The sequence below is a fragment of the Cylindrospermum sp. FACHB-282 genome, from assembly GCF_014697195.1.
Taxonomy (GTDB): domain Bacteria; phylum Cyanobacteriota; class Cyanobacteriia; order Cyanobacteriales; family Nostocaceae; genus Cylindrospermum.
In genome coordinates, this window is the sequence record NZ_JACJRJ010000014.1 from 1 (window position 1) to 57,671 (window position 57,671).

The following is a 57,671-nucleotide window of genomic DNA, read 5'->3' on the forward strand; positions in this document are numbered from 1 at the left end:
TCCAGGAGATTGCCAAATAAATCACTGGATGGTGTTTGCTCACTGACACTCACATCTAGTTCTGTGTCTCTACCAAATAAATTATCCGCATCAGTTTCTGTAAAGTCTGGCTGTATATAGGTGGCGTCGAGAACATCTGCCTCCTCTAATCCCAGTGACAGACTTTCATCGCTGTTTTCTTCGACAGCACCAAACAAATCAGTTTGGAGTCCGGCAAATGATTGGGAAGAATCAGCAGCAGTTGTCTCTGGAGCCTGGTTGGTAAATTCTGGCATGAAATCCAACGCTTCTGGTTCTTGCGAAAAGCTGCGAATTTCCGGCAAAGACACTTCTCCATCACCAATAGCTGGGGAATTTGTGGAGTCGCTTGCTGCCAAATCGTCAAACAAGTTATCCCCAGCATCGGAAGTAAAGATAAAATCTTGAGGTGGCTCTGGCTGTAGGAAACTGATCTCAAAATCTTCCAAATCTAAACTTGCTGTGGAGGAGGGTATGGATTGCTGAGAGTCGGCGAAAATGTCATCAGACACCGCAGCTGCAAATAAACTTTCCTCTAAGTCCCTTGCTACATCCTCCTCGACTACAGAATCAAGTTCAGTAGGTTGTGCTTCATTTGTCGGGTTCCAGAAGCTGCTCAGTTCATCTTCTGAGGTGGAAAGTTCTGCTGCTGTTGCTGTTGGTGAATCAAATAAATCACCAATTTCTAACTCATCTGTAGGCAGTGGTGTATTTTCTTCTAGTTCAGCAAACAGATTGTCTGAAGTTGAGCTTTCTGGCTGGGGTGAGGTAAGTCCTAATTCTCTGGAGTTGCTAGGGATAAGCTCCTCTAGGGACTCTGCATTCGTAAGTTCTAAATTTAATAAATTATCAAAACTGCTTTCTGGTTCGCTGGAGAGTTCTAGGCTGGCGATATTTTCAGTTTCTGGTGGAGTTACTTCACCTGTGGGTAATGATTCATTGTCATCTAGGGTCAACACCAATAAATCTTCTACCACATCATTCTCGACAGGAGATGAGGGCGAGTCGCCAGAAATTACCGTAAATTCCTCTAAAATATCGACATTTAGCTCAGAACTGAAAATATTGCTAATCTCTACAGTTTCATCAGATGTTGGTTGATTTTGCGGTAGCGTCAGCACCGATAAATCTTCTACCACATCATTCTCGACAGGAGATAGCAGCGAGTCGCTAGAAATTACTGTAAATTCCTCTAAAATATCGACATTTAGCTCAGAACTGAAAATATTGCTAACCTCTACAGTCTCAGCAGATGTTGGTTGATTTTGCGGTTCTGAATTCTCCTTGTCTAGGAAGTTGTCGCCAAATAACAGTTTTAGCTCTTCTGTACTAGTTGTAGTGGTTTGGCGATGTTCATTACTTGTGTCTTCATCAAATGGCCGTAGTAAATCGGCTAAATCGTTATCATCATCTTCAGTGTTGCCATTGCCCATTCCCAATTGATTGGCAGCGATAATGTCTAATGTTTCTTCGTGTTGCCAGGTTTCATCTAGTTCGGGGGACTCGCCTTCAAACAAGTCGGCCAGGCTATTTAATTCGGCGATGCCTACTACTGGGCCATGGGTATCAATACTACTATTGCCCGGAAGTGTGACTTCTTCATGATTTAACAAGGGGCTAGCAGCAAAAGTAGTGGGAGTTAAGGCGCTTGCAGGTGTTTCTTCTGGCAACTTATCTGAGGAGCTATTGCCAGTATCTTCATCTAGGTGATTGATGCTGTTTTGTGGCTGCAATTCAGGTGTTGCTGGCTCAAAAGTACTGACGACTTCTGTAACAGCCTGTGGTTGTTCAGCAACTAAATCAGGAGTTATTTCTAACGACTCAATTTCGGAAATAGCTATAAGTGCGTTTAGTTGTGGACTAATGGCAATTTCTGTTTCCCTACCTTGGAGGACTAATTCTTGAGCCTTCTTGATTTCGGTAATGACGATTTTGGCTAAAGTTAGATAGGTATTGTCGGGATTGGCGTTTGCCTCTGGGGTGCTCGATGCGATCGCACTGGCTGCTGCTTGACACAAACCACTCCAATGGGGCAAATTGTGGGCTGTACCGAGTTGGACTAACTGCTGACAGCATTGCTGAAGATTTTGCCGAGTCGAGGGTGTTGTTGTTTGCTTAAACAGTTGCAACATTTCCCGCAGGGTTTGGAGTACCGTAGCTTGAAACTCTCCCCAATTCTCATTTCCAGAAGTTTTTGGAGATGGGCGGCTGGTGTCTACTTCCCTGTTGGGACTATCTTGGCGCTGAAGCATCTGTGTTGGTGTAGTCCCACCGTTTACCGATGCTAGTTGCCGTTCTGTTGTGGGTACAGCGATTACTACCCCACTATTCCCTTGTTCTACGAGTTCTTCAAGATGTTCATTCAGCCATCGAAAGACTGGCTCGGTTTCTGACATCAATGTGTTAGCTGCTTCTTCCGAGAGACCAAAGGGCCCGCTCAAATGCTCTAACAGCACTTTCAGGGTATCAGATACACCGAGAAACAAAGACTCTAACTTTTCATCGACCTGAACGGGATTATCTTTGAGAACTTTGAAACAATCTTCCAATCGGTGAGCGGTGTGCTGGATGCTATTCAGCCCAAGCATTGCCGCTCCTCCTTTTATGGAATGAGCCGCCCGGAAGACTTCGTTGATCATTTCCGGGTCGTTCAGGGTACTTTGGAGATTCAGCAACCCCTGTTCAATGGTGTTCAGGTGGTCTCTGGCTTCTTCAAGAAAGTAACCCAAAATCCGCTGTTGTTGTTCCGGCAGCATAATTCAAAGTTCTGAGTTATAAGTTCTAAGTTCTAAGTCGTTCTTGGTCTTTTGTCTTTGGTCATTTAGGCAATGACTAATGACTCTTGACTATTAACTATTGCCTTGATTCCATCGTTTCCACTCGGAAGCGTTCCACGGAGGAGATCAAGTCGCGGGACACACCTACTAAGTGTTGTAGGGCGCCGGAAACTCGCTGGGCTTCTTGGGAGTTTTCTTGAGCGGTGAGTTCCACTGATTGCATCACCTGAGCAACAGCGCGGGAGGTTTCTGTCTGTTCTACGGTATCACTAGTAATTGAGCGCACTAAAGTATCAATCCGATTGGCTACTTGAATGATGTTTTCTAGCGATCGCTTGGCTTCTTCTGCCAATTTTGTGCCTTTAATTACCTGTTGTGTACCTTCTTCCATCGCGGTCATTACGGAGCCTGTTTCGCTCTGAATTTGCATGACTATCTGTTCAATTTCCTTTAAGGATTTGGCAGATTTGTCTGCTAACTGGCGCACTTCATCCGCCACAATCGCAAATCCGCGTCCAGCTTCTCCTGCCCTAGCCGCTTCAATACTAGCATTGAGTGCTAACAAGTTGGTTCTGGAGGCGATTTGGGAAATCAAAGCCACAATTTTAGAAATTTCTTGGGAAGATTCCGCCAGTCGTTTGACTTTCCGGGTAGTTTCGGCTACAGTTTCCCGAATTTCCAAAATCCCCGCCACGGTATTTTCTACTGCTTCCCCACCCTTAAGTGCGATCGCGCTGGCATCGCGAGCCACAATTTCTGCTTCCCGCGCTGCTTCTGCCACCCGTTGAATGGAGTCGGTCATCACTTGCACAGAATTCAGTGTTACCGCCAGCTCTTCTGCTTGCCGCAAGGCATCGCTAGATAAGGCTCTAGCAAAAGTTTCGGAGTTGGTTGAACCTTTTGTCACTTCCCGTGCTGCTACTTTCACCTGTTGGACAATATCCCGCAGGTTTTGAATTGTCAGGTTAAAGGCGTCAGCCACAGCTCCCAAAACGTCGGCTGTCACCTCTGCTTGTACTGTTAAATCTCCTCTAGCGGCTCCTTCGACATCATCCAAGAGGCGGATTACTTGGCGTTGTAGGTTTTCTTTGGCTTCTTCTTGTTCTACAGCTTTCCGTTGGGCGTCATTGGTGGTCGTGAAAATTACACGAGCCATATCGTTAAAGCCAGTGGCTAAGTGTCCTAATTCATCTTCGGAATAGACTGTGGCTTGAACATTGAGATTTCCTTGGCTGACGGAATCAAATTGAGCTTGCAAATCCTTGGTTGTCCGTCGAATTTGCTTGAGGGAAATATTCCCCATAAAACCTGCGGTCACACCACCGGCGATTCCTGATGCCAGTGCCATGGCCCAGCCGGTGTTCCTGACTGACTCCCGTTGTTCAGGTGGTGTAAATGAGGTGGCAGTCGAGCTGACAATAGCTGCTACCACTGCTGAGACAGCCCCTACACCAATAGCGATAAATAATGGTTTCTGTTTTAAAGGCGCATTCTCTAAGAATGCCAACAAACCTTGCTCACCGTTGACGTTGGGTTCTGTCTTCGAGACATCAGATTGAGTAAAGCCTGGGACTACTTCTTGTGAACCAGTAATCGTGAAGGGGAACAATTCCTCTTCGCGATCGCTACCACCATCACTTGGGAAAGCATCGCTAATTTTATTGGCAGCATTGCTCCTGTTGTCTAGTGATGCCACATCATCGAAGCTAGAATCTCCTCCTAGTTCAAACCCTGGAATATTCCCCAGATCGTCAAATTCATCAAAGTCATCTAAAAAGTCTATATTGCTCTTAGCATTTTCTCCAGCCAGGATATTGTTTCTGTCTTCACTGGTTAATTCTTCTGAACCAAAGGCAGATTCAAATGCGTCGATATCAAAACTATCATCATCAAAGTTATTTGGTTCTGCCATGGCAGCCAATTTCACCTGTTTTTCTTCTAGGGCAAAATTGCCATTAAAAGATGAGGCAGCCTCATTTAAGATTGACGTTGATTCTACCTCATCTGCAAATCTGCTCTGATCTAACCAATTTTGTGGTTGGCTGGCAGACAAATTATCTTGAATGCTATCTTCTAAATTATTTGTTTTAGTCAAATCATTGTTTAATTCCTGATCAACCAGCACGAAATTGCTATCTCCATAGCTATTGTTTATCAAGTCAGAATTACCAATACTTAAGTCTTGAGATTCCCTTTCTGTAAAGAACTCACCTACCTCTTCCCAGTTATTGTTCGTTGATAAATCAACTTCTTCTAAAGGTGAATATTTACTATTATTGTCAATTGCTGAAGGCTCTTTAGCTGAATTCCCGTCAATATCTGGAAAATAACTATTTGCTACTGGCTGTTCGATACTCTCTTCAGAAATATCTTCCTGCCAGAAAGCAGGTAACTCTAATTCAGCTGGCTCATGCCAACTATTGGTATTTGATTCTTGCTCATAGAGTTCTTGATTCAAGGCAAAAGGATCGTCACCAAAAGCGGCTGAGGTATCTGGTATTTGCTCCAATCCAATACCGCTGGGGATGTCAAAAGGACGGTTCAAGGATATTTCTTCGAGATCCTCTGGGGATAATTGATATGAACCAAAGGAGTTCAATTCAAAGCTATTGTTATCAAGCTCCTCACTCGCTGCCAAATCTGGAAATTCTACTGTATTAATCACATCCTGAGATGGTTTGGCGGAATTTATTTGCTCCTCATTCTCTAGTGCCAGAACATGATTACCTGATGTCTGTATATAGTGATTGATGTTCTCAAGACCGTGAACCGCAAAATCCAAGATTTCTTGATTTTCCGTCAAACTCAATACTTGTTGATATTCTGCTGTTGCTATATCGTACTGCTGCAAAACATAGTAGATGTGACCCCGCAACAAATGGGAGTTGGGATCATCTGGTAAATTTTGCACCACTTGGTCAACTAAAGCAGCAGCAATTTCATAATCTCCCTGTGTATAGGCTGTGACTGCTTGCTTATATACTTCGCTGTAATCATTAATACTTACTGCCATGTCCTCCCTCCCAATTTCATCCTGCCCACCGCGCACTCCGCAAAATTGCCGTTTGGTCTAGTAGTCTTAGACACTGTTTGTTTCTAGCATCAAATAACCACTCTCCACGCAAAAAGGGAGCCATAGCATCCGGTACGTTAGTAGGTGGCATCAGATACTGTACATCAAGCCAGTCCATACCACCGATATCCTCGACCGCTAAACCCACGACTGTGTCTTGCTCTTCAATAGCAATCACCGCAATCTCGGCTCGATCTGTATTTAACGCAGTTGTACCTCCCAGGAATTGACCTAAATCAGCCACCCAAATGACTCGACCTCGTAAATTTAGAGTACCCAAAAGTAAAGGAGAAGCATTAGGAATTGGGGTGATTCTATCAGGACTTAGTTCAATTACCTCCCGGATGCCAGTTGCTTGTAGTGCAAACTCCTGATGCAAGGGAATATAAAACCGCAAATGTAACTCACCTTCGGGACTTTCTACTTGTAATTCAGGGCGGAAGTGGTCTTGACCACTACCACTTAAAAAGTCTGGTTTGCTGACCATGTTGAATTCATCCTTATCCTCGCAGCAGTTGTTTGACTGTTCCTACCAACTCGGTTGGCTGAAATGGTTTGGCTATGTAGGCATCTGCACCCTGCTTCATTCCCCAGTAGCGATCAAATTCTTCACCTTTGGAAGAACACATTACCACGGGGACATTTTGGGTTTTCGGATCGGACTTTAAGCGCCGACAAAGTTCGTAGCCGTTCATCCGGGGCATAACAATATCCAATACTACTAAATCAGGAGCTGCGTTTTGAATTGCCTCCAAAGCTTCAACTCCATCACCGGCATGGATGACTGTTAAGCCACTGGCTTTCAGGAGGTCTGTAATCATCTCCCTTTGGGCGATACTGTCTTCCACAATCAAAACTGTACTCATAAATGCCTATCTACCTCCTGATGTAGGCGTTCCTATTTGGAACATTCCCTGATTCCTCGCAAATATTAACTGTATAAATTAATTCTATTGTTTCACTAATTTACTAGATATTGACGTTTTACTAGGTTTAACTGATTCTGTGATAACATTTTTTACCCCATCTTTTAGTAAATCAACAAGTCTTGTATCCCTTCTGTATGCCTACGCAAGAATCTATATTGATATATTTTTCTACAAGCATTTGTAGCTCAGTGTCTGCAAATGGTTTTGTCAAATAATCTGTTGCCCCGACCATCCTAGCTCTGACTCGATCAATAAATCCATCTTTACCAGTAAGCATGATAATTGGCACTAGGCGAAATGCTGTGGAATGTCTCAGCATGGCACAAATTTCGTATCCATCCAATTCCGGCATGGTAATGTCACACAAAATTAAATCTGGCTTGAGCTGAAAAACGAGACTGAGGGCTTCTAGGGGATTGGTAAGGGAGATCACTTCATATCCCTGTGGTTTTAAGATCGACTCTATCGTCTCACAGATGGCGATCGCATCTTCGATACATACTATCCGCCCTTTTTGGTTGCCCACCAGATCAGAGTCTTCTGTCTGTGTATTAGGGTTAGATGTCATTCCATAAGCTAGTTGTAGCCAACCCTGTTGCACATAAGGATATATCGCTTTGGCGACTGTCAAAATGTCGCGGTTGAGATAGCGAGCTAGTTGGCGCAGGGAAGTTTTACCATCGGCCCAATGTTGTAGCTTATTCACTGTTGCTTCTGGTAATGAGGAATGTAGCCGGGCTACATCAGCCAGCAGGGGTAATTGTTCGGGTGACTGAATTTGTGGATACAGTTGTTTCCACTCTTGCACCTGCTTTGTAATTTTGGTCACCAAGGGAGCAATCTCCAAGGTAGTTAATTGTGGCACAAGTGCCGTATCCAAATCGAAAATAAAACTACCTTGGTGTAAACTCAGCAAGTCAAAAAGCGTCTCATGCACTAAGCCGTGGATGATACTACGAGCTACCTTGGGGTTGATAATATTCCGCTCTAGGAGCTTCCAGAGATAGGCATACTCTGGGGAATTGGTTGATGCTAGGCTGGCAAGTTGCATGTCATCGAGTTGTTTCTCAACTCGGTAATGACGCAAATAATCGCCGATGCGGGATAAACTACTGTCACCTGCTTGGCAATAGACAATTTGACCATTGAGAAAAAAGACAAACCAAGACTGTGGTTTACCCTCCCAACTAGGGCGATTTGTGTGAGCTTCGTCGCCCCCTGGCTTGTTGCTCTGGTAAGCAGCTCGGGCTTCTACCCACAACTGGCCAGTTCGCTGTCCTAACTCAATCAATTGCAGGATACTGCAAATATCAATTTCATTTAAATTTCCCTGCATTTAGCTAAAATGTACTCCTTGTAATCCTATTCACATTCTTGATTAATTGTGAACTCTAGTTTCACCATGTTTCCCACCAGCAGATGCCGAGGGTTTCATTAAAGTTATCCTTTGATTGGCGGTTCCTGATCCAAAATCTATTCCTTAGATGGGTAAACTCGGAGCTTTTTGGCGGCATCACCCAATATCTTGGGTTTCATTAAAGTTATCCTTTGATTGGCGGTTCCTGATCCAAAATCTATTCCTTAGATGGGTAAACTCGGAGCTTTTTGGCGGCATCACCCAAGATATTGTGTGAAAACAAGATTGTAAAAGCCGCCCTCTAGGGTTGGCTTACCAATTTTGTCCAGGTTTTTCTCAAGGGGTGAAAACGAGATGATCTAAGCCGCCCTCAAGTGTTGGCTTACTAATTTTGGACAGAGTTTTTCCCAAGGGTGACTTTTGACCATTGGCAAGATTATTGCCCATACAACTAGCCCAGGAACCGAAATATTACGCTATAAACCTTAAACTTTTGTCATATACTTTGACAAACTTAGTGATTATACGGAAGTCAGCGTCACTATCATCAGTACAAAATATAAAGGCGCGACTGGGCCGCGCCTATAAATATCAAGATGTGATATTTCATGTCTAGAAGACGTGACATCTCATGTCTATAAATAGTTTTGTCTGTCTTGTACTGCTAAACTTAAGGTTAAACAAGGCAATTTAACAGAATTATCTAAGGTATATCTCAAAACTCGGACATCAAGTGCATCAAAAGGACAAACGGTGTGCTGTATTTAGCAGAAGTACAAAAGCAGAGAGGCGGCTTACTCGGTGGCGGTTCTAAAACTGAACTTAAACTGCTAGCTTGTCAACGAAGCGACCAGAATTGGAGTACTGTGTCGGAAGAAGTAATTGCTGCTGAGGAAGCAGGCAAACTAAACGATGGCGCACTGGTACTGGTGGAACTGAGTCCGAATCGTCAAGTGCAGCGGATTCAAGAGGCAGGGCGGCCGCTAGTGAATATTTTGCAGAATTTTTCCCGCCAATTGGAAAAATTTAAGCTCAAGGAAGATGAGATTGACCAGTGGAAGCAGTCATTGACGTTTCAGGCGCAAGAATTAAATCGCCGGGAAATGGATATGGAAGCACGCCTAGAACAACTGCAAGAACTGGAGGAGGACTCTCAACGCCTGGAGGAGAAAAAACAGGAAGCTGAGACATCCCGCGCCGCAATTGAACGGTTGCAAACAGAAATTGAGCGCAACCGTCAAGAACTCGAAGGCGCTTGGGAGCATTTGCGGGGTGAGCAGCGTCGCCTCGAAGAGTTTAAAGCGGATTGCCAACAGGGAACTGTTTTGGATGAAGAGCAAAGTCGGGCAATCAGTGAGTTGCTCAATCGCTTGTCTAGCGGCGTTGCTCCCACCGAAACAGTGCGGGAAAACCTCCATTTCGCTTTTGAATTGGTGGAACGGCAACAAGCTACTCTCAACCCACACTGGCAACAGCTGGAGGAGAAACGAAATTTAGCGGCTCAACAACAAGAGGAAGTTGAACGCCTGAGTCAAACCCTGCGCGATCGCCAAAATTTATGTCAACAGGCACAAATTTTTCTAGAGCAACAATTAGCCCAGTTCCATCTGAATACAGCTACACTTGCCAGCAAGCAAGAGTATGCTCGCATTCTCAAAGATAAATTGCAAAATCAGGAAGCATTATACCAACAGATTCACTCCTTGGCTGCCACTTCTAGTGATGCGGTTTTTAGCCAGCAAGTGGATGTAGAACCTTTGCAGAAAATGCCCCTAGAAGAACTACAAAAAATGGTTCAAGACTTGCAGAATAAGCTGTCTATAGACTCCAGCTTTGTTCACGATCAAGAACAAGAACTAAATTACAAACAAGAAATTATAGAAGAATTACAAAGAAAAGTTAAGCAGGCATCTGGCAAAGCCTTGCAAAATCTAGAAGGAGAACTAGCAGATGAACAAGACCTCTACCAGATGGTAAACCAATCTTTGGTAGGGCAACGCCGTAATTTGCTAGAGCGGGAGAAGATTCTCAAGCAACACCAAGCTGTATTGCGCCAGCGCCAAGGGCATTCTATTGACAATGAAGAAGGGGATACAAAACTTGATTTAGGGCCAATTCTTTTGCAAATTGAAGCCCAGCGACAACAACAGTCCCAGGAACTGCAAAGGCTGGAATATGAGATTAATCAGATGCGTGGTGGTATTGAGCTAGACGAAGGGATGATTGGTAATCAAACCCATGATTTAGAAGAAAAGCGCCAAGAACTGAAAATGATGGAGGAAAACTTGCTCAACCTGCGAACAGCAACGGCTGAATGCTTTGGTCGGGTGAATCTCTATCAAGAGGCATTACAACCCATTCAGGACGGCTTGGATGCATTGCGGCTTAAGTTGCAGGCAGTTGCTGAATCTTTGGCTCAAGTCCAAGAATCTGGTGATTATCAACTGCAAACTATTACTCAAATGCGCCAGACTCTCCAGACGTTAATCAATTAGCCAGAATTGCTAGGGTCTTGAGGAGTGCTCAATGGTGAGTTAAAACTCTTTAATTGGGACTCAGAACTCATTACTCAGCACTGTCTAAGGCAGATCCAGTCGTCTGCTACTTGGGCGATCGCACCACCAGGAAAAGGATCAGTTTGCGAACGATTTGGCGCCGTAATTAAAGCCGTTAATTTTTCGATATGTTCAAAGCCGGGGGCATCAGGCAATATTTGTTGTAATACCTGACGCATGACACGCCGTTGTAATGCCAGCGGTGCTGTCTTTAATACCCGCCGATTTAACCGTAAGGCTATACCATCCTCTTTGCCTAATTCCATGGCATCTTCGCGCAACTTTGCGGCTATTTGCTCTAAATATTCCACTTCCCCTTGCAGCAGTTCGGCTGTTTGCGCTAAAGCTGATTCAACTTGGGGGTTGAAATTTTCTTGCAAATATGGTATAAGCTCTTGGCGGATACGGTTACGGGCATATTTCCAATCTTGATTGGTGGCATCTTCCCAAATGGGCAAATTCAACTCTTGACAAAATTGCTCTGTTTGTGAACGAGTAATTTCTAACAGGGGACGCACTAACATAATGTCAGTTGTTAGTGGGCGTTGCCAAGTGAGTGCTTGCAAACCATCAGCGCCGGTACCGCGAATTAAATTGTAAAGGAGGGTTTCGGCGCGATCGCTTGCGGTGTGTCCTGTGACAATATATTGATAACTATTACTTTGGGCAATTTTACTTAAAACTTGATATCGCCAATTTCGTGCCGCAGCTTCACTCTTTACAGGTTCCTTAGCTGTAGCTAAATAAAAAGGTGTTTCCCAAATTTTAGCTAAATTTTCTACATGACGAGCATTAGCCAGGGAATCATCACGCCAGCAATGATCACAATGAGCAATACCTAAGCGCCATCCCCACTTTAGTTGTAAATCTAACAGTAATTTTATTAAGCACAGAGAATCTTGTCCACCAGAAACAGCAACCAATAAGCTTTGATTAGGCTCAAATAAATGCCGTGCGCGGATAGTGCGGTGTATTTTGGCGTGTAGGGGAGTCCATAACATTTCCATAGTTCTCAGATCAGCACCTACCACCCTTCTAGCCTAGGGCTGAAACCCTTTAAAATTCGTGAATAAAAGTGAATAAAAGCGGGGCGACTAGAAGTCGCGGCTACACGAGACTTTACCCACCTGCGTGGGTTGAATGGACGTTAGTCTACGGAGGTGGACTTTGCGTGTATATTAGCGTATCGAAGACAGCGAATCGTGCCGGAGGCTCTATTGTATTCGCCTAATACTTTCAAAACATCCTCTAAGGGTGAGGTGTTATGGTGAGTATTGTTAGTTCATATTGATCTGGGCCATAATACCAAAATATTCTATAAGCAGCCGGAGTATTATTTTCGACGTAGGCTTCAAAGACTTTTTCTTTATTTGGCCCTTGTAGAAAATCATACTCATGAGTTTTGAGACTAGGATGACGCAGGTTGTTTTCCATGAAGGCTAAAGTTTTCAATACTTTTTTATGTTTCTTCTCGTCATTTATTTTTAATGTTTCTAATACTTCTTTAGCTTCAGTTGTAAATTTTAGTTTGTACTGCACTGTGAATTTGCTACTAATTTATAAAAAAACTACTTTTAGTACATGAGCTATTATAAAACTATAAGCCCCAAAACTACTTGCAAGCAAGCGGTCTAAGGGCTTTAGCTTAATTAATTGTAACAGATTAAGAATGATACTTAGTCGTCAATTTCTAAATCTGCATACTCGGCAAAAGAACCTAAATCATGTAGTTCTCCAGCAGCAGCTTGTTGCATACCTTTTTCCAGAGAAGCGCGAGCTTGTGGGTTTTTGCATAGCCACAGTTCACGCTCTGGAATATTAACTACTGGATCAAGCAATATTTGACCAGATGAGTTGATAAATACGCGATATTTTTTTGATTTTGCCTCAGATCCCAATGTCAAGCGTCCTCTGTTATCAATTGATGCAGATTCTTTGATTTGTTGGAAGTTTTCATCTGATATTATGGAGCTTTCGTACACTTTAATTCACCTTTGATAACTGCCATGAAAATTATCAAACACATGAATAAATATATTGCCTCTCTTGTAATTTACTATTTTTAAACAAATACTTACAAAATAAAATTTAGAGAAAAATGTTTTTGCTAGAGAAGAATAATTTATTTATAGTGAGTGAGTGATTTATTGATCAATCTAATAATTTTAAGGACTGAAGTCCTTACTACAAGCTTTCTTTTAATTTAATTTTTAACCTAGCATATCTAGATAGTTTTATGATAACAATAAATTTCCAAATGGGCAAGTGGGTAAAGGGGCATAACTTAACATAAAATTTTACAAAATGGGTTTTTTAGGCGTTAGTGGTACTTCTTGAGTATTTAGTTTTCAACTTCTTTGAGTTGCTCTCGCAGGTCATCGAGTGGTGAGCTTTCTTGACTAGTGTCTAATTGATTATTTTCTGGTTGTTCATCAATTTCAGGCTCATCAGGGCAAAATTCAAAAGACACTAGCATTTTAACTTTACCTGTTCGCCATTCTTTGCCAGGTCTTAAGAGATCACATTCAAAGCCATCTTCGAGCAGTTTCTTCATTGAAGCGTGATTCAAAGGTAAACTCTCAATTTCATTTAGAAATTGGAACAGTATCTGTGTGATGTGTAATTTTTCAAATCGCTCCTTATGGAAATACACAACATCATCTTCAGTATTTAATTGCTCCCATTGATTTCCCATAACTATCTCCTGTACCTACGCTTATTTTTCCCAAGAGATAGCCATAAATATCACATTCAATATTTTCCCCTCTCTGCTGGCGGAGAGGGGTTAGGGGTGAGGTGCTTAGAAAAACCAACCGTAAGAATGTAAACCTTTACCCAAGAGATTTACACCGAGATAGCAAATCCAGACGACAACAAAGCCAGTGGCGGCTAAAATTGCGGGACTGCGTCCTTGCCAACCGCGAGTGATTCTAGTGTGGAGGTAGGCGGCGAAAACTAACCAAGTGATTAAAGCCCAAGTTTCTTTTGGGTCCCAACTCCAGTATGAACCCCAAGCTTCATTTGCCCAAACGGCACCGGCAATAATGCCAATAGTCAGCAGGGGAAATCCCAAGCCGATGATGCGATAGCTGATGTTATCCAGGGTTTCAGCAAGGCTGAGGCGTTGGGGTGAAAGTGGTTCGGCAGATGGGACGGTTTTAGATTCAGGGGCAGTTATTAAATTCAAAACAGCGGTACCGTTGCCGTTGTTATTGCTTTCATAACGTGCAAAACCATTATTTTCGATTGCGGGTGTTGGGAGTTGAGTAATTAACTCACCTGCTTTGCGTAATTTGTAGCCGTTGCTGCGATAACCGCCAGTACCAACAGAACTGCCTTGTAGTTGGATGTTTTGCCCGCGAGTGACAATCAAAAATGCGATCGCCATCAGGGCACCTACCATCAAAGCCGAATAACTCAACATCATCACGCTGACATGCATCATCAGCCAATTCGACTTTAGCGCCGGCACTAAAGGCTCTGACACTTGCATTTCTGATGGCAAAGTCAAGGTAGCAAAAGCAACAATCCCCATAGCCACGGGGGCGGTAACAACTCCCACCAAGCGGCTACGGCTGCTATTTTCGGCAATTAAATGAACGGCTGTAATTCCCCAAGTTAAGAAAAATAGGGATTCATACAGATTACTCAAAGGAAAATAGCCAGCTTCGATCCATCGTGCCCCTAGTAGGGTGGCTATGGACAAATTAGCGATCGCCATAAATGCTGTCCCCAAAGGCGCAAATCCTGGCAGATTTGGAAAAGCCGCCCCAACCCAATACACCAGCATGGTGAGGAATAAAACAGCAAAAGAGGCATTGTCCAGCCAGTTCTGGAGTACAACCAGATTCATAAAGTCTTCTCCCCAGTGGATTATTTTAAATCTCGATTCTGACTATTCTGATCCTATCTGCTTAGAGACTCATGGGCCATGGTTTTTAGCCGTCCTTAAGTATTACTCAAGCTGATGTCGCACCTGAAAAAGATTAGGGAGATGCCGTTGGTGTTGGTGTTGGTACGGGTAATAGGGGAGTAGCAACAGCGCTGGGACTGGGGATAGGGGCTGGTTTACCAGCTTTTTTAAGTGCTAGAAAAATATCATAGCGAGTACTGCGGCTGTCGTTGACAGCAGTTGTCACCCCAATTGAACGGGTAGCTGCAAGCATTGTTTGTTGATTGGGGAATAGTGAATTTAGCGTAAAACTTTTGACAGTCCGTTCCACATCCAGGAAAAATTGACCATTGCTGGGTGATGGTTCTTTGGGAACGGTTTGTTGAAAGGGGAGGCTACTGGCTAGGGGGTTGTTTGGGTTGGTAAGAATTTTATCGGTGATGGGAGCGCCCACTACTAAAAAAGCCACATCTCCATCTAACCAACCATGGGTAGCGGTTAAAGTACCAAAAGGTGAGATCCAGTTAACAACAGGTTTACCTGAAACTTTCGCCGGTTGGATTTGGAACTGATATTGATTTTTCATCACATCATCCAGCTGTTGCAAAGATGTTTCAGCGGCATTGCGTAGACTTTTCCCCCCTTCAGCACCTCTTGCCTGTACCATAAACACCAAACCGGCTCGAAAATTCTCTGGAGAATCATCTTTTGGGGTAGAGGGAATCACCGAGAGCGAAAACTCGCCTTTCATCCAACGCAGCAAATCCCGATCTAAATCCATATTTGTCAGAGATTTCACACCACCTCGCAATTGTTCTGGTGTGAACGGCGCTTGAGGATTAGACTGAGCAGTTAAAACATAATCAGCCCACAACCGCTGTAAATTAGTACCAGACAGCATCATCAAAGTTTCCCCAGGTAGGCGGCTGGGCATTTTTCCCTCTTTGTTTTCCACGGACAGCAGGCGCTGACTATTAGGGTTTAACCAAGAAATCCCCTTTAAGCGCATTCCTTCTGGCTCCAAACTCACTGTCCCAGCTATTCCTTGGTTATTCTGAAGTTGAGCCAAAACTTGAGCAGGTAAACGGTGTTTGGGAGCCGCCGCCGCAATTCTCGCCGCTATTGGCACATTCACATAAAACTGGGCAAAGGGTTGGTAAGTGGAGATTTTCGGGAAATTATCAGCAAATCCCCCAATTGTGGCTAGAGATATTTTACTTTTGTAGGCATCAATCGCTCGTTCTGTAGCTTTAGGATTATCCGTAATTACTAAAAAACGTCCATCTAATAATGCTGCTGAAAAGTTGGCGCCAATTGCTCCCTCGTTTTGTTTAATGGCGATTCCCTGATAACTGCGTTCAATCCATTTCCCTTGTTTGAGGGATTTGGGTTGTGCCAAAATGCTTTTAGCGATTTCTGGGTTTTTCACCGGCAGCACCATCACCAACGACTGCTGACTATTACTAGCCTCTCCATCGGTAGCTACGGGTTTGGGTGGAGGGTTATTGGCTTGGGGGGCTAAAATGGCGATCGTTACTTCATCGCCTACCCAAGGTTGAATATCTTTTTCAAAGTCGTAACCATTATTAGTAAGTAAGCGTTCGCCTGCGGCGTACCGGAGGTAATCGCGCAACTGCACGATATTTTTATCCACTTCCCCTTGGGTTTCTGGCGTCCCAAACTCCCTTAACTTCTGCCATTGTCTGGGATCTGTCGTTAGAGATACCGCAAATAAGGCATCTTGAGGAATCATCTTTGTCCCTACTGGCAAATCTCTGGAAAGTGGTTGTCCCTGGGTTAACAACCAGTATGCTGCACTCCCTGCACCAATCAATAACCCAGCAGCCGAGAGCGTCAGCACCAGAGACGGTTTCTTCTTTCTCTTCTTTACAGCAGACACAACACGCAGTGCCATTGAAACCTACACCTCATACTTCCGAACTCATTACTTGCTTCTTCAGCTAATACCAAGTTGCCAATGTCAGTTTTGTTTGATGTCAGAGCCATAGTGTAGCTATATCTGAAGCAAATAATACTATTTCTGGCAATTTGGTCTAATTAAATAGATAAATTTTTCCACCCTGGATATTGTTGATACTTCGGTAATCAACCTTTCCAGCACTTTTAAAAAAAGTGTTTTTGTGGTTAGTTACTTTTACCATGGTTTGTTGAATTTCGCTGATGATTTCCCAGAAAAGTTTCTCTCCATCTGCAAGCCCTTGGGAGATATCATCATCAACTTTCAGAAAAAGCACCGTTCTTTTGAAGCAAATAAAAAATAACTAATCAGGGATAAATCAGCATCTTTGCCTAAAAATGCCTATATTATCCATATTTAGTCCCAATTTTCAGGTGTATAATAGCGCTTTAGCAGCTGAAATTAAATATTAATCAGCACAAAAAGTACTGACCACGAGCTTTTTTGATCATCTAGCACTTAGTTGCATCGGCCCCAAATATTTAGTTAAATAAGGCGAAAAAACTTCATAAATCAAGGTTAGAGGCTGCCCATGATGCCAAAATAAGTAATGGCGACCCCAAAAAGGCCCAGTCTCATCAAAGCCTGACTGTAGCGCCTCAGAGTAACCGTAGTAGATTCCTTGAACATCTCGATACAATTCTGTGCGGACACGAGCTAAACTCGCCCAAATCGGTAACGAACGGTTTTGCAAATACTCATCTACATGACTCGCTTCCCACCATGAAGAGGCGTAACCCAGTCGCTGACCAGAGGCAGTACGCAGCCACACCTGTCGCCGCAGTCGTGGCCCAGGTACAGCTTGGATCAGCTGAGGTGCATTATCTGAGTCCATGCCAAGGAAAGACATATCAATAACATCCACTTCCGTAGGCTCACCCGTAAGCAATTGTAAATGCCTTGTTGGGGAGCCATCGCCTAAAAGCAGCATTTGCCAAGTTGGTGCCAGCTGAGTGTGAGGCAAACCTGATTGCCGGAGTTCCTCCCCACCTTCCCAAATCGGAGTCAAGCGATGCCAAGCAACTGGCAGTGTTAAATTGTTTGTTGGCTTAACAGTAGTAGTCAATGTTTTTTACAAAACTTCACCTATCTCTATAAAAGCACAAAAAAACTGGCGTCCCAACAGCAAGCCAGAAGAAATTCGGTGAAGTAGTTGTGCAAAAGCTGGAAAATGGGGAGAAATCCTGATTCCGGGACTTCTCACTCATTTCTCCCAACTTAGCGCTCGGTAACGCCAGTGGCAACCCAAGTTACTGGCTTTTCAGTACTCAGCACTAAAAAAAATGCGGATGGCGAGACTCGAACTCGCAAGGCAAAGCCACACGCACCTCAAGCGTGCGCGTATACCAATTCCGCCACATCCGCAGGGTTTCTCTAAATATAGAATATAGCATAAAAAGCAATTGAAGTGAAATATTTTCCAAATTTTCTCAATGCGGATATCAGACTGACAGAAATCTAGTAGCGACAGTGATATTAAAAAGAGTAGAGCGACTGTGAGCAACATTGTGCAAGATCACAGCAGCCGACGAGTTCGGGAATTTGGCAAGGACTTACAGCCACAATGTTGTTAGTCTAGTGAGAACTCGTGGAGGCAGCAAGCCCGATCCTATTGGGAAGCCGCCCTTGATGATAATTTGAAGTAATGCCACAGCGTTATTTCAACTGGATGGGAGAGAATGTCAATCGACTGGTAATGATATCGAAGCTAGAAAATGAAATTTGACAAAATATTAATTGCTAATCGGGGAGAAATCGCCCTTCGCATTCTCCGAGCCTGTGAAGAAATGGGAATTGCGACTGTTGCGGTTCACTCCACTGTTGACCGTAACGCCCTCCACGTCCAACTTGCTGATGAAGCGGTTTGCATTGGCGAACCTGCCAGCAGTAAAAGTTATTTGAATATTCCCAATATTATTGCCGCAGCCTTGACGCGCAATGCCAGCGCCATTCATCCTGGTTATGGCTTTTTGGCAGAAAATGCCCGGTTTGCGGAAATATGTGCCGACCATCATATTGCTTTTATTGGCCCCACCCCCGAAGCCATGCGACGGATGGGCGATAAATCTACAGCTAAAGAAACCATGCAAAAGGCTGGGGTGCCAACGGTGCCTGGTAGTGAGGGGTTGGTAGAAACTGAGGAAGAAGGATTGCTACTGGCCAAGGATATCGGCTATCCCGTGATGATCAAAGCCACAGCCGGTGGCGGTGGAAGGGGTATGCGGCTGGTGCGAGAGGAAAACGAATTCGTCAAACTTTTTCTAGCTGCTCAAGGGGAAGCCGGAGCAGCTTTTGGTAATTCCGGCGTTTATATAGAAAAATTTATCGAACGTCCCCGCCACATTGAATTTCAAATTTTGGCGGATAACTACGGTAATGTCATCCACTTGGGTGAGAGAGATTGCTCAATTCAGCGCCGGAATCAAAAGCTACTAGAAGAAGCCCCCAGCCCTGCTCTTGACTCAGAACTCCGGGAAAAAATGGGACAAGCTGCGGTGAAAGCTGCCCAGTTCATTAACTACACCGGGGCAGGTACTATTGAATTTCTCCTTGATAAATCCGGTAAATTCTACTTTATGGAAATGAACACCCGGATTCAAGTTGAGCATCCCGTAACGGAGATGATTACCGGGATAGATTTGGTTGTTGAACAAATCCGCATTGCCCAAGGGGAAAGACTGAAACTGACCCAAGAGCAAGTAGTTTTACAGGGTCATGCAATTGAATGCCGCATCAATGCCGAAGATCCTGACCATGATTTTCGCCCCTCTCCTGGACGGATCAGTGGCTATCTCCCCCCTGGAGGGCCTGGTGTCCGCATTGATTCCCATGTCTACACAGATTACCAAATTCCGCCCTACTATGATTCTCTGATTGGTAAGTTAATTGTTTGGGGGCCAGACCGACACACTGCCATTAACCGCATGAAACGTGCTTTACGGGAATGTGCCATCACTGGACTGCCTACCACCATCGGGTTTCATCAGAGAATTATGGAAAACCCGCAATTTTTGCAGGGTAATGTCTATACCAGTTTTGTGCAGGAGATGAACAACTCAGGGCAATAGTCAGGGATTGGGGGTTGGGGAAAAAATCCTCTCCTTTTCACCCTAACTCTTGTCCCTGTGCCGCTTGAGCCAATTACCCATTACCAATCAGGATTTAAGGATTTTTGGATGAGCACTCCTTAATCTTGATCATCCTCAAATCAATCATGTTAATCCTTTAATCTGAGAATCTTGATCCCAATTACCCATTACCGAGACAGCATGGTTAGTAATCCTTGCTGACCTAGCAAAATTTCTCGTACTAGACTGAAGATTGCCACCCCAATGATGGGGGTAATATCCACGCCGCCTATGGGTGGTACTAGCTTTCGCAACAGCAATAAAAAGGGTTCTGTGGGCCAAGCTATGAGGTTAAAGGGTAACCGATTCAGATTCACTTGCGGATACCAAGTGAGAATGATGCGGAAAATAAACAAAAATATCATCAGTCCCAACACAAGGCCGAGAATCAAAGCAGTCACGTTAACACCAGTCATCGGTTTGAGCTACTATCTGTGAAGGAAGAAAAAATTCGTGAGCCTAGAAATTTTAAGCTTTGTAAAGCATTCTCTCTCTAATTTTAACCAAATCCTGTCACTTCCTCCGGGAATAGAGAAGCAAAGTTGCTGATGTGGTTAACGGCAGTGTTGCGATTAGTGCTAGGAATTTATGAAAAGTTGTCCTAAGTTTGGTTGCTCACAGATAAAGGCTTCTCAAGAAAGTGATACACCATTAAAATTAAGATGAACTGTGTAAAAAAAGGTTGAGAACTATGACCCCTTCTTTAGCAAATTTTCTTTGGAGTCTTCTTTGGGGTACTGCAATTGTGGTGATCCCTGCGACAGTTGGTCTGATTTTCATTAGCCAGAAAGATAAAATCCAGCGTTCTTAATGCTTGGGGGAGTCGGTTTGACTCTGGTTACTGGGTTCTAGAGACTGGGTACTGAGTAATCGGTCTAATCTCTAAGCCCTAATCCTCAATGGCGGTAAACGGCTTCAGAGCTTCTTTGCCAGATGCTTTGAAGCTTCAATATATTGCTTCTAATTAGAGTAGTGATTTTAATTGTGACTCGCTAACATAGATTTGATGTTGGGAAAACAGTAATGATAAATTTTGGGCTGAACTCAGCCAGTATTCTGGGTCAGGTAAATGTAGGGGCAACTCCAGCCACTTTTCTGGGAATTTTCCTGGCTGTGGCTGGGGCAGCTCTGTATTTTCTCCGCACTATACGTCCTGAGTTGTCACGAGATCAAGATATCTTTTTCGCGGCTGTGGGGTTACTCTGCGGCTTTATTCTCATCTTCCAAGGATGGCGGTTAGACCCGATTCTCCAATTTGGTCAGCTGCTTTTGGTTGGCACAACTGTGTTTTTTGCGGTTGAAAGTATTCGCCTGCGAAGTATAGCTACTCAACAAGCCAAGCGCAATACTCCGATTGTGGACGAAGACCGACCGGTGAGCGATCGCTATCAATACAGCGAGCGGCGAAATTATGAGGCTGAGATGGATGCAGACTTAGACCCACTGCCTTATGAAGAGGAGGAGCGCCCCCCACGTCGGCGGATTCCAGGTAGCAGGGATGAGCGTTCAACTCGTGATGACTACTACGAAGATCAAACTCCCCGTCGTTCAGAACGCCGCAACAGTAGGGAAAGGCCAGAAGTAGCAGACAAAAGGCGTCGTCCTAGTTCTGGGCGTCCTGTCAACCGTCCAACTGAGAGTAATCAAGAAGAAAATTGGGGTTCTACGAATTCTAGGGAAGTAGATGATTGGGATAGTTCGGGTACAGAAACCAAAAGGAATGCCCGTGGTGGTAATAACAGACCCCAGCGTCCAGAAAATCGCGAAGATAATGTCACTCCTAGACCGAGAAGGCGTCGTCCACCTGCTGACTCGGCTCCTCGGAGAGAACGGGAGGATGATGAGGCGATACCAACTGAATACGTACCATACAACCCGATTGAAAAGCTAAATGACGAGCCTGATAATTCGACCGATTTTAACGACGACATTTAAATCATTTGGTGTAGAGTCAGGCTTAGAGGCGACGGAAAACAGTTGAGGTGAATAAAAATACGTCTATATTTTGGCTCCAAAGACCACTTCATTGGAGCCTGGTTTTTGGTTTAACAAGTTTGCTTGTATCTTGTGGTACTAATGAGATTCCTTTAGGGTCTACTTCCCTCAACAGTCGCTACACTGAGGAGCAACCTGCTTTGAGTGGAAATGGCCGTTTTTTAGCGTTTGTATCTCATCGCAATGGTAATCAGCAGTTGCTGGTGTACGACTTAGAACAGCAAAGCTTTATTCCCATACCAAGGTTAAATCGACCAGAGACAATTGCTGAAAGCCCTAGCCTGAGTTATACCGGGCGTTACATTGCTTACCTGACCAGCGACCAAGGTAGACCAGTGGTGGCACTTTACGATCGCGCTACCCAACAGTCGCAAATCCTCACGCCGATCTATCGCGGCTGGGTCAGAAATCCCAATATCAGCCCTGATGGACGTTATGTTGTCTTTGAAACCGCCAGCCGTGGTCAGTGGGATATTGAAGTACTAGACCGAGGCCCCAATATTGAGTTAGATATTCCTAATGGTGCAACTGTAGCCCCACCATAGTCAAGGAAATCGGGAAGATGAGGAGAATTAACTTTTACCAATTACCCCTCCGGGGTTCGTCAGTCGCTCATGGGGGAAACCCCCAAGACCGCGCTGACTCACCAATTACCAATTACCCCTCCGGGGTTCGTCAGTCGCTCATGGGGAGCCACTGCGTTGGACGGGTTCCCCGGCTTAAAGCACGTGGCGTGGAAACCCCCAAGACCGCGCTGACTCACCAATTACCAATTGCTTTATTTTTATGTTCTAGTTTGTTAACTGGGTGTTTTGGCTACCCGCGTCTGTTGAGTTATCCGTTTGATCCCGGTGGTCGGGGTCTGAATAGTTTGGCTTCAGAATTAAATCCCCAAATTTCTGGGAGATATATTGTGTTTATTAGTGACCGCCGGGGTAGCCAAGATGTTTATCTGTTTGATACACTGACTCGGAATTTGGTGGATTTACCAGGAATAAATTCTTTAGATGCGATCGCCACTCATCCTAGTGTGTCTGAGGATGGACGTTATGTTGTTTTTGCTTCTAGTCGTCAGGGTCGCAAGTCTATTTTCCTCTACGACAGGGAAACACGCCAATCGCGGAATTTGACTGCTAATTTGCCAGCAGAAGTTGGCAACCCTACAATTAGCGCTGATGGTAGTAGGATTGCCTTTGAGTCTAGTGACAATGGACAGTGGGATGTTTTAGTCTATGACCGTTTTGGAAGACCGTTGAATATACCTCAAGATCCGAGGTGAGCACTGTTGCAAGAGGCAGTTCTTGCTTTCTGGCAGTTCTTGCAGGGGGTAAGGGGGGAGAAGTTCTAACTTCTTGCTCACTTAGGAAGGACTCAAGACTCGGTTTTTTGCACAGATTCAATGAGCGATCGCACTTGTTCAGTTCCCTCAGAAGGTTCAAATGAAAGGGGGAATTTACCCCGAACAATCATCCGCAAGCCTAGAGGTGCAAGACTCAGCAATCCTTTGAGATCGCGAAAGTAGTTACCGACAACTTGCACACCAAATTGACGTTCATCAATCCAGCCACCATCTTTAACCAACTCGATTAATACTTTGCGGTGACGAATTGAGCGGCTGTCACTGGCTTGTTTACGGTCAAGAATTTCCTGTTTAATTTTAGTGATTTGCTCTAATGGCGCCACTTCCATTGGACAAACTGAGTCACAATACAAACAACGGGTGCAACCCCAAACGCCTTTAGTACCTTCGTTATAGTTTTCTAAACGCTTTTCTGTGTCGCTATCGCGGGAATCTGCCACCATCCGATAAGCTTTAGCCAGAGCATGGGGGCCAACAAAATCTGAATCAACTTCCCTAGCATTGCACTCAGAGTAGCAAGCACCGCACATAATACAGTTACCAGTTTGATCTAGAAGCGATCGCTCTAGTGGTGTTTGCAAAAACTCTCTTTCTGGTACTTGTCGCGCTGCTGTACTCACATAAGGAGCAACTGCTTCGAGATTATTCCAAAAACTGCTCATATCCACGACCAAATCCTTAATTACAGGCATATTCCCTAGAGGAGCCACCGTAATTTCTGGAATAGCTTTGTCCTGAGATTTCGGCGATGGGATTTGTTGTAATCTAGCAAGTTCACTGCCAACATTTTCCTTACAAGCTAAAGCCGAACGCCCATTGATTCGCATAGTACAGCTGCCACAAATGGTATTGCGACAATTTTTGCGAAATGCCAAAGTCCCATCTTGCTCCCACTTAATCCGATTGAGACAATCCAGGATTGTATTGCCTGGTTCCGCCTCCAAAAGGTAAGTTTGCACAATAGGGGAAGAATTTTGTTGCTGCCGAATAACTTTAAAAAGAACTTCCATAGCCACCAACCAAAATCTTGAAATTGCCCTTGGAAAAAACCTGTCCTTTCATTGGCGGTTCCAACGCACCGAAGGCGGCTTATATAATCTCGTTTTCACACAAAATCTTGGGTGAAGCCGCCAAAAAGCACCGAGTTGAGGCATCTAACGAGTAGATTTTGGATCAGGAACCGCCAATGAAAGGATAACTTTAATCAAACCCCACCTGCCTCAGAAATCAAGAGTACAGACAGACGGTTGCTAAAAATGAGCCATACTCTTGTTGCTCTTTATTCAACGTCAGCTGTTGATAGGCTGATGAGCAAAGAGCTACTGAATTCTAGTTTAAGGATAACCATTAAAATTTTAGTTGTAGAAGCGCAGTCGGCCACATTTATCTCCAAGTCTATGCCCAACAGCAACAAAGTAATCAACTCCTTGCCTTTAATGGGAGCTGTTTAGCAGTGTAAGCAAGAGGGGTTTCCACCAGAGAGAGACTTGCCTTCATTACCTGCATAGCGAAAATATGCAAATAAAATACACATTAAGTTATCAATACATCTTGATGTCAGCTTGAGTCAAGTCATGGCTAGAAAATGCCTCAAGGGATAGCAAAGAGGAAAAATTTTGGTTATATATTCCTGTTAAAGCCGATGATTTTCATCTGGTGACGGCAATCAAGTACCAGGCAAATGTGGTAAATTTATTCTTCCCCTAGACAGACGTGCAGAATACTTTGAGAGCTTGTTGCCTGATTGTAATAAACAGTGAGCAAAATCCTCACTGCTGTCTTGAAAAGTTTTCACGCCGTGAAACCTCGACGTGGGAGACTTTTGGCTTTTTGTCTGCTCTCAATCAAGAAAATCTGGAATTTAACTCACAGGTCAAAACTGCGCGTCGAAATTAGATGAATTTTGATAAAATCTGTACTGCAATACTCTCTAGGCAATAGAGCATGAGAAAAATCCACATCGCTTTTTCCCCACCCAAGTCCAGGAATTTAGATAAAAGTTTACCAAAGACTTTAATTCAAATTAAAACAATTATTTTGCTATTATTAGTCCATGCTAGTATTTAATATAAAATTACTAAGAAACAAAACCAGTATCAATAGCCGTATAAGCGCGGCTGCTACCGCTTTGTTTCTTCGTAATGTAGAGATCAGAAAATTCACGTCTCTACAGGCAGGACAAAAGGGTGTATGTCCGTAAGTCCAGATTCAAATACTATGCTGTCCTCAGCTTGAGAGGATGAGTAGGGACAACCCTACAACTCAAGGGCAATGAAGGTCAGCACTGAAAGTGAAAAACCTGCTATTTATCGGCTGCTACGACTTATTTGTAGTAGAACCAACCCAATTTGTAAAGGTGGCTTAAAGTTACACCGCTACAGTAGCGCCAAAAGAGAAAAAAATTTCATTTTCGATGGCGAATAATGGTTAAAAGTGCCGTAAAATCACCAAAATTAATGTCTGTGGCCACCATGACATCTAACCTGTTGTGGAAAACCATAATAGAGGCACTTGGGCTGCCTATCAGCAGGAATTCACCCCTCACCCTAGGGTTCTCAGTCGCTCTGTGCAGATGCTAAAAAGCCAAATACTGGCATGAGACGACATAGTTTATCAGTTTGGAGAGATTAAGGAAATTTTGAGCGTAATGACAGAAACTGCAACCGCGCCGTTAACCGGAAAAGCACTGCTTGCTAAAGTAAAAGAACTTTCCACTTTACCACGACGAGAAAGAGCCAAACAGTGCGGCTATTACACCGTTACTAAAAATAACCAAGTTCGCGTCAATCTCACCGATTTTTATGATGCGTTGCTATCGGCTAGAGGCATTCCTCTCAGTCCGGAAGCACCCAAAGATGGCCGTGGTCGCGAACCAACATATCGGGTTAGTGTTCACCAAAATGGTCAGATTGTGATTGGTGCTACCTACACCAAAGCAATGGGCTTAAAGCCTGGTGATGAGTTTGAAATTAGGTTGGGTTACAAGCATATTCACCTGATTCAACTTGGTGAAAGCGATAAAAAATTAACCGCGCCAGATATAGACTCCGACGAGGTTGACGAAGAAGAATTAGAAGATGAAGAGTAAAATCTTCTAGTGATAGGGGTAAGTTTCAGGTGAATGCTTGATAACTTGTCCCTATATCCACAGCCAACTAACAACTGTAATTTAAAATTTGGGTCACGGCAAAAAATACGATTAGACCTGCTGTGAAAGTCCTAATTGCTTCCTTTATGAGTACAAGCAAAAAGACTTTCATTATTTGTTGTGAGCGTCGCTTGCACAAGTCACCAATTCTAGTAGAGTCTTGATTAATAAGCAAGAAATTTATTTCTGCGAAAATTATTTCGGATTTTTTTGTCGGTTTTGGTAACATTTTTAGAGCCATCAGCCAATACCTTACTAGCATTTCTGGAATATGAAATGCTAGAGGTCTTAGTGATGGCTCTTTTCACTGCTTGGGTAGGATGCTAGTTACCATTAGTAGCTATATTAGCGATTACCGATCACACAACCGTGTACTAATCGCCTCAGAAAGGGACGCTCTGCAATTTTTACCATAGACACAGGTTTTTTTATAGGTATAGATCAGAGTCAAAAATCTCACCCATTCACTAGGGCTAAAAAAACTGTGTGATAAATCTTGCTTTGACCTATGTAAAAATGAAAATGTTCAAAAAATTAACACTCTCGTTAATCGTCTAAATGAACAGTAATGGTCAAATCAAGATTCTCTTTCTGGCAGCTGATCCCAGTGATGCTGCGCGATTACGCTTAGGGCAAGAGTTGCGCGATATTCGGGAGCGACTACAACTAGCTAAAGAGCGAGATAGATTTGTGATCGAGTCCCGTGAGTCTGTACGTCCGGGAGATATCAGCCAAGCCATATTTGATGTTGAGCCGCAGATTGTACATTTCTCTGGACATGGAACAAGTGCCGGGGAGCTTTGCTTTGAAGACTTACTAGGAAATTACCAACAGGTACAACCCGAAGCCCTAGGGGCACTATTTGAACTGGTAGCTAATCAAATCAACGGTGTAGTGTTGAATGCTTGCCATTCAGAAGCCCAAGCAAAAGCCATTGCAGAACATATTCCCTTTGTCATTGGGATGAATCAAGCAATTGAAGATACAGCGGCGATCGCATTTGCAGTTGGTTTTTACAAAGCGTTGGGTGCAGGACAGACCATAGATAAGGCTTTCAAGTTCGGTTGTGTAGAAATCAGACTGCAAGGCATTCCAGCCCATTTGACTCCAGTTCTGTATATCAAACCAGAGATACAGCAGATAGCTGCCAATGCTACCGGTGAAACAACAATTTCTCCGCCAAATTCCCCTACAACTAATCTGACTGCTGGAAAACGACGGCGAATTTCACAGGAACTCGAAAGACTCCAGCAACAATATGAGATGTTAACAGACAAGCTGAGTTACCTGCAACGGGAATTAGTCACACAAGCAGGTGCTGCTATTAAGTTTCAACTCCAAAAAGAGATTGAAGAAGTTGAAGCAGAAACAGAGAAAGTAACTCAAGGAATCGAGCAGTTAGAAAAAAGTCTGTAATAAAAAATTACAATTTCTCGTTGACTTTGTCAGTATTACATTTAGTTATGCCGCTATTTTACGCGGACGGGGAAACATTGCACAATTAAAATAGAGGTAGAGCCAACTTAGTTTAAAGCAAAGAGAAATAAATATATGCTAATTCGGTAGAAGTGAGGATTTCTCCGAACTAAAAAATCATCAACCGAACCAAATTTAACCTTACCTTCAGCATAATCTTGACGGACTTCAGCACTTCTCCTGCTAATTGAGAGCGTCGTGAGGCGTACAGGCGCTTTTGAAGAATGTCTAGGAGAGCTTCTCGATTCCTCTAAAGCCATTACTTCCACAGCCTCAATCACTTGCTGAAATGATGATGTTTGAGAGAAATCGCTCATCTTTTAACTGTTGTTGACTTTAGCTTGATGATCACAAGATTCCCGAATTCTCAGAAAATTCGGGAATCTAAGCTATGCCATTAACCCCCAAAACCGGGGATTAACCAAAACCTGGAATTAAACGCTTCAAGGCGCGGCCAGCAACATCGCCATAACGCAATTCGCCACACAAAATCTTACCCATGATTTGGGCACCAGAGGGACGCTTGACACCGACTTTGTAACCAATACCGGGGAAGCGATAAAATGCTCCGGCTAATTTTTGCGCCCAAGCCATATCAGAACCCCATTGTTCATTAACGGCGTCGCTGTATTTTTCCAAAGCTTGGATATCACCAGAAAGAGCTTCATTAATAGCTCCTGCTGCTAGCAAACCGCTAAAAATAGAGGGGCGAATGCCTTCTGCTGTAAAGGGGTCAACTACACAAGCTGCTTCTCCAGCCAATACCGCATTTTGGGTATGTAGCTTTTGATTTCCATCCCACAAGCACAGGGGATGACCATACTGTTTGCTAGTTTTAACATCGACATTAAATGATTGGGCGTATTCATCCAAAATCTTTTTAAAGTCTTGGGGTTCACCGCCAATAAAGGTACCAACGCCGATAGAATAACCATCAGCTTTGGGAAAGTTCCAAATATAGCCATTTTTGAGCAGTCCAAACTCGAAGTGAGCCATGTTTGTATTTACGACATTAGCCTCTACTTCTGCTTCCAAAGCGCCTGCTAGGCGGCGTTTACGGTCTTTGAAGCCTAGCCATTTTGCCATTGAACCTTTGGCACCGTCAGCGGCGATTAAGTAACGTCCTGTAACTGGGCCATTGGCTGTGTTGACTTGCCAATAGTCGCCTTTAAATTCAATACCTGTGACTGCTGTATTGTCTTGCACTTGTGCCCCTTGCTTTTGGGCTTGCTCCACAAGGAAATGGTCAAAAACATCTCGCCGTACCATCCAGACCGGTTCTTTAATGTCGATTTTCGCTTCTACAGGGTCTCCTAATTTCCAGGTGAAGCGCAGTTCGTCTACTTTCACAGAAATCGCGGGGCTAAAGTCAAAGTCAAACCATTGGGCGATTACTGGTGATACACCACCGCCACAAGGCTTATATCTTGGCAGTGATTCTTTTTCTAACACTAATACTGAGCGGCCCTGCTTGGCTAAATGATATGCTGCTGTGCCACCAGCTGGGCCAGCACCGACGATGATGCAGTCGTACATATGGCTAAATTTTTGCTCCTGGATTAGTTGATTTTTCTGAATATCTCTGTATTCTACGGAGAGCCTATCTGACCGGAATTTAACGGAATTTTAAGATGGTATGCCGAAAATTATTTAGCATTCAGTTTTACTTAGTTCAATATTTCTTTTTTAGTAAATATTTGTTTATAAAACTGCTGCTTTGATTAATTCATGTTTAATAATACTCTATGAGTAGGATATTTTGTTGTAAGTTTGCTGATAATTTTTGCTAATTACAATGTCTTGTTAGATTTCAGTTCCATTATCTATTTTGCCTCACCGCGACTACCAGATAATTTAGTAGTTCTATCGGTAAAAAAATTCAGTAATTGTTTACAAATTTTTATAACTTTACAGTGAACATCCTTAGAAAGAATGAAGGCTGAAGAATCATGTCTAAATTCTTCAGCCTTCATGTTTCATAGGTAACAGGTTAGACAGTTGAGATGTCTTTCTCTTTTTCTGCCAACAATTCGTCAATTCTGACGGTGTATTTGTTGGTCAGTTTTTGTAGTTTGTCTTGCTGATCACGTGCTTCATCTTCGGAGATTTCGGCGGTTTTTTCTTGTTTACGAATGGAGTCTATAGCATCGCGGCGAATATTGCGAATGCTGACCCGACCTTCTTCAGCGTATTTGGAAGCTATTTTGACTAATTCTTTCCGGCGATCGCTTGTTAAAGGCGGAATGTTCAGCCGAATTACAGAACCGTCGTTGCTGGGGGTTAAACCCACATCTGATAAAGAAATCGCCTTTTCAACTATATTCAAACTGCTGCGATCGTAGGGCTGAATTAGGATCGTCGAAGCATCCGGTGTGCTAATGTTGGCTAGTGATTTCAAGGATGTGGGTGAACCATAGTAGTCTACCAATACCTTATCTAGTAAACTCGCATTGGCGCGACCAGTGCGAATCGTGTTAAAAGCTCGTTGAGTAGCCTCAACGGTTTTTTGCATCGTACTCTCAGCTTCAGCTAATTTCACAAGAACCTCCCACAAGGGTGCCGATAGATTCTCCCATGACTGCTCGGTGGATGTTACCTCGCACCGTTAAGTCAAATACAAGAATGGGGATATCATTTTCTTTACACAAGGCGATTGCCGTACTATCCATTACCCGCAAGTCTTTAGCTAAAACGTGGGCGTAGGTGAGGCTAGTGAACCGTTTGGCGTCAGGATAAACATGAGGGTCAGCATCGTAGATTCCGTCTACCTTGGTGGCTTTAAAAATCACTTCGGCATCAATTTCTGCGGCCCTCAAGGCAGCAGTGGTGTCAGTAGTAAAGAACGGATTTCCTGAGCCAGCACCAAAAATTACCACCCGTCCTTTTTCAAGATGACGGATGGCGCGACGACGAATATACGGTTCAGCTAATTCTTGCATAGCGATCGCAGTTTGTACCCGCGTCTGTACCCCTGTGCGTTCGAGCGAATCTTGCAGCGTCATGGCATTCATTACCGTGGCAATCATCCCTATGTAGTCAGCGGTTGCCCTGTCCATCCCCGCTGACGCCGCTTTGACGCCACGAAAAATATTCCCGCCGCCAACGACGATGGCAAGCTGAACGCCAGTGGCTACCACCTCTCCTACTTCTTGGGCTATTCCTTTGACCACTTCTGGATCAATGCCATAGCCCATATTGCCCATTAAAGCTTCACCGCTCAGTTTAAGTAAAACCCGTCGGTAATTCGTTCCCATGAAGTTTCGCTTTATCAAAAAAGTTGCAATTGCCTCCAATTTAAGATAGCAGTACAGTGACCATCTGTGTCTACTTGCGCCACACTAATGTAGTCCCGACTTGTTCCGTTTCCGGCAACTGTATTGCTTGAAGAGTAAACAAACAAGCGATCGCATCTCTCAAATAATCCGCTCCCGTCGCCGATTGCTCTTGGGGATGATCGTCGATCTGTCCTTTATAGCGCAAAACACCATCACTATCTATTAAAAAAGCTGTTGGTGTTGTAATCGCCCCAAAGCTTTGGGTTACGTCTTGGGTTGAATCCCACAGATAGGGGAAGTTCAACTCATAACGCTGGGCAAAAGCTTTCATATTGTCAAAATTTGACCCAGACTCATGATTAGCATCACTGCCATTTAACCCAATTAGTGTAAAGCCACCAGGGGCAAATTCAGCTTGAATGTTTTTTAGCCTGTCTAGATAAAGCTCTACATAAGGACAGTGGTTGCACATAGAAATGACGCAGACTGAGCGGAACTTCTCTAGATAACGGCTGAGATGGTGTACTTGATTGTCAGTTCCTGGCAATTCAAAATCTGGTGCATAACTCCCAACAGGAGCATCAATTGTTTCTAGTAGAGTCATCTTCTTTCGCCCGAAAGAACTAGGAACAAAAAAAATTTGTCAAAATCAGCGTCAGTTTCCAGTTGCAAACTACCCCTTAGCCGATGCTTGATATCCAACTTATTTTATAGCCCAATTTTACCACCGTAAATTGTGAAACTACTTAATATAATACTGGTGCTAATTTCAGCATGGCACACTTAATGCCATTTTGCTCAAAAAGGGGATTGGGGATTTTGATGAATTGTAGATAAGCTGTTCCACATTTAACTTGTATATTCTGGGCAGGCCTTAGGGTAGCGGCAGGTAGTGCGACGCTGCCATATCTAAATTTTTATTTTAAATTGCTAAAGATTTTCATCACAATAAAAATAGCGATGATCATCATCTGTCGCTCAAGTCTTTCCAGCCTTGTATTCAAAGCTTTGTTTTCTGAAAACGAATTATGACAACATCTACGAACAAAACCACAGTTACTTCCACCAAAACCTGGAATTGGCAAGGTTTCCCCATTTGCTATCAAACCCAAGGAACTGCTGGCCCAGCTGTCGTTCTGGTACATGGCTTTGGTGCATCATGGTGGCATTGGCGGAAAAATTTACCAATATTAGCAGAAAACTGCCGTGTTTATGCCATTGATTTGATTGGCTTTGGCGCTTCAGCTAAACCTAAACCAGGTGAAGAAATTGCCTACACACTGGAAAACTGGGGACAGCAACTAGCAGATTTTTGTCGGGAAGTTGTCGGTGAACCAGCTTTTTTAGTGGGAAATTCTATTGGCTGTATTGTGGTGATGCAAGCAGCGGTGAGCAACCCAGATACTGCCTTAGGAGTTGCCTTGCTTAATTGTTCCCTCAGGCTGTTGCACGATCGCAAACGGGTAACTCTACCTTGGTCTCGTCGTTTTGGTGCGCCCTTGCTCCAACGCCTATTATCTATTAAACCGATTGGCGAGTTCTTTTTCAATCAAGTCGCTAAACCGAAAACAGTACGGAAGATTCTGCTGCAAGCTTATGCGAATGCGGAAACAGTGACAGATGAGTTGGTAGATATTCTGACGTCACCAGCAAGTGATCCTGGGGCTGCGGCTGTATTTCTGGCGTTTACCTCTTATTCTAGCGGGCCCTTACCAGAAGACCTTTTACCACTGTTACCCTGTCCAGCGATTATCTTATGGGGAACAGCTGACCCTTGGGAACCAATTGAGTTGGGTAGAGAGTTAGCAAATTATCCCCAGGTGCAAAAGTTTATTCCTTTAGAAGGGGTGGGGCATTGTCCCCAAGATGAAGCGCCTGAGTTAGTTAATCCCATTTTACAAGATTGGATTTGGGAGCGATCGCCAGTGTGAGATTCAGGTGACCGAATTTTAGATTTTAAATTTTGGATAATGGAATTGAATCAAAATCTCAAATCCAAAATCTAAAATAAAATGTCAGTCCTCTAACTTGATTGCTGGGGTCAATCTAAAATCTAAAATCTAAAATCCAAAATTGTTTGACAAGATATAAACTTTCCCGACTTAGGCGTTGCTGTAACCGGGAAAGTTAATACTAAATTGAGCTTAATCACCTGCCTTTTATCAAAGTCCCCATAGACAGACTTTGTTTATTTGCCAGCAAACTCCGCAACTTGGAGTAACCAGTGTTAAAAGGGACTATGTAAAGATGACATTTCCGTGGACAGGTCCGCTGATAATATTGTTGCCAATATTAGCAGCGCTAGCAATATTGTTGCCAACAGGTTTGACGTAGCGATATTTAGGCTTACGGTAGCTGCCACATCCCCCAGCTAAAAGCTGCTGTTGTTCCGTGGTTAAGTCCACAAGCAAATTAGGGTTAATGTTTTGATTTGACAAAATTATTCACCTCTATTAATACATAAATTTCTCAGGACTGCACTTTTATTTATAAATCTATTTTCTCTAAATTAAATGTTGCTTTGGTTATATATCTTTGTGGTTTTTGGGATTTTAATTTTATCTTTGAACAGAATATATGAGAATCCTAAAACTAGTTCAAAACCAGATTAAGTTTGAGCTAGGGATACAGATTTTGTCTCACCATATCCCTATTAATTGCCCAATTTAAACTCTGTCGATTTAAGACAAAAGCCCGTTAAAACTGGCCTTGTCATCTTTTTACCACCAACCACCACCATGACCACCGCCAGGCCAACCGTTACGTCCTCCAGTTAAAAGCTCCTGTTGCTCTGTGGAAAGCTCCACAAGCAAATCAGAGGTGATCGTTTGATTTGAAATCATCATGTACCTCACTTGCTTATATAACCTGAAGAGAATCTAGCAAAATACACGCTTAAACTAGCTCAAGATTAATCAAGTTTTGAGCTAGTTATAGGAGTATTTTCTTGCTAATTGCAAAGTTGAAACCCTGACAATACTCACTTCCTAATCTTTGTCAACTTGCCCTTAATCATTAGGAGAATTAGTGGCACATTTTGGAGCAGCATTTACTTTTCTTTTTTTTCATACAGCTATCGTAACAGTCATCACCACTTCCTCCACTTTGGCCACCAGATATAAATTGCTGTTGATCTGTGGATAGCTCCACGAACAAATCAGGCTGGAGAGTTTGAAAAGATTTAACAGACATATAGAATTACCTCAATTCGTGATAGATCGAGGTGATACAAATAAATGTTGGTTGAAATAACATGAATATGATGTACCACCTGTTATTTATTATTAATAACCAAATGTTCAATAAATGAACTATTCTAAGGTGATAAATAAATCGGCTAAATATCTAACTTTTGGTTCATGGCTAATACTATCCAAAGTTGAATGAAAATTTTAAAAGCAAGGTTTGATATTGCTTTTATTGTTTACGATGGGCAGAAGTAAGTAAGTAAGTAAGCGAAAAGAAATCAAACCATGTTAAGTAAAGTAAAAAATATTGAAATTACCTCGTAACAAGCGGCTCTGTGCCCTACTTTGTTCGCGTAGCATTTCGTATCGCCAACGCCTAGCTAGGGTCGACCACAGGAGATAGAGAGGGCTAAGAGCCGCTCACTACCAACCTTGAATTATTTACACCAACCTACTTAGAATTAATTACGCTTTTATCATCATTTATACTTTTTTTTACAAGGTACAAACTATGAAAATAAACTTATGAGGAAATTGCCCAGAACATTCTTCCGTCTATTAGCGCTGGGACTGGAAGTAGGTAAATTCAACTTTATGGAATAACTGATGGTAGTTTGTGACAAATTATAGGTACTTTTTTGTGAAGAGACATCACCACCTCCCAGATTTAATGTATTTTCTGCCGTAGTTTGAATATTAGTTTGCTGATAGAAAAGGCTAGCCTCACCTGCAACTAGGATTTCTTGTTCTTCCTCAGACAAATCCCTGAATAATTCAGGATTGTTGGATGTGGGATTTTCAGCCATAGAATTACGTTCTGAGATGAGAAAAATTATTACAATGCCAAAAACTTTAAGTGTTCTCCTGGTTGAGAGAGAAAAGTCTCCATAGTGCCTTGTAGTTTAATCTGACCTTTATCTATGAGTACGATCCAATCAGCGCGATTGACTACGCTGGGACGATGAGTGATCAAAATTGTAGTTTTGCCTTTTCGTTCTTCCAAGAGGCGATCTAGTACTTGAGCTTCACTGACTGGATCGAGTCCAGCGGTGGCTTCGTCTAAAATTAGTACAGGTGGGTCGGTGAGGATGCCTCTGGCGATCGCTAATCGTTGTCTTTGTCCCCCAGAGAGATTTGCCCCAAATTCCCCTAAAACAGTTTGATACTTACTAGGCAATTGACTGATAAATTCATCCGCATCAGCGATTTCGCAAGCTTTGACAACTTGCTCAAAAGAGATATAAGGCGTTCCTAAGCGGAAGTTTTCCAAAATCGAACGACTCCAGAAATGAGGTTCTTGGGGTACATAAACCACCTGTTGTCGGAGACAATCGAGAGAAAGGTCTTGGATGTTATAAAAGCCAATGCGGATATTGCCAGAGTTTGGCGGATATAAGCCGGCTATTACTTTGGCCAAAGTACTTTTACCACAGCCTGATTTACCAATGAAAGCAATAACTTTCCCACCGGGGAGCTTGAGGGAAAAATCCTCTAATAAATCAACTCTACCAGGGTGGTGAAATTGGAGATGGGAACAACGAATATCTGCATCTCCAGAGATTTGTGCCGCTGGCCTTTGACTTCCTCCCACCACTTCTGGTGTAGCATCAATAACTTCTAGTAGGCGAGAAATTGCCGTTTGCGAGCGAAAGTATTCATCGACGAAGCCAACTAACAAGTTAATTAAAGCCAGAACATTTACCTGTAGGGCATTAAAAGCCAGCATTTGACCGATGCTTAATTGCCCCCGAATCACCAGCATACTCCCTAGCCCAAGTAAAATGACACTACCAACGGTAGAGAAGAGTCTAGAAACAGTACCATTAATAATGCCGATTTGGATGGTGCTAAAAGCTAGATTGGCAACGCGTCCAAAGCGACTTTGGAATTCTTCCCAGAATTGGGGAGCGGCATTTGTGGTTTTGATTACCTGTGCACCTTTAAAAGTTTCCACCAACACACCTTGATTTTCTGCTCCCAACACCAAAAGTTGGCGGGTTTTTTGTTGGAGAATGGGCAAGAAAGGCAAGGTGGATAAAGTCATTAAGGCAGCGACGAAGAGGACTGCTAGCGTTAGTTGCCAGCTGTAAAATAGCATCAGCCCGAAAGAAATCATCGCAATAAAAAACTGGCTGGGTAACAGAATTACAATCTGTGATACCAATTGGTTGATTTCATTGATATCTCGCAGTCGGCTAGTAATTTCACCACTGCGACGAGCTTCGTAGTAAGCCAAGGGTAACTGGAGAAGTTTGCGTCCAAAGTCTAAGACTAACCCTAATTGCAGTCGCTGACCAAAGTGAGCAATCATCGTTGCTTGTACTGCTTGCAGGCTACTACTAAATAAGCTCATCACCACAACCGCTGTCACCACAACGGTGAGTAGCTGGGTATCTCCCCGTACTAGGACATCATCTGTAAGCAGTTGAATGAGGATGGGGGTACCGAGACCGAGTAGACCCAGGACAGTATTGATCATCAAAACCTGAGTGAGTAGCCCACGGTAAGGCAAGATGCGCTTCAAAAAGCGTCCTAAGCCACCTTTTGATTCTTCTTGGGGCTGTTCAAAAAAGCGGGTAGGATCTGGCTCTAGTAAGAGCATTACCCCATTCCAAGCTGCTGTTAATTCGTCTCGGCTAACATAGCGGATGCCTACAGCAGGGTCGGCAATGACGTACTTTTTGCCTCGTTGGTCGTAGAGTACGACCCAATGGTAGCCATGCCAATGAATAATTGCTGGTAACTGGATTTCTCTGATGCGGTCTGCGATCGCTGGTGAAGCTTTAACTGCCCTGGCATTAAACCCTAGAGTTTCAGAGCCACGTTTTAAACCCAGCAAAGTTGTTCCTAGCTGTCCAGTACCTACAGCATCGCGGCTTTTAGTCATGCTTAAGAAGCGTCCGTAATGCTTGCAAATGGAGACTAGACAAGCTGCTCCACAGTCTTCCTCACTTAACTGTAAAACACACTGATAATTTTTATTGGGTTTGAGTAGATTAAACATAGTCACCCTTCTGGATCAAAACTTGGTAAACAAGATCAGGGAATTTAGAATTTTAGATTTAGTGATTCTGCTTAACCCAAAATCCTCAAAGAGCAATTGATGATTGTTAAAACCCAATTGTGGGATTACACATCTGTGATGAGTCTTCCTTTTCTGAGAATGAACTGAAGCACGGTTTCCCGACGGGAAATAATATCAGCGCGACCTTCCATTCCCGATTTGAGATCACACAAGTGCTCCCCTCTACCCACATATAGAGTTTCTGGCTCAATTATTACTTCATAGGCAGTAGTTGGACTGTTTTTGTTCACTACTAGGGCATCTGGTGCCACAGTTTTCACAATTGCTTTGAGAGTTCCGTAGTCTGGGTAAGGACAGGCAGAAACCTGCATCTGGACTTTTTGACCCGGTTTCACCTTGTCAATATCTTTAGCCTGGACATAAGCCTTAATCTGTAAAGGAGCATCGAGGGGGGCAATTTGGGCGATCGCTTCACTTGGTTGCACCACCTGTCCTGGGTTGCGGAGATTGAGTTGCAGTAGTACACCTGTAATCGGCGCTCGAATCACACTTTTACTTAAGTCAGTTCCTACTTGTTGTAGTTCTTGACGAGTGCGAACGAGTTGTTTTTGTAGTTCTAAACGCTGCTGGAGTAGAGACTCTCGTTCTCTTTTTAAACTGGCTAAAGTACCTTCACCCCTTGCTTGTTCTTGCCTAATCCGTTCAGATGCCATAGTGACGGCAGCATTATTAGGATTGATCGCCGTTTTAGCCTTTTCTAGATTCATTTGGGCTATTTGAAGGGCTTGTTCTTTATCCTCCAAGAGGTTTTTAGCCGTAGCTTTGGCTTGTTCTAGCCTAGCTTGAGCAGACTTAAAGGCTTGGTCTTTTTCCTCAAATAGATTGAGAGGAACTGCTCCCGATTCGACTATCGGCTGCAATCGCTCTCGTTGCACTTGGGCTAACTTCAAGGCGGCTTCTGCTTCTTCTACAGTTGCTGTTAATACTTTTTCCCGCCGCAATCGCTCCAGTTGCACTTTGGCTAATGCCAAGGCAGCTTCTGCTTGTGTCATTTCCGCAGTAGCTTTAATTTGCTGATCGCCATAGTTGCGTTCAGTACCACCTAGCTCCGCTTGTGCCGCCGAGATTGTGCGGTTAATTAACTCAGTCTGGGACACAATCTGAGTATTGATTTGAACCAGTTGAGTACCGATTTGACCCAGTTGTAATTGACCCTGCTGAATAGTGTTTTGTAGTTGGCTCTTTTGAGTTTGCAGGCGGGAATCATCAACATAAGCGATCGCATCCCCCTGATTCACCACCTGATTTTCTCGGACATCAATCCTTTCAACAGTTCCAGCCGTGGCGGACTGAATAACCCGCAGTTCTCCCACAGGTCGGATAGTGGCAGGGACTTTGACTGTGACATTGTAATGGAGAACAGATGTGAGACTCATCCCTGCCACAAAGATAGTCAGCAACACTCCCCCTCCGATGCTAGTCCATTTATTGATATGAGGGAGAAACTCGTTAACTTCAATTAAATGGAGTTGCTCAGGAATCGGTTCATTCAATTGATCCCTAACATAGTTTTCCTCATGGCGTAAGGAGTTCACCGTATTGCACCTTTTATTTTTAATTGAGACATCAACGGAAATTAGAGTTATTTAAATGTCGCATTTACGAAGATGGATGGCTTCAGATAAGTCTCCATAACTTGATTGGAAATCGCCTGCTACCGAAAAACAACCCTCTAAGGTTATAACTTTAATTAAATCCCTAACGCCATTGTCAAAAGCAACACGAGAGTCAATATCAGGGTTTTTCCGCAATCAAATAGGAATCCTATAGTTGGTCATGGTATATGATTAATAAAGGGGGAGAGAAAGTAAAACGCTAGGCGCGATAATAACCTTTCTCAAGTCTCGAACGTGGCTAAAACGTAGAGAAACAAAATAGAGGAGATAGCTCAAACTCTCTCAAAGTCCTCACTTACGTTGAGCGAGTCATTAAAATCTCCTCTCCCCCCTTCTTACTTGGTAAAGTTTCATATTCCCGAAATTTCTTAGCGGCAGTAGTTTTATTTGGTGCATTTAGTCCAAATATCGCGTTTAAAAACGGCATAGCCACTAACTTGGATATCTTGGCTAGGGTCAGAAGGAAGAAAGAACAAGTATCATGCAAAAATCTATTCATTATTTACTTTTGACTATTTAAAAGCCCCCACGGAATAGTCCGTACCTATCTAGGAAGCACTAGCGGTATTGCAGCTAATTTTTCCGGCTCATCTAGGGGACTAGTTAAAGAATAGGTGGGGGAGGTAAGGCTGTAATGTTCCCAGGAATAGTTCCACCCAGTCCCAAAAGATATTGTGCCGCAGTATTCCTGGACCTATCCCAGCCAACAGAGAAGGTAGTGCTGCCTAAGGGAGTGGAGGCGGTTGACTCCAGGGAAAATACAACTCTTTCAGCAAAATTAGTGTTACTCAGACCAAAGTCAGCACCACCAGAAACAAGCTCCTGTTCCTGAACAGATAACTTGACGAGCAACTCGGATGCAATGATTTGATCTGACATCATGATAAGCCTCTCTAAACCTACATCTTTTATGTAGGGGAAGGATCTAGAAAAAAAGAATAAGTCTGATGAAAAAATTTATTCATTCTGGACTTTTTGATCACACCACTCACAAGTTGCTGCTTAGATAGGCAAGGCACTTTGGTTTGAAATCTGAATAACCTGACAAACAACTTGAATGCAATGATTTGATTTGAGATGATGAGTAACCTTACTTAACCTAACCTATAGGTTTTAGCTGGGGAAAAAGAAAATTTATTTTAGTGTTCCAATACTTAAGAAAGCTGGTGGAGTGATCACGGAAGTGTTTGCAGCGGTCTTAGTGCCTTTTCGTCCGCCTAGAGCATCGCTGATACTACCAGCAGGTCCAGAAAAGATTTGTCCCTGTGTATTCGTAGCCTTCCCCATATCAGTTGTTCCCGTGAGGGTACCGCCCTGTATAGGTAATGGGCCACTACCAAGTACAAGATCCTGACCGCCATTGATAAACTGTTGTTGCTCATCAGATAACGTGATAAACAACTGGGATGCAATGATTTGATTTGACATATTCAACAAAAGTGTTCTGAAATTGGAGAAGACAACTACCGCCTAATCGGCAGAAACCTTTAGTACCCACATTGCTCATTTCACTCTTGACCTTTTTTTGAATTGAATTGACGCTCTCAGAACCACCACTTTCCTATCTTTGCTTGCAGATGGGAAGCGTTCTCATATAACAGCTGATTTTTGTCTGATCACCTGAAGTAATGTTTAAGAAACAGTGGTGGTTATTTACCCTGGGTTTGCGGCCACTGGGGCCACATCTGCGCCAAGCATGGGTGCAGGAGCCAAAGCTCCAATGTCTGTAGGAATAGCTGCACCCGATCCTAACAAAGCTTGTGCAGAGTTACTGATGTAATTCTTCTGGAGTCTGGTGTTGGAAGTATTACCCAAAGGGCCAGAAGTCGTTGTCCCCTGTTGATTGACAACGTCTTGAGTAAAGTTACTGTTACTCTGCTCAGAGCTGGCGCTACCAACTAGAAGCTCCTGTTGTTCCTCACATAAGTCTACAAACAACTCAACAGCCATGATTAGATGTGACATAGTTCTTAGCCCTACTAATGCAATCTTGAACAATAAGGATTCCAGACACTAAGAAAGCAGATGAACTTTTCCCTAACCCATTCACCCTTGGGAAAACCTGTCCAAAATTGGTGGTTCCAACGCTAGTTGGAGGCTTGGAGAATCTCGTTTTCACGCAAAATATTGGGTGATGCCGCCCTGCGCACCGAGTTTACCCATCTAACGAATAGATTTTGGCTCAGGAACCGCAGGAGAAGAAACCTTGAGCGCCCATTGTGTCATGGGCGACAACGACAACAAAGTTAACCTGGCAATTCCTGAACTAAACCTGTCCAGCAGTTGGGTGTGATATCTGATTTTTTTAGTTACCCAAGGACGGGTGTGGGGGGTAAAGCTCCTATGCCTTCAGGAATTTCTCCACCCAAGCCTAAGAAATCTTGGGCTGCGGTATTGGTAAGATTACTAGTTCCTGCGGAGTTAGCGAAGCTGCCACCAGGGCCGGAAGAAGTTGTCCCCCGTAAGGCACTAATTCTGTTGGCGAAATTGCTGTTACTCAGTTCAAAGTCAGCGCCACCAGCTAGAAACTGCTGTTGTTCATCAGATAAAGGGACAAACAACTTAGATGTAATGATTTGATTTGACATGATTGTGAGCCTCACTTAGATATTTCTCAAACAAAGGATTTAGGACTTCACAGATAGAAAACAGCAAAGATGGGGTATGTTTTGTGTGATTAAAAGTGCGAAGAAAGTGCGTTAGGGAATGCACACTACGGGTAGGATGGCAGACTCATCAAACAACCATCTCTTCTCTTCGAGACGCTAGACCTTGGGGCAGCATAGCCTCTGGCGATAGGAGACAGCCTCAAGCTAGGAACGAGGGTAAATTTGTACCGTATGTAAGTCCTAGGATTCCAGAAACTGGCTTGCGGATAATTTTCTCTGAGGCATTTACCCAGATGATTGGGTTGTGCCAAAGGGTAGATAACAAGAAGCCTCTGGAATCCACAGCTATTACTACCATCTCAAGAGAATAAATTTTGATCATCCTTCTTGTTTAGTGCCATAACAACAAGGGAGTAAACCCTGTGCTGTCTTGATAAAATCAGCAGGATGACTTCTGCAATGGTTGATTCTTCAGGATAGAAATGGCAGATTTTGCCTAAGGGCAGAAGGAAGAAAGTATTGATTCATTCTTCATTCTTGATTGTTTGATCACCCCAGTCACTATTGCTTACCGTCAGGTACAAAGCACTCTGGAGTGACATCTGCCGAATTTTTGTTACTGATGGGAATGCTTAGACTGTGGGGACGGCGGCGATCGCACCGGGGACTACGGCGATCGCACCAGGGATGGGGGCTGGAGCTGGGGCGACATTTCCATTCAGAACAGGTGCAGCACCCAAGGCGCCGACGTCCGCAGGAATGGTTCCACCCAAGCCCAAGAAATCTTGCGCTGCGGTATTGGTCGCATTATTAATTGCGCTAGAGTTGCCTGTGCTGCCACCGGGGCCGGAAGCAGTTGTTCCCTGTAATGTTGCCAGTCTGTTGGCGAAATTGCTGTTACTTAATTCAAAGTCGGCGCCACCAGCTAAAACCTGTTGTTGTTCATCAGATAAGGTGACAAACAACTCAGATTGGATAATTTGATTTGACATGATTCTTTGCTTCAGTTAGGTATTTGTAAAAAAATGGATTCTAGAGACTGACTTGCTGCCTCCAGTTTGCCCTAACCCCTAAAGCTAGAGGATGGGGTGGTGAGAAAAAGTCCAAGACAGGTCATCTCTAGAATCCATAGATGCCGCTATCTCAGGAGAAGAAACTTTGAGTGCCCTTCTTATTTGGTGCCACAACAATAAGGGAGTAAACCCCCTGCTGTCTTGGAAAACTAAACAGGGTGACCTCTGCAATGGTTAGCTATTCGGGATAAAAATTGCAGATTTGGTTTGGGGGAAGAAAGAAGGAATAACGTATTGATTCATTCTTCATGCTTAATTGTTTGATCCCCCCACTCACTATTGCTTACCGTCAGGTGCAAAGCACTCTGGAGTGACATCTGCCAAATTTTTGTTACTGATGGGAATGGTTAGACTGTGGGGATGGCGGCGAGGGCACCGGGGACGGCGGCGATCGCACCAGGGATGGGGGCTGGAGCTGGGGCGACATTTCCATTCAGAACAGGTGCAGCACCCAAGGCGCCGACGTCCGCAGGAATGGTTCCACCCAAGCCCAAGAAATCTTGCGCTGCGGTATTGGTCGCATTATTAATTGCGCTAGAGTTGCCTGTGCTGCCACCGGGGCCGGAAGCAGTTGATCCCTGCAATGTTACCTGTCTGTTGGCGAAATTACTGTTACTTAGTTCAAAGTCGGCGCCACCAGCTAAAACCTGTTGTTGTTCATTAGATAAGGTGACAAACAACTCAGATTGGATAATTTGATTTGACATGATTCTTTGCCTCAGTTAGGTATTTCTAAAAGAATGCATTCTAGAGACTGACTTGCTGCCTCCAGTTTGCCCTAACCCCTAAAGCTAGAGGATGGGGTGGTGAGAAAAAGTCCAAGACAGGTCATCTCTAGAATCCATAGATGCCGCTACCTCAGGAGCAGAAACTTTGAGTGTCCTTCTTGTTTAGTGCCACAACAACAAGGGAGTAAACCCCCTGCTGTCTTGGAAAACTAAGCAGGGTGACCTCTGCAATGGTTAGCTATTCGGGATAAAAATTGCAGATTTGGTTTGGGGGAAGAAAGAAAGAAGAACTTACCAGTACAATGCCATATTGATTTATTCTTCATTCTTGAATGTTTAATAACCCCCACTCACTATTCCCTACCGTCAGGTGCGAAGCTCTCTGATGTGACTGCTGATTTTTGGACTTACCGATGGGAATGCTGAGAGAATAGCGACTACGGCGCCACGCCAGGGGTGACAACAATGCCTGCATCGGGGCCAGCGGCACCAGCAGCTTCTGGGGCTGGTGCGACTTCTGGGGCTGCTCCATTCAGGACAGGTGCAGCACCCAGTCCACCAATGCCTAGAGGAATGGTTCCACCTAAGCCTAAGAAATCTTGCGCTGCGGTATTGGTCGCATTATTAATTGCGCTAGAGTTGCCTGTGCTGCCACCGGGGCCGGAAGCAGTTGTTCCCTGTAATGTTGCCAGTCTGTTGGCGAAATTGCTGTTACTTAATTCAAAGTCGGCGCCACCAGTTAGAAGCTCTTGTTGTTCATCAGATAATACAACAAACAACTTGGATACAATCATTTGATTTGACATGATTCTTTGCCTCACTTACTTTCATTAGGTGTGTGACCACCTAAGAACTTAACTATATGCACTGCTTCCCAGAAATTCATAAATCTAGGGGTAGAAATCAAACTTATAAGTTTACTTCTAAAAGTAGATATAAGAAAAACTTTTATGTGTTTTAGCTATAGTAATCTCTATGAGATGTAATTGGACATATTCAATGTTTTTTCAGCTTTTTGGCAATTTATTGAAAATAACCAGGGTTATTGTATAGCTGCAATCGGTAGTTTGCTAGCAATAGTATGTCTGGCTAATTACTTCCGTTTCTAGGTAATAGGCAATTGCTCATTGGCAGCTAACTAATTACCTATTAATATAGATACAGATATACAGCCATACAGATAACATAAATATTCAAGTTGTCAACCCTCGCTATCGCCTATACTCTTCCCAAAATATAAGGATGAAAAAATTTGTGCCGCCTCTGTTTTTTTATCAGCAATCCCACTGGAATTCAGCTAAAATTAATAAGCAGAGAACCATCAGACCACCAGTGCTAAGAAACTGCCAAGGGCCAATATAAGGCAAGATAAAAATTCCTATTAGGTGAACTATGCCTGTGAAGATAAAGGCACGCGATCGCACTGCTAAACCTGTACACAAGTAGCCTAGTGTACTCAACCCTAACCACAATGGACAGAGGTGTATTAATATTTCCCCCCAGCCGATAAAAATACTCAAATCCGTTAATATCACCCCAAATAGCATTAGCAGTACCCAGCAATAGAGTAACCAGCTAACTCGTTTGGCTTTTACCCAATGACTAGTCCAAATTACCATGAGGGTGATACCAATAAAACTGAGAATTGACCATAAAGTAGCTTGTAAATTCCAGCCAATAGGGAGAAATTGGGCAGTCATAAACATCGGTATAATTAGTAAACTCCAAAATATACAAGCTTGGTCAATACGAGTATAAAATGTTGAATAAAGCCGAATTTTCCCAATTTGCCAGTTAACATACCATAATCCTTCCAATTTTTCAATTTCTATGGTTAACTGCTTACGACGCAAGGGCGGTATTGAATAATTAAAAAAGCTCATTTTTTTCGGAAAAGTAATTTTTTAAAGTCAGTAAATTACTGTACTTATTTCCTATATAAATTGAGCAAGGAGTTAATTAAACTCTCTCTTCGGTAATAAATAGATCAGTCCTCTAGGATTCCTGTTTGATGAAAGAATAGCCATAACAATCAACCCCCTAGAGAAAGCGTCTCTAGGGGGTAATTTGGGAATTTAAATAGCAAATAAATCTCTTCTAAATGGCTGATATCTCAATCAGTTGCTTACCAGTAGCTGAGTTAACATAAAAGCTAATGCTGCACTACCCAAAGGAACTGTTAAATTGTCAATACCCAGAAACGAAAATGCTTCTAAAGCAGTAGCAAAAACTGCTACCAACAGTGATATTACCCAAGTTTGCCAAAGGTTTCCTTGTGTTTCCAGTAAAATCAAACTACTGACGAGATAGCTAACGAGGGTCATTGTGAGAGAACCTTCCCAACTTTTTTGTGACCCCAAAATTTTATACTTATGCTTGCCAAAGCGCTGCCCAATCAAGGCTGCTAGTCCGTCTCCCCAGGCCATAATCATAATGCCTAGGGCGGCGTACTGGGGTTGTTTTAAGTGCCAGAAGCAAGCAACTAAAATACCAATACTAACAGCGTAAAAAAATGTCCCTAAACTTTGGCGTCCGACGCTATTAATACCGGGGAGAATAGGCAAGAGGTAGGACAATAAGGTGATGGCACTCGCTACAATCGAAGCTGTAATCCCTATGCTGGCGGGGATATCTAGCCACCAAGCGATGAGAATTACATGACCGGTGCCAATATGAACTATTTTGCGGATGATTTCGGGTTCGCTATTGGTAAAGTGACTTACCGCCCAGGCGAGGAGGATAATGAACAAAACCCAAATTGCAGCAGGCGCAATTTGCAGCCATAAAGGGGGGATAGACTCTAAACCGGAAAATGTATTCAACAAAGATGTTTCAGAGAAATTTTGACCTTTGTTACCACTTTATTAGATTTGGGCGGTTATGAAAATATTATTGATTTGGCTGATTCAAGGCTACCGAATATTTATTTCGCCGCTGTTTCCCCCGACTTGTCGCTTTCAACCAACTTGTTCGATGTATGCTATACAAGCAATTGAACGCTTTGGGGTCTGGCGTGGTGGCTGGATGGCTACGCGGCGGATTTTGCGCTGTCATCCGTTTCATCCGGGGGGTTATGATCCGGTGCCGGAGAAGGCGGTAAAATCATCTTGTTGTGAAGATGAATAATTTTTGTTTCGCGCAAAGGCGCAAAGGCGCAAAGAAGAGTGGAAGGGTGGGGTTTAAAGGCATGATAACTGCTTTAACACTGGTGGGTTAGACTAATTATCTATTGTAATTTTCAAGAAAATGAGACCTTATCATCAAGTCCCGATTATTGAATGTGGTACACCATTGGTAGAGATTCCTTTAGAATTGTTTGCGGTGGAATCTCCTCATCCTTATGAAAAATTAGGTGCTAATTACGGGGAACATTCGCCTTATTATCTGCGCGAAAGTGTGGTTGAACGTTTGCTGGAAGCGCAAAATTATTTACAATTACTGCGTTCTGACTGGCGGATTCAAATCTTTGATGCTTATCGTCCGGTAGCTGTGCAGCAGTTTATGGTTGATTATAGTTTTGGGTTGGCGTTGCAGGAAAGAGGATTGATTGAGGCGGATTTGACAAACCAGCAACGTGAGGAGATTTGGCGGGTGGTTTATGAAATTTGGGCTGTACCGAGTTTGGATGCAAAAACTCCGCCTCCTCACAGTACGGGGGGGGCGGTGGATATAAATCTGGTAGATGATGGGGGGAATGTTGTAAATATGGGTTCGCCGATTGATGAAATGTCGGTGCGATCGCATCCCGATTATTATGCCAATAGTGATCAGCAGTATCATGCTAACCGTCAATTATTGCTGGATGTGATGTTAAAAGCTGGATTTGAACGCAATCCGAGAGAATGGTGGCATTTTTCCTTTGGTGATCAAATGTGGGCTTGGTTACATAATCAATCACATCCAGCTAATCCTGTGACAGCGAGTTATGGACGTCTGGCATAGGTGCGGTTCTAAGCCTCTTCAGGATTAAGTTTAATCATTACCCAAGTGGTATAAGTGCCAATGGGACTCCAAAGTAAATAAGGAACTAGTAATAATACTGCCCAAGGTGAAATAGATAAGACTGCAAGTGTAACTAAAACACAGATTAGGAAACCTGTACCACCCAGAATTGTCCCCACTTTCAGACTGCGCAGCCTGGACATTACAGGGGTGTAGGCAATGGTAAAAATTTCTAGAAGCAGGTATAAACCCATCATTAACCAGGTGGCGCTGTTTCCTGGGTTATGTTCCCAGACAATATAAGCTGACCAAGCACCGCAGATAAAGATGACAATCCAGATCAGTGGAATTGCTGCTTCAAAAGTTAGCCATCTGGGTCTTTGTAGGCGTTTAAACCATTGGCGATCGCTTGGCGTAGTCAAGTTAGCTGCTGAGGCCACTAAAAAAGCCACTGCTCCAATTACCATCCAAGATTTAATCATTAGGCCGACCTATACTAGTTTATTCTTCCACGCGATATCCCAATTCTGCTAAACTCATCCGTGATTGACGCCATTTTGGTTGAACTTTGACAAATAGTTCTAGGTAGACTTTACCAGCGATCAGCTTTTGAATTTGTTCGCGAGCTTCACTCCCAATTGCTTTGAGCATTGCTCCACCTTTACCAATGAGAATGCCTTTTTGGGAATCACGCTCGACGTTGATGGTAGCAAGTACACGGGTAATGCTGGGGGTTTCTTCTACTTTGTCTATGGCGATCGCCACTGAATGGGGTACTTCTTCTCGCGTCAACAGCAAAATTTGCTCGCGAATCAACTCGCCCATAATAAACCGTTCTGGCTGATCAGTTACCAAGTCTGGGGGGTAGTATAGGGGCCCGTGTTCTAAATGCTCAATTAATAACTCTTCCAGTTGGGGTAATTCTGCCCCAGTCTTAGCAGAAAATTTCACAGTTTGCCATTGATGAGCATCGGCTAACTGAGTGTAACTATCATCTATAAACTGGGAACCCGTAGGTTGAGAGTCAATTTTGTTGACACCCAAAATCACCGGCGTTGTGCTGTGATCGAGCAAATCAGCAACATAGCGATCGCCTGCACCACAAGCCACCGTTCCATCGACAACAAACAGCAAAACATCTACCGAGTCAATAGCAATCTTGGCATTTTTTACCAGCACTTCCCCTAATTGATGGTGGGGCTTATGAATTCCTGGGGTATCTACAAAAATTAGCTGTGCCGATGGTGTGGTTAAAATACCCCGTAACCGATTACGTGTGGTTTGAGCTACTGGTGATGTGATGGCAATTTTTTGCCCGACTAGTTGATTCATCAAAGTAGATTTACCGACATTGGGGCGACCAATAATGCCGATAAAACCAGATTTAAATTCAGGAGGAGCCTGGGGAATTGCGACTTCTCCTGAAAAAGAGAAGGTGTAATTATCAATACTAGTCACCTTGGCTCCACCCTTTTATGTTACAGCTTGGATAAATCAATTTTTTTCTTAGACACAAAACAGACATAAAATTCCTGTTATGAAGTCTATAACCAAGTATAGCGCTGTTAATGCCAATGGTACTTTGAATCTCACTCTTCCTGGACTCGGTATTCATTTGTGAGACTGAGACACTCTCTCAACAAATCCCCACCGATTACGCAGATAATTCGCCCAAATATTGGGGTTTTATTTGTGGTAAAATTAAGGCAACACTACTGAAACAGCCCGATGACAAACTCGCCTTGATTGACAGCCTGATTGGTGGAGACATCATAGACTAATCCATCTTGTTGAGCGCAGACATCAATCACAGTAGGTAATTGGCTTTCTTTATTAAAACTGAGAATTTGATACAGTCTTTCTCCTGTTTTTACGGTACTACCCAAGTCGATTCTAGATTGAATTAGACCACCTGCGATCGCATAATATTTTGTTCTTTGGCTGCTGGCTGCAAAAGACATTTTCTGATCGGTTGGCTCTACAGGAAAGCCAGAGATTTGCCACACACCTTTTTGCGCTAAATAGTTTTTTATCCCCCGCACACCTTTAGCGACTGAATTAGGGTTCATCTGCATTCCTGCACCCAGTTCCAGAGTCCAAGCTTCTAGATCAAATCTGATGTTTCTTCCCAGCTGTTGAAACCCAGATTCCAGCGCTAACCAAGGTTTCATAAAAGCTTCATCAAAAGCGTCCCCATCATATTTATCAAGTAATATTCCCAAATCCAGCAGGAAATATTTAGCACTATCTTCTCGATTTTGGAAGTAATAAAGGTAGTCTAATCCTTGATTTGTAGAACTGTGTAAGTCAATCAGGTAGTCGGCATCTAAACTGAGAGCTTGTAGTTGGTTGCTAAACTGGTCAGTGTATGGTATGCCAATGGGTAAATTAATTTTTTCTAAAATTTTGGCAAATTTCTCTTTAATCGTAGTTAGATAATTTTGTCGGACGACCCCTAGATCAAAATGAAGTTGAGATTTAGTAAAGGCTACTAAATCATCAGCTTCTTTTTCGTAGTCCCAAAAAATCCGATTCCAGTCTCTGGCTTCATAAACACAGTATCTACCAGGAGAAAAATGCTGAGAACGGGCATTTACACCCATAGGATTACAAACAGGAACTAACCAAATTTCTCCCTTTAAATCTGTATCATTTAGTGTCAATAAAAAATCGATCAGCTGGTGAATAACGGCATTTCCAGAAATTTCTGCGCCGTGTAAGTTAGATTGAATGTAAACTTTTTTACCAGGATTTGCCCCAATGAATTTATAAATTTGCAGGAAAAGGCGATCGCCTGAGGCCATTTGACGTAAAAAAATTGTTTCAATATGGGGAATCATAAAAAAGTGTGGAGTAAAAACGAACTCTTGTTTTAATAAGCTTCAATTTTATCCTGATTTTATTTCTGGGAAATCCCCTTCATAAAGGGAGCGGGGAAGGGTAAGAAAACATTCCTTAAGTCCCCGGTAAATTCCGCAAGCGCTGATCTAAATGAGTCCGATCTGCTAAAGCCTGCAACAGTGGCCCATGTGAGGTAAATTCTACAATACTTAACGAACCAACCGGACATCCCCAACGATAACGGAAACGTCCCACATCAATGCCTAATAAACTACAGAGAATAATTCTGATCGTTGCCTTATGGGCGACAATTAAAACATTACCACTGGTGTAAAGTTGCCTGATTTCTTCAATTACCTGCATGGAGCGAGAAGCAATTGTCACTGCCATTTCCCCACCAGTTGGCGCATTCCAAGCGGGATCGGCTGACCAACGAATATAATCATCGTGATATTCACGGTTGATCTCTTCTGGGCTTTTTCCCTCCCACTGGCCATAGTTAATTTCTTTTAAACCATCTCGCAGTTCTGGTGGCATCCCAATGGCTGCACACAGGGGTTTAGCTGTGGCTAAAGTCCGCTTCATGGGAGAGCAAAAAACCGCGTTCCAAGGGGTAGAACTGTATGCAACGGCAAAAGCCTTGGCCATCTCTAAGCCTTCGGGGGTAAGTTCTGAGTCTATCGCACCACAGTAGGCATTCTTGCGACTGAATTCTGTTTGTCCGTGACGGAGGAAATAAAGAGTTAGGCTCACAGTAAATTTTCACCAGTTTTCAAGGATATTCTCACTCAGCCAATGCTTGAGGGCGATCGCTAATACTGCCACTTCCACTGCTGGCAAGTTGTATTGCACAAAAATGGCATCTCTACTCAAAACTATCACAATGGCGATCGCTAGAACGAAACTGCTCTAAGAGGATGTTTGAAAAGTCTAATTTATTACTAGCCCTGGCGACTATAAGTCGCGCGCCACATGCTTCAAGTCGGCGGAGCCGCCCAACGCAGTGGCTTGGCTACACAGACAAAACCCACCTCCGTGGGTTAGAAAACCCTTGATTTTGCGTTAGTCCACGGAGGTGGACAATGCTAGTGTAGTAGCGAATTATATTCGCCTAATACTTTTCAAACAACCTCTAAAGACTAATCAGTGCTATGAGCCTGAGAATGAATTCTCAGGCAGTTGTTGGGATTGGTGCAAGATATCAGTTAAGTTTCATCCCATCCTTCAAAAAAAATCGCCTTTCCTTTTGCTTTTGTCGAATATTATCATAAGTATTACTTTGTAATGCAATTGTAGCGATGGTATATTACACAAGAAAAATTCAACTTGTAAAAATAGGCTATTTAGCAAAAAGATACATATCAATAACACGAGTTACAGGCATCTAATATATTAAATTTGTAACTAAAACCCAGTTTGAGCAACCTTCTCAGATTTTTAAACCTAAATTAAATAAATTCTGATTAACAGAAAATCTGGTAATTTTACTTATATTTTTCTTTTACTAACTAACTTTTATTTTTCTCCCATCACAAATAAAAAAATGACTTATCTAAATATAAGTGTACTTACGCAAAGGTACATAATTTTACTTAAAAAATTATAATTATTACGTATTTTTAATCAAAAAAAACAGTATTTTCATTAATTGAATACCCTGAGCAAGGCAAGTAACATTTTGAATTAACAGATGATTAAGATTCTTTAAACACAAGAAAATAATCAAGCTCAATATTTCCTCAAGGCGTTTCTTTATCCGATTAACCAAATGCAACTGCAATCTTCTTCAAATACCCTGGCTATTTTACTCAGCTTAATTGGAGTATTTTTTGCCATTACACCTGCCTCGGCTAATATAATACCGACAACAGGAACCCAAACTAACACAGGAATTCCTGGAACTGTAGGAACCATAGCTAATACGACTAATGCTGGTATAGTTACAAACGGCCTTACTTCCAATCTCCAAGGCACAACTAACACCACTATTGGCACATTAACAGGAAATGCAACTGCTCAACAAACAACAGCATCTAACCCAATTTCGTCCCAGCTACCAACCCTGAATAACGCTCTAAATTCTATCGAAAACACTGCTCAAGCTACAACCGAAACTGTAGTTACAAATGGCGTTACTTCTAGTCTCCAAGAGACAACTCAAACCAACATAGGCACCTTAGCAGGAGCTTCAACAGATTCTCAGACAACAGCGACAGTAGTCAACCCAACTGAAGCACAGCTACCATCCCTGAATAACCCTACAGAAATCATCCAAACAACTGGTCAAGGGATACTACTGGGAGTAGAAGCTAATCAGCAAGGCCTTCAGGCTAATGTAGGAGCTGACCTCACCGTGGGAGTCGGTAACTTAGCCAATATTAAAATCTGCTTAGATGGTAGCGCGTCCATAGGTAGCCCTGATGCAGGTAGTCTTGCCAATTGTTCGACATCAACTGAACCTCGAAAAGTTCCTGAACCAGGCATTATCGGCAGTCTAGCCTTACTGGGAGTTTACTTTATTTCCCGCAAAAGCCAACTCTCTTCCTTTAAAAATCATCAGACTATTTAGGGAATGTAAGATTTTAGATTGAGAAGAAATCTAAAATTGATTGACCTCTTTCTTACAAATATAGAGACGTTTCCTACAACGTCTCTATTATCTTCACAAACTCCTGCAAAATTTTCCCATATCTTTCTCCCGCTACCCAGATAAAATCATTATGTGTCGCTCCCTCCACCCACAAAGAAAGTTTTGGCGACTGTGCAGCAGCAAATAATTTTTCTCCGTGAGCAAAAGGGATAATTTCATCCGCCTTACCATGCATCACTAATACTGGACATTTCACTCTTTTGATTTTCTCCAGATTGCTAAACTTATCAAAAGGCAAAATCGGCAAAGGTACAATTACTCGAAATGCAGAAACAAAGGCACTTTCAATAATTAAACCTGCAACTGGTTTCCGTGCTGCCAAATCTACTGCCGAACCACCCCCAACAGAACGACCAAATACAATAATCTGCTGCGGTGGAATCTTTAAATTTTGGGTTAAATAATTGTAAGCAGAATCAATATCTTGATAAGCATGATTTTCTGTAGGCGTTCCCTCACTCGTACCATAGCCCCGATAATCATAGGCAAAGACACTAAAACCCAAATCGCGTATTTTTTGCAGAATTTCTTGGATATCTCCCAAATCTTCTGCATTGCCATGAGCATAAAGAATAGTGTATTTAGCTTCAGGATTTAACAAATGCACTGCGGAAATCGTTGTTTTTTCTGCACTTGTTAACTTGAGTATTTTCTTAGTATCTTCATAGCTAGAAGGTTGAGGCAGAAAAATCATACTATCTGCCCGAAAATAGACATAGGCAGCAAAAAATATATAGATAAAAGCTAGAGATGTTATCAATCGTTTCCAAGTAAAATCACCAATTAGCAGTTTTTTCAAACGCCGTTTATCCATAATAACCCGTTTCTATAAAAAGTCATATTTTAAGCTTGCCCAACTATTGCTAATAACTAACGCTAACTTATAGCTATGTAGTGCAGCGTAAATAATTAAAAGTTTGTAGTGAGGACTTTAGTCCTCAACATGAAGCTGGTTTAGACAAAAAAAGTTATTCCCCCTCCACGAAACAGCGGGGAGGGAGTCATGAGGGAAATTCTACGCGCTGAAGTACTTCGCTACTGGGTGATAAGCAATAATTGCCGTTGTAGACTGTTCTGGATAAAGTTGCTCACTTTCATCCATATATAGATTAATCCTGTCAGTCCCCAACAACTCTAATTGCTTGTATTGGTCTTGAATATTCGGACAAGCCGGATAGCCGAAACTATACCGTGAGCCAGAATAACGCTGTGCCAAAATATCCCGAATATTATCCGGTTCATCAGCACCAAAACCCAACTCCCGGCGGATTCTGGCGTGTGTCCACTCTGCCAAAGCCTCCGCCACCTGCACCGCCAAACCGTGAAAATACAGGTAATCAGTGTATTGATTGTTTGCAAACAGCTTTTGAGCAAATTCCGTGGCGATATCCCCCACAGTCACCGCTTGCATGGGGAAAACATCAATTACACCCGACTCCTTAGTTGCAAAGAAATCTGCAATGCACAACCGCCTTAAAGACCTCTGTCTCGGAAACTCAAACCTAGCTATTTCCTTGGCGTTCTTGGCGTCTTGGCGGTTCGTTTCATAAATCAACAAACTATTCCCCTCAGACTGACAAGGAAAATACCCATAAACCACCTGAGGATGTAACAGATTCTCCTCAATAATTCGCTGCTTCCAACTCTCCAAAACCGGATACACCTTTTCAGCCAAAAACTCCTGATATTCTTCCTTGGATTGCTCCTTTGGTTTGCGGAATTGCCACTGTCCAGCAATCAAAGCTTGCAAATCCAAATACCAGAATAATTCCTCAAGAGAGAAATCACTAGGCTGTAATAACTGCGTTCCCCAAAAAGGCGGAGTGGGACGGGCAATTTCTATCGCTACAGCTTCCGAACGACGGGTATCAACCTCTTTTATAACATCAAGATTTTCCCCTGTGGGGTGGGTATCTTGCCCGCCATTTTCGCCAAAACTCTGATGTCCATTTTCCGGCACTTCATCTAAAAATCCTAGCAAATCATCCCAATTACCACCAACCTTTGCGGGCATTAATTTATCCATGAAATGCAAATCAGAAAAAGCATCTTTGCCATAAACCACCTTACCTTTATAGGCATTTTGGCAATCTTGATGCACAAATTTAGGAGTCAGAGCCGCACCACCTAAAATTACGGGAACAGTAATTCCCTTTTCGTTAAATGCCTCCAAATTTTCTTTCATAAAAGCGGTGGATTTCACCAGTAAACCACTCATAGCAATACAATCAGCCTTGTGCTGTTCGTAAGCTTGAATGATGTTTTCCACCGATTGCTTAATTCCCAGGTTAATCACCTTGTAACCGTTGTTAGATAAGATGATATCAACCAAGTTTTTACCAATGTCGTGAACATCACCTTTAACGGTGGCGATGATAAAGGTTCCTTTGGCATTGTTGCCAGATTCTGACTTTTCCATGAAAGGTTCTAAATAAGCAACTGCTGCTTTCATGGTTTCCGCAGATTGTAAAACGAAAGGTAGTTGCATTTGTCCAGAACCGAACAACTCACCAACAACTTTCATCCCATCCAGCAAAAAGGTATTGATAATCTCTAAGGGGGGATATTGTTCTAAGGCTTTTGTCAGTTGTGCTTCTAAACCGATGCGTTCACCATCGATAATATGACGCTTCAGGCGTTCTTCGACGGGTAAACTGGCATCAAGGGAGCGATCGCGTTTTGTCGTCACCCCAGCAAAAACCGTGGTAAGCTCTCCTAAGGGGTCGTATACGCAGACATCACCCTCAAACTGACGCTGATCATAAATCAACTGCCGACAAATCTCTTGATGGCGATCGCTAATCTTAGACAGTGGTAAAATCTTGCTAGCGCTAACAATTGCCGCATCCATTCCCGCTGTCATCGCTTCGTGCAAAAATACAGAATTAAGGACGATGCGCGAAGCTGGGTTTAAACCAAAGGATATATTAGACACACCCAAAATCACATGACATCCCGGCAACTCTTGGCGAATGCGGCGGATAGCTGTAATTGTAGCTTTAGCGTTTTCCCGGTCTTCTTCAATCCCCGTAGAAATAGGTAAAGCTAGAGTATCAAAGAATATTTCTGTGGGCGCAATCCCATATTCGACAACTTGACGATAGGCGCGTTGGGCAATTTGAAATTTCTTCTCTGCCGTCCGCGCCATGCCATCTTCATCAATTGTACCAATAACCACACCCGCACCGTAGGTTTTCGCCAACTCCAACACCTTTAGAAAACGCGGTTCCCCGTCTTCATAATTGGTAGAATTCAGCAAACACTTACCACCAGCGACCTTTAAACCCGCCTCCATCTTTTCCCATTCTGTGGAATCCAGCATCAGAGGCAGAGTCACATTATTGACAATGCGGGAAACCAACTCGTGCATATCACGCACACCATCACGTCCCACATAATCGACGTTAACATCGAGGATGTGTGCGCCTTCCTTCACTTGTTCCCGCGCCATCGACACCAGTCCATTCCAATCTTCCCCATTCAGCAAATCGCGGCATTTTTTAGAACCACTGGCGTTAAGACGTTCGCCCACAATCAAAAAGGAGTTATCTTGGTCATAGGGTTGAGTAGAATAAATTGACGCTGCTGCCGGTTCTAAACTCGGCTGTCTCACCTTTGGCTTTAGGTTTTTAGCAATTTCCGCCAATTGTTGAATGTGTTCTGGACGCGTCCCACAGCAACCCCCAATCACTTGGACACCCAAATCTTCAACAAAATGCATCAACGACATCCGTAACTCCATCGGTGTTAGGCGGTAGTGTGCTTGACCACCGACGTTTTCCGGTAAACCCGCATTGGGAACACAGGAAACCGTAAAAGGCGAATGTTCTGACAGATATTTGATATGTGGTTTCATCAAATCTGGGCCAGTGGCACAATTCAGACCGAGGATATCAATGGGGAAAGGTGCCAAAATTGTCAGGACAGCGCTGATTTCTGTTCCTACCAGCATTGTCCCCATACTTTCCATTGTCACAGAAACCATTAACGGACGTCTTTCTCCCTTCCGAGCAAAAACTTCCTCAATTCCATTTAGCGCCGCTTTGATTTGCAGCACATCTTGGCAAGTTTCCACCAAAAATATATCGACACCGCCATCCCACAGCGCTTCTGCTTGTTCGGCAAAAGATGCTTTTAGAGTGTCAAAGTCAATATGTCCCAAGGTAGGGAGTTTAGTTGTTGGGCCAATGGAACCCGCCACAAACCGGGGTTTTTCGGGAGTGGAAAATTCAGCGGCGACACTCTTAGCCAGTTCTACAGCTTTCTTATTTAGATAATAAACCTGATCTGCCAAGTCATATTCTGCCAAGACAATGGACGTAGCGCCAAAGGTATCCGTTTCAATCACATCAGCACCGGCGGCGAGAAAGTCACGGTGAACCTTGGCGACAGCTTCCGGCTTGGTGTGGATTAGGTATTCGTTACAACCTTCATACTGCGGGCCTCCGAAGTCGTCAGCAGTCAGATTTTGGGTTTGCAGGTTGGTTCCCATTGCACCGTCAAAGACGATAACAGGACGTTCTGGACTATTTAGGCGTTCAAGAAAAGGATGAGTCATATTTTCTGCAAGAAAATTGAATTAGTCTTGTTATATACTGCTTCTCATTTGGATGAAATACACTCAGACCTCTGTCCTGTTTATGTAGAGATGTTGCATGCAACCTCTGTACATTCATTTTTCCTCTAACCCTCTTCGGTTCGGGGGTTTGGTCACGCAGTGTACTTGATTCCATCGAGAACCGCTATATTCGACTTAATTCATTATTTTCCAAAATATCGATATTTTGGACAGAATTTTCAGAAATTGGGTATGTGGGAAGATGATATGAATGAAAATGAAGGGTTTATCCGCTTAATGAATGAGGAAGTAAGGGGTAACTTGCTGGAAATCCTCAGTGGTGTGATGTTGGAGGGAAAGCGCTTTGTCTTGGTCAAAGGTGAGGAAGAAGTTGCAGCTATCATCCCCATCAGGGAGTTT

53 protein-coding genes and 1 tRNA gene (1 of these 54 running past the window's edge) are annotated in these 57,671 nt (G+C 43.2%); 13 read left to right on the top strand and 41 right to left on the bottom strand.

The window, feature by feature from the left end:
- From H6G32_RS09520 to H6G32_RS09540, 5 genes are all read right to left on the bottom strand, one after another.
- A partial coding sequence (locus tag H6G32_RS09520; RefSeq protein WP_190457477.1) for an Hpt domain-containing protein occupies positions 1 to 2,774 on the bottom strand: 2,774 nt, incomplete at its 3' end.
- Positions 2,775 to 2,871: 97 nt separating this feature from the next.
- Entirely contained in the window at positions 2,872 to 5,808 is a 2,937-nt protein-coding gene (locus H6G32_RS09525) for a methyl-accepting chemotaxis protein (RefSeq protein ID WP_190457479.1), read from the bottom strand.
- A 16-nt stretch (positions 5,809 to 5,824) separates the two neighbouring features.
- Entirely contained in the window at positions 5,825 to 6,355 is a 531-nt protein-coding gene (locus tag H6G32_RS09530) for a chemotaxis protein CheW (protein ID WP_190457481.1), read from the bottom strand.
- 13 nt (positions 6,356 to 6,368) lie between these two features.
- A complete protein-coding gene (locus tag H6G32_RS09535) occupies positions 6,369 to 6,734 on the bottom strand; it encodes a response regulator transcription factor (protein ID WP_190457483.1) in 366 nt (121 codons plus the stop codon).
- Between the two features lie 172 nt (positions 6,735 to 6,906).
- A complete protein-coding gene (locus tag H6G32_RS09540; protein ID WP_190457486.1) occupies positions 6,907 to 8,133 on the bottom strand; it encodes a response regulator in 1,227 nt (408 codons plus the stop codon).
- A 776-nt stretch (positions 8,134 to 8,909) separates the two neighbouring features.
- On the opposite strand from H6G32_RS09540, the gene hmpF reads away from it, so the two are divergent.
- The gene (gene hmpF, locus H6G32_RS09545) at positions 8,910 to 10,649 is read left to right on the top strand and encodes a pilus motility taxis protein HmpF (RefSeq protein WP_190457488.1); all 1,740 of its coding nucleotides are present in this window, start codon (positions 8,910 to 8,912) and stop codon (positions 10,647 to 10,649) included.
- A gap of 74 nt (positions 10,650 to 10,723) precedes the next feature.
- On the opposite strand, the gene tilS is transcribed toward hmpF, so the two are convergent.
- The 9 genes from tilS to H6G32_RS09585 all read right to left on the bottom strand — a co-directional run bounded on the left by tilS (position 10,724) and on the right by H6G32_RS09585 (position 17,944).
- Positions 10,724 to 11,710, bottom strand: a complete 987-nt coding sequence (gene tilS, locus H6G32_RS09550; protein ID WP_190457490.1) for a tRNA lysidine(34) synthetase TilS — start codon at positions 11,708 to 11,710, stop codon at positions 10,724 to 10,726.
- Between the two features lie 247 nt (positions 11,711 to 11,957).
- Positions 11,958 to 12,248, bottom strand: a complete 291-nt coding sequence (locus H6G32_RS09555) for a hypothetical protein (protein WP_190457491.1) — start codon at positions 12,246 to 12,248, stop codon at positions 11,958 to 11,960.
- Positions 12,249 to 12,385: 137 nt separating this feature from the next.
- Positions 12,386 to 12,691: a hypothetical protein gene (locus tag H6G32_RS09560; RefSeq protein ID WP_242046541.1), complete on the bottom strand. Its 306-nt coding sequence runs from the start codon at positions 12,689 to 12,691 to the stop codon at positions 12,386 to 12,388.
- A 359-nt stretch (positions 12,692 to 13,050) separates the two neighbouring features.
- Positions 13,051 to 13,404 carry a KGK domain-containing protein gene (locus tag H6G32_RS09565; protein WP_190457493.1) on the bottom strand — a complete coding sequence of 118 codons (354 nt, stop codon included), beginning with the start codon at positions 13,402 to 13,404 and terminating at the stop codon, positions 13,051 to 13,053.
- A gap of 105 nt (positions 13,405 to 13,509) precedes the next feature.
- Positions 13,510 to 14,562 (bottom strand): c-type cytochrome biogenesis protein CcsB, encoded by a 1,053-nt coding sequence (ccsB, locus tag H6G32_RS09570; RefSeq protein ID WP_190457494.1) that lies wholly within the window; start codon positions 14,560 to 14,562, stop codon positions 13,510 to 13,512.
- Between the two features lie 133 nt (positions 14,563 to 14,695).
- Complete coding sequence (locus tag H6G32_RS09575) at positions 14,696 to 16,516, bottom strand: DUF3352 domain-containing protein (RefSeq protein WP_190457496.1); 1,821 nt, start codon at positions 16,514 to 16,516, stop codon at positions 14,696 to 14,698.
- Positions 16,517 to 16,655: 139 nt separating this feature from the next.
- Positions 16,656 to 16,856 carry a hypothetical protein gene (locus tag H6G32_RS26520; protein ID WP_206757961.1) on the bottom strand — a complete coding sequence of 67 codons (201 nt, stop codon included), beginning with the start codon at positions 16,854 to 16,856 and terminating at the stop codon, positions 16,656 to 16,658.
- A 171-nt stretch (positions 16,857 to 17,027) separates the two neighbouring features.
- Positions 17,028 to 17,645 (bottom strand): chorismate lyase, encoded by a 618-nt coding sequence (locus H6G32_RS09580; RefSeq protein ID WP_190457499.1) that lies wholly within the window; start codon positions 17,643 to 17,645, stop codon positions 17,028 to 17,030.
- 218 nt (positions 17,646 to 17,863) lie between these two features.
- A tRNA-Leu gene (locus H6G32_RS09585) sits at positions 17,864 to 17,944 on the bottom strand.
- Positions 17,945 to 18,294: 350 nt separating this feature from the next.
- On the opposite strand from H6G32_RS09585, the gene accC reads away from it, so the two are divergent.
- Complete coding sequence (gene accC / locus H6G32_RS09590; RefSeq protein WP_190457501.1) at positions 18,295 to 19,647, top strand: acetyl-CoA carboxylase biotin carboxylase subunit; 1,353 nt, start codon at positions 18,295 to 18,297, stop codon at positions 19,645 to 19,647.
- 188 nt (positions 19,648 to 19,835) lie between these two features.
- Here accC and H6G32_RS09595 read toward each other — a convergent pair whose 3' ends face one another.
- On the bottom strand, positions 19,836 to 20,123 hold the full coding sequence (locus H6G32_RS09595; protein WP_190457502.1) for a YggT family protein: 288 nt from the start codon (positions 20,121 to 20,123) through the stop codon (positions 19,836 to 19,838).
- A 275-nt stretch (positions 20,124 to 20,398) separates the two neighbouring features.
- On the opposite strand from H6G32_RS09595, the gene psbX reads away from it, so the two are divergent.
- From psbX to H6G32_RS09615, 4 genes are all read left to right on the top strand, one after another.
- Positions 20,399 to 20,518, top strand: coding sequence for a photosystem II reaction center X protein (gene psbX, locus H6G32_RS09600; protein WP_174709687.1), 120 nt, complete (start codon positions 20,399 to 20,401; stop codon positions 20,516 to 20,518).
- Between the two features lie 212 nt (positions 20,519 to 20,730).
- Complete coding sequence (locus H6G32_RS09605) at positions 20,731 to 21,642, top strand: Ycf66 family protein (protein ID WP_190457504.1); 912 nt, start codon at positions 20,731 to 20,733, stop codon at positions 21,640 to 21,642.
- Between the two features lie 47 nt (positions 21,643 to 21,689).
- The gene (locus H6G32_RS09610; protein ID WP_190457506.1) at positions 21,690 to 22,247 is read left to right on the top strand and encodes a TolB family protein; all 558 of its coding nucleotides are present in this window, start codon (positions 21,690 to 21,692) and stop codon (positions 22,245 to 22,247) included.
- A gap of 140 nt (positions 22,248 to 22,387) precedes the next feature.
- Positions 22,388 to 22,981, top strand: coding sequence for a TolB family protein (locus H6G32_RS09615; RefSeq protein WP_375539796.1), 594 nt, complete (start codon positions 22,388 to 22,390; stop codon positions 22,979 to 22,981).
- Between the two features lie 92 nt (positions 22,982 to 23,073).
- Here H6G32_RS09615 and H6G32_RS09620 read toward each other — a convergent pair whose 3' ends face one another.
- Positions 23,074 to 24,072, bottom strand: coding sequence for a succinate dehydrogenase/fumarate reductase iron-sulfur subunit (locus H6G32_RS09620; RefSeq protein WP_190457509.1), 999 nt, complete (start codon positions 24,070 to 24,072; stop codon positions 23,074 to 23,076).
- A gap of 1,637 nt (positions 24,073 to 25,709) precedes the next feature.
- Here H6G32_RS09620 and H6G32_RS09625 point away from each other — a divergent pair.
- The gene (locus tag H6G32_RS09625; RefSeq protein WP_190457511.1) at positions 25,710 to 26,150 is read left to right on the top strand and encodes an AbrB family transcriptional regulator; all 441 of its coding nucleotides are present in this window, start codon (positions 25,710 to 25,712) and stop codon (positions 26,148 to 26,150) included.
- A 618-nt stretch (positions 26,151 to 26,768) separates the two neighbouring features.
- Entirely contained in the window at positions 26,769 to 27,626 is an 858-nt protein-coding gene (locus tag H6G32_RS09630) for a CHAT domain-containing protein (RefSeq protein WP_190457513.1), read from the top strand.
- Positions 27,627 to 27,733: 107 nt separating this feature from the next.
- Here the strand turns inward: H6G32_RS09630 and H6G32_RS09635 are convergent, their stop codons facing one another.
- From H6G32_RS09635 to H6G32_RS09655, 5 genes are all read right to left on the bottom strand, one after another.
- Positions 27,734 to 28,003 carry a hypothetical protein gene (locus H6G32_RS09635; protein ID WP_242046542.1) on the bottom strand — a complete coding sequence of 90 codons (270 nt, stop codon included), beginning with the start codon at positions 28,001 to 28,003 and terminating at the stop codon, positions 27,734 to 27,736.
- A 100-nt stretch (positions 28,004 to 28,103) separates the two neighbouring features.
- Entirely contained in the window at positions 28,104 to 29,222 is a 1,119-nt protein-coding gene (locus H6G32_RS09640; protein ID WP_190457515.1) for a geranylgeranyl reductase family protein, read from the bottom strand.
- 454 nt (positions 29,223 to 29,676) lie between these two features.
- Positions 29,677 to 30,225, bottom strand: coding sequence for a ribosome recycling factor (gene frr, locus H6G32_RS09645; RefSeq protein ID WP_190457517.1), 549 nt, complete (start codon positions 30,223 to 30,225; stop codon positions 29,677 to 29,679).
- Complete coding sequence (gene pyrH / locus H6G32_RS09650) at positions 30,212 to 30,940, bottom strand: UMP kinase (protein WP_190457519.1); 729 nt, start codon at positions 30,938 to 30,940, stop codon at positions 30,212 to 30,214. The genes frr and pyrH overlap by 14 nt, the downstream gene beginning before the upstream one ends.
- Positions 30,941 to 31,010: 70 nt before the next feature.
- Positions 31,011 to 31,565: a thioredoxin family protein gene (locus H6G32_RS09655; RefSeq protein ID WP_190457520.1), complete on the bottom strand. Its 555-nt coding sequence runs from the start codon at positions 31,563 to 31,565 to the stop codon at positions 31,011 to 31,013.
- Positions 31,566 to 31,989: 424 nt separating this feature from the next.
- Here H6G32_RS09655 and H6G32_RS09660 point away from each other — a divergent pair, with 424 nt between their 5' ends.
- Positions 31,990 to 32,892: an alpha/beta fold hydrolase gene (locus H6G32_RS09660; RefSeq protein ID WP_190457523.1), complete on the top strand. Its 903-nt coding sequence runs from the start codon at positions 31,990 to 31,992 to the stop codon at positions 32,890 to 32,892.
- A gap of 306 nt (positions 32,893 to 33,198) precedes the next feature.
- Here H6G32_RS09660 and H6G32_RS09665 read toward each other — a convergent pair whose 3' ends face one another.
- The 14 genes from H6G32_RS09665 to H6G32_RS09725 form a co-directional block, all read right to left on the bottom strand.
- On the bottom strand, positions 33,199 to 33,399 hold the full coding sequence (locus H6G32_RS09665) for a hypothetical protein (RefSeq protein ID WP_190457525.1): 201 nt from the start codon (positions 33,397 to 33,399) through the stop codon (positions 33,199 to 33,201).
- Between the two features lie 282 nt (positions 33,400 to 33,681).
- Positions 33,682 to 33,807, bottom strand: a complete 126-nt coding sequence (locus H6G32_RS27075) for a hypothetical protein (protein ID WP_255502415.1) — start codon at positions 33,805 to 33,807, stop codon at positions 33,682 to 33,684.
- 851 nt (positions 33,808 to 34,658) lie between these two features.
- On the bottom strand, positions 34,659 to 34,955 hold the full coding sequence (locus H6G32_RS09670; RefSeq protein WP_190457526.1) for a hypothetical protein: 297 nt from the start codon (positions 34,953 to 34,955) through the stop codon (positions 34,659 to 34,661).
- Between the two features lie 29 nt (positions 34,956 to 34,984).
- Positions 34,985 to 37,153: a peptidase domain-containing ABC transporter gene (locus tag H6G32_RS09675; protein ID WP_190457528.1), complete on the bottom strand. Its 2,169-nt coding sequence runs from the start codon at positions 37,151 to 37,153 to the stop codon at positions 34,985 to 34,987.
- Positions 37,154 to 37,278: 125 nt separating this feature from the next.
- Positions 37,279 to 38,769, bottom strand: coding sequence for an HlyD family secretion protein (locus tag H6G32_RS09680; protein ID WP_190457529.1), 1,491 nt, complete (start codon positions 38,767 to 38,769; stop codon positions 37,279 to 37,281).
- A gap of 684 nt (positions 38,770 to 39,453) precedes the next feature.
- Positions 39,454 to 39,732: a CTB family bacteriocin gene (locus H6G32_RS09685; protein WP_242046543.1), complete on the bottom strand. Its 279-nt coding sequence runs from the start codon at positions 39,730 to 39,732 to the stop codon at positions 39,454 to 39,456.
- A 252-nt stretch (positions 39,733 to 39,984) separates the two neighbouring features.
- Positions 39,985 to 40,278 (bottom strand): CTB family bacteriocin, encoded by a 294-nt coding sequence (locus H6G32_RS09690; protein ID WP_190457531.1) that lies wholly within the window; start codon positions 40,276 to 40,278, stop codon positions 39,985 to 39,987.
- 225 nt (positions 40,279 to 40,503) lie between these two features.
- On the bottom strand, positions 40,504 to 40,815 hold the full coding sequence (locus H6G32_RS09695; RefSeq protein ID WP_190457533.1) for a CTB family bacteriocin: 312 nt from the start codon (positions 40,813 to 40,815) through the stop codon (positions 40,504 to 40,506).
- Positions 40,816 to 41,159: 344 nt separating this feature from the next.
- Complete coding sequence (locus H6G32_RS09700; RefSeq protein ID WP_190457534.1) at positions 41,160 to 41,438, bottom strand: CTB family bacteriocin; 279 nt, start codon at positions 41,436 to 41,438, stop codon at positions 41,160 to 41,162.
- 653 nt (positions 41,439 to 42,091) lie between these two features.
- Positions 42,092 to 42,451 carry a CTB family bacteriocin gene (locus tag H6G32_RS09705; RefSeq protein ID WP_190457537.1) on the bottom strand — a complete coding sequence of 120 codons (360 nt, stop codon included), beginning with the start codon at positions 42,449 to 42,451 and terminating at the stop codon, positions 42,092 to 42,094.
- Positions 42,452 to 42,879: 428 nt separating this feature from the next.
- Positions 42,880 to 43,239 (bottom strand): CTB family bacteriocin, encoded by a 360-nt coding sequence (locus H6G32_RS09710; protein WP_190457539.1) that lies wholly within the window; start codon positions 43,237 to 43,239, stop codon positions 42,880 to 42,882.
- 458 nt (positions 43,240 to 43,697) lie between these two features.
- Positions 43,698 to 44,066: a CTB family bacteriocin gene (locus tag H6G32_RS09715; protein WP_190457541.1), complete on the bottom strand. Its 369-nt coding sequence runs from the start codon at positions 44,064 to 44,066 to the stop codon at positions 43,698 to 43,700.
- A gap of 468 nt (positions 44,067 to 44,534) precedes the next feature.
- Entirely contained in the window at positions 44,535 to 45,143 is a 609-nt protein-coding gene (locus H6G32_RS09720; protein WP_190457543.1) for a hypothetical protein, read from the bottom strand.
- A 234-nt stretch (positions 45,144 to 45,377) separates the two neighbouring features.
- A complete protein-coding gene (locus H6G32_RS09725; RefSeq protein ID WP_190457545.1) occupies positions 45,378 to 46,085 on the bottom strand; it encodes a diacylglycerol/polyprenol kinase family protein in 708 nt (235 codons plus the stop codon).
- Between the two features lie 55 nt (positions 46,086 to 46,140).
- On the opposite strand from H6G32_RS09725, the gene yidD reads away from it, so the two are divergent.
- Entirely contained in the window at positions 46,141 to 46,386 is a 246-nt protein-coding gene (yidD, locus tag H6G32_RS09730) for a membrane protein insertion efficiency factor YidD (protein WP_190457547.1), read from the top strand.
- A 120-nt stretch (positions 46,387 to 46,506) separates the two neighbouring features.
- Positions 46,507 to 47,202, top strand: coding sequence for a M15 family metallopeptidase (locus tag H6G32_RS09735; protein ID WP_190457548.1), 696 nt, complete (start codon positions 46,507 to 46,509; stop codon positions 47,200 to 47,202).
- A gap of 8 nt (positions 47,203 to 47,210) precedes the next feature.
- Here H6G32_RS09735 and H6G32_RS09740 read toward each other — a convergent pair whose 3' ends face one another.
- The 4 genes from H6G32_RS09740 to H6G32_RS09755 all read right to left on the bottom strand — a co-directional run bounded on the left by H6G32_RS09740 (position 47,211) and on the right by H6G32_RS09755 (position 50,796).
- Positions 47,211 to 47,684, bottom strand: coding sequence for a TspO/MBR family protein (locus H6G32_RS09740; protein WP_190457550.1), 474 nt, complete (start codon positions 47,682 to 47,684; stop codon positions 47,211 to 47,213).
- A 19-nt stretch (positions 47,685 to 47,703) separates the two neighbouring features.
- The gene (gene era, locus H6G32_RS09745) at positions 47,704 to 48,660 is read right to left on the bottom strand and encodes a GTPase Era (protein WP_190457552.1); all 957 of its coding nucleotides are present in this window, start codon (positions 48,658 to 48,660) and stop codon (positions 47,704 to 47,706) included.
- A 254-nt stretch (positions 48,661 to 48,914) separates the two neighbouring features.
- Positions 48,915 to 50,042 carry a succinylglutamate desuccinylase/aspartoacylase family protein gene (locus H6G32_RS09750; protein WP_190457555.1) on the bottom strand — a complete coding sequence of 376 codons (1,128 nt, stop codon included), beginning with the start codon at positions 50,040 to 50,042 and terminating at the stop codon, positions 48,915 to 48,917.
- 115 nt (positions 50,043 to 50,157) lie between these two features.
- Positions 50,158 to 50,796 (bottom strand): histidine phosphatase family protein, encoded by a 639-nt coding sequence (locus H6G32_RS09755; RefSeq protein ID WP_190457557.1) that lies wholly within the window; start codon positions 50,794 to 50,796, stop codon positions 50,158 to 50,160.
- Positions 50,797 to 51,811: 1,015 nt separating this feature from the next.
- Between H6G32_RS09755 and H6G32_RS09760 the strand changes: the two genes are divergently transcribed.
- Positions 51,812 to 52,612 (top strand): PEP-CTERM sorting domain-containing protein, encoded by an 801-nt coding sequence (locus tag H6G32_RS09760; protein ID WP_190457559.1) that lies wholly within the window; start codon positions 51,812 to 51,814, stop codon positions 52,610 to 52,612.
- Positions 52,613 to 52,685: 73 nt separating this feature from the next.
- Here the strand turns inward: H6G32_RS09760 and H6G32_RS09765 are convergent, their stop codons facing one another.
- Both H6G32_RS09765 and metH read right to left on the bottom strand, forming a co-directional pair.
- Positions 52,686 to 53,507 (bottom strand): alpha/beta hydrolase, encoded by an 822-nt coding sequence (locus H6G32_RS09765; protein ID WP_190457561.1) that lies wholly within the window; start codon positions 53,505 to 53,507, stop codon positions 52,686 to 52,688.
- Positions 53,508 to 53,708: 201 nt separating this feature from the next.
- Positions 53,709 to 57,251: a methionine synthase gene (gene metH, locus H6G32_RS09770; protein ID WP_190457563.1), complete on the bottom strand. Its 3,543-nt coding sequence runs from the start codon at positions 57,249 to 57,251 to the stop codon at positions 53,709 to 53,711.
- A gap of 267 nt (positions 57,252 to 57,518) precedes the next feature.
- Here metH and H6G32_RS09775 point away from each other — a divergent pair, with 267 nt between their 5' ends.
- Positions 57,519 to 57,671: the beginning of a type II toxin-antitoxin system Phd/YefM family antitoxin gene (locus H6G32_RS09775; RefSeq protein WP_190457565.1), read on the top strand. 312 nt of this gene lie beyond the right edge of the window; 153 of the gene's 465 nt are visible here — the first part of the coding sequence; the start codon lies at positions 57,519 to 57,521; the stop codon falls past the right edge of the window.

What these genes read in the sequence shown, in the direction of transcription:
- H6G32_RS09525 (WP_190457479.1), bottom strand. Translation starts at nt 5,808, where the DNA reads ATGGCAGTAAGTATTAATGATTACAGCGAAGTATATAAGCAAGCAGTC.
- H6G32_RS09530 (WP_190457481.1), bottom strand. Translation starts at nt 6,355, where the DNA reads ATGGTCAGCAAACCAGACTTTTTAAGTGGTAGTGGTCAAGACCACTTC.
- H6G32_RS09535 (WP_190457483.1), bottom strand. Translation starts at nt 6,734, where the DNA reads ATGAGTACAGTTTTGATTGTGGAAGACAGTATCGCCCAAAGGGAGATG.
- H6G32_RS09540 (WP_190457486.1), bottom strand. Translation starts at nt 8,133, where the DNA reads ATGCAGGGAAATTTAAATGAAATTGATATTTGCAGTATCCTGCAATTG.
- tilS (WP_190457490.1), bottom strand. Translation starts at nt 11,710, where the DNA reads ATGTTATGGACTCCCCTACACGCCAAAATACACCGCACTATCCGCGCA.
- H6G32_RS09565 (WP_190457493.1), bottom strand. Translation starts at nt 13,404, where the DNA reads ATGGGAAATCAATGGGAGCAATTAAATACTGAAGATGATGTTGTGTAT.
- ccsB (WP_190457494.1), bottom strand. Translation starts at nt 14,562, where the DNA reads ATGAATCTGGTTGTACTCCAGAACTGGCTGGACAATGCCTCTTTTGCT.
- H6G32_RS09575 (WP_190457496.1), bottom strand. Translation starts at nt 16,516, where the DNA reads ATGGCACTGCGTGTTGTGTCTGCTGTAAAGAAGAGAAAGAAGAAACCG.
- accC (WP_190457501.1), top strand. Translation starts at nt 18,295, where the DNA reads ATGAAATTTGACAAAATATTAATTGCTAATCGGGGAGAAATCGCCCTT.
- H6G32_RS09595 (WP_190457502.1), bottom strand. Translation starts at nt 20,123, where the DNA reads ATGACTGGTGTTAACGTGACTGCTTTGATTCTCGGCCTTGTGTTGGGA.
- psbX (WP_174709687.1), top strand. Translation starts at nt 20,399, where the DNA reads ATGACCCCTTCTTTAGCAAATTTTCTTTGGAGTCTTCTTTGGGGTACT.
- H6G32_RS09605 (WP_190457504.1), top strand. Translation starts at nt 20,731, where the DNA reads ATGATAAATTTTGGGCTGAACTCAGCCAGTATTCTGGGTCAGGTAAAT.
- H6G32_RS09615 (WP_375539796.1), top strand. Translation starts at nt 22,388, where the DNA reads ATGGGGAGCCACTGCGTTGGACGGGTTCCCCGGCTTAAAGCACGTGGC.
- H6G32_RS09620 (WP_190457509.1), bottom strand. Translation starts at nt 24,072, where the DNA reads ATGGAAGTTCTTTTTAAAGTTATTCGGCAGCAACAAAATTCTTCCCCT.
- H6G32_RS09625 (WP_190457511.1), top strand. Translation starts at nt 25,710, where the DNA reads ATGACAGAAACTGCAACCGCGCCGTTAACCGGAAAAGCACTGCTTGCT.
- H6G32_RS09630 (WP_190457513.1), top strand. Translation starts at nt 26,769, where the DNA reads ATGAACAGTAATGGTCAAATCAAGATTCTCTTTCTGGCAGCTGATCCC.
- H6G32_RS09635 (WP_242046542.1), bottom strand. Translation starts at nt 28,003, where the DNA reads ATGAGCGATTTCTCTCAAACATCATCATTTCAGCAAGTGATTGAGGCT.
- H6G32_RS09640 (WP_190457515.1), bottom strand. Translation starts at nt 29,222, where the DNA reads ATGTACGACTGCATCATCGTCGGTGCTGGCCCAGCTGGTGGCACAGCA.
- pyrH (WP_190457519.1), bottom strand. Translation starts at nt 30,940, where the DNA reads ATGGGAACGAATTACCGACGGGTTTTACTTAAACTGAGCGGTGAAGCT.
- H6G32_RS09655 (WP_190457520.1), bottom strand. Translation starts at nt 31,565, where the DNA reads ATGACTCTACTAGAAACAATTGATGCTCCTGTTGGGAGTTATGCACCA.
- H6G32_RS09660 (WP_190457523.1), top strand. Translation starts at nt 31,990, where the DNA reads ATGACAACATCTACGAACAAAACCACAGTTACTTCCACCAAAACCTGG.
- H6G32_RS27075 (WP_255502415.1), bottom strand. Translation starts at nt 33,807, where the DNA reads ATGATGATTTCAAATCAAACGATCACCTCTGATTTGCTTGTGGAGCTT.
- H6G32_RS09670 (WP_190457526.1), bottom strand. Translation starts at nt 34,955, where the DNA reads ATGGCTGAAAATCCCACATCCAACAATCCTGAATTATTCAGGGATTTG.
- H6G32_RS09675 (WP_190457528.1), bottom strand. Translation starts at nt 37,153, where the DNA reads ATGTTTAATCTACTCAAACCCAATAAAAATTATCAGTGTGTTTTACAG.
- H6G32_RS09685 (WP_242046543.1), bottom strand. Translation starts at nt 39,732, where the DNA reads ATGATGTCAGATCAAATCATTGCATCCGAGTTGCTCGTCAAGTTATCT.
- H6G32_RS09690 (WP_190457531.1), bottom strand. Translation starts at nt 40,278, where the DNA reads ATGTCAAATCAAATCATTGCATCCCAGTTGTTTATCACGTTATCTGAT.
- H6G32_RS09695 (WP_190457533.1), bottom strand. Translation starts at nt 40,815, where the DNA reads ATGTCACATCTAATCATGGCTGTTGAGTTGTTTGTAGACTTATGTGAG.
- H6G32_RS09700 (WP_190457534.1), bottom strand. Translation starts at nt 41,438, where the DNA reads ATGTCAAATCAAATCATTACATCTAAGTTGTTTGTCCCTTTATCTGAT.
- H6G32_RS09705 (WP_190457537.1), bottom strand. Translation starts at nt 42,451, where the DNA reads ATGTCAAATCAAATTATCCAATCTGAGTTGTTTGTCACCTTATCTGAT.
- H6G32_RS09710 (WP_190457539.1), bottom strand. Translation starts at nt 43,239, where the DNA reads ATGTCAAATCAAATTATCCAATCTGAGTTGTTTGTCACCTTATCTAAT.
- H6G32_RS09715 (WP_190457541.1), bottom strand. Translation starts at nt 44,066, where the DNA reads ATGTCAAATCAAATGATTGTATCCAAGTTGTTTGTTGTATTATCTGAT.
- H6G32_RS09720 (WP_190457543.1), bottom strand. Translation starts at nt 45,143, where the DNA reads ATGAGCTTTTTTAATTATTCAATACCGCCCTTGCGTCGTAAGCAGTTA.
- yidD (WP_190457547.1), top strand. Translation starts at nt 46,141, where the DNA reads ATGAAAATATTATTGATTTGGCTGATTCAAGGCTACCGAATATTTATT.
- H6G32_RS09735 (WP_190457548.1), top strand. Translation starts at nt 46,507, where the DNA reads ATGAGACCTTATCATCAAGTCCCGATTATTGAATGTGGTACACCATTG.
- H6G32_RS09740 (WP_190457550.1), bottom strand. Translation starts at nt 47,684, where the DNA reads ATGATTAAATCTTGGATGGTAATTGGAGCAGTGGCTTTTTTAGTGGCC.
- H6G32_RS09750 (WP_190457555.1), bottom strand. Translation starts at nt 50,042, where the DNA reads ATGATTCCCCATATTGAAACAATTTTTTTACGTCAAATGGCCTCAGGC.
- H6G32_RS09760 (WP_190457559.1), top strand. Translation starts at nt 51,812, where the DNA reads ATGCAACTGCAATCTTCTTCAAATACCCTGGCTATTTTACTCAGCTTA.
- H6G32_RS09765 (WP_190457561.1), bottom strand. Translation starts at nt 53,507, where the DNA reads ATGGATAAACGGCGTTTGAAAAAACTGCTAATTGGTGATTTTACTTGG.
- metH (WP_190457563.1), bottom strand. Translation starts at nt 57,251, where the DNA reads ATGACTCATCCTTTTCTTGAACGCCTAAATAGTCCAGAACGTCCTGTT.